Source organism: Luxibacter massiliensis (assembly GCF_900604355.1).
GTDB classification, from domain to species: Bacteria; Bacillota; Clostridia; order Lachnospirales; family Lachnospiraceae; genus Luxibacter; species Luxibacter massiliensis.
Genome location: NZ_UWOE01000001.1, coordinates 2245245 through 2302915, shown reverse-complemented (window position 1 = coordinate 2302915; position 57671 = coordinate 2245245). Strand labels below are relative to the sequence as shown.

55 protein-coding genes, 1 tRNA gene and 2 pseudogenes (1 of these 58 only partly in view) are annotated in these 57671 nt (G+C 44.6%); 40 read left to right on the top strand and 18 right to left on the bottom strand.

Annotated features, from left to right (window positions below; translation table 11 throughout):
• Positions 1-239 precede the first annotated feature (239 nt).
• The 11 genes from EFA47_RS10690 (at position 240) to EFA47_RS10635 (ending at position 11128) form a co-directional block, all read left to right on the top strand.
• Entirely contained in the window at positions 240-1310 is a 1071-nt protein-coding gene (locus tag EFA47_RS10690) for a bifunctional glycosyltransferase family 2/GtrA family protein (protein ID WP_122643263.1), read from the top strand.
• On the top strand, positions 1307-2398 hold the full coding sequence (locus EFA47_RS10685) for a phosphodiester glycosidase family protein (protein WP_122643262.1): 1092 nt from the start codon (positions 1307-1309) through the stop codon (positions 2396-2398). Before EFA47_RS10690 ends, EFA47_RS10685 begins: the two co-directional genes overlap by 4 nt.
• A gap of 232 nt (positions 2399-2630) precedes the next feature.
• Complete coding sequence (locus EFA47_RS10675) at positions 2631-3116, top strand: hypothetical protein (RefSeq protein ID WP_122643260.1); 486 nt, start codon at positions 2631-2633, stop codon at positions 3114-3116.
• Between the two features lie 156 nt (positions 3117-3272).
• On the top strand, positions 3273-3929 hold the full coding sequence (locus EFA47_RS10670; RefSeq protein WP_122643259.1) for a nitroreductase family protein: 657 nt from the start codon (positions 3273-3275) through the stop codon (positions 3927-3929).
• Positions 3929-4291: an ArsR/SmtB family transcription factor gene (locus EFA47_RS10665; RefSeq protein ID WP_122643258.1), complete on the top strand. Its 363-nt coding sequence runs from the start codon at positions 3929-3931 to the stop codon at positions 4289-4291. The genes EFA47_RS10670 and EFA47_RS10665 overlap by 1 nt, the downstream gene beginning before the upstream one ends.
• A gap of 174 nt (positions 4292-4465) precedes the next feature.
• A complete protein-coding gene (locus tag EFA47_RS10660; RefSeq protein WP_122643257.1) occupies positions 4466-6808 on the top strand; it encodes an HAD-IC family P-type ATPase in 2343 nt (780 codons plus the stop codon).
• The gene (locus tag EFA47_RS10655; protein ID WP_122643256.1) at positions 6796-7341 is read left to right on the top strand and encodes a phosphatase PAP2 family protein; all 546 of its coding nucleotides are present in this window, start codon (positions 6796-6798) and stop codon (positions 7339-7341) included. Before EFA47_RS10660 ends, EFA47_RS10655 begins: the two co-directional genes overlap by 13 nt.
• 47 nt (positions 7342-7388) lie before the next feature.
• Complete coding sequence (locus tag EFA47_RS10650; protein WP_122643255.1) at positions 7389-8807, top strand: HAMP domain-containing sensor histidine kinase; 1419 nt, start codon at positions 7389-7391, stop codon at positions 8805-8807.
• Between the two features lie 5 nt (positions 8808-8812).
• Positions 8813-9511 (top strand): response regulator transcription factor, encoded by a 699-nt coding sequence (locus EFA47_RS10645; protein ID WP_122643254.1) that lies wholly within the window; start codon positions 8813-8815, stop codon positions 9509-9511.
• Between the two features lie 18 nt (positions 9512-9529).
• Positions 9530-10393: an EamA family transporter gene (locus tag EFA47_RS10640; RefSeq protein WP_122643253.1), complete on the top strand. Its 864-nt coding sequence runs from the start codon at positions 9530-9532 to the stop codon at positions 10391-10393.
• A gap of 81 nt (positions 10394-10474) precedes the next feature.
• Complete coding sequence (locus tag EFA47_RS10635; protein WP_122643252.1) at positions 10475-11128, top strand: cupin domain-containing protein; 654 nt, start codon at positions 10475-10477, stop codon at positions 11126-11128.
• 172 nt (positions 11129-11300) lie between these two features.
• Here EFA47_RS10635 and EFA47_RS10630 read toward each other — a convergent pair whose 3' ends face one another.
• Complete coding sequence (locus EFA47_RS10630; protein ID WP_122643251.1) at positions 11301-12203, bottom strand: LysR family transcriptional regulator; 903 nt, start codon at positions 12201-12203, stop codon at positions 11301-11303.
• A 169-nt stretch (positions 12204-12372) separates the two neighbouring features.
• Here EFA47_RS10630 and EFA47_RS10625 point away from each other — a divergent pair, with 169 nt between their 5' ends.
• The 3 genes and pseudogenes from EFA47_RS10625 to EFA47_RS20585 all read left to right on the top strand — a co-directional run.
• Positions 12373-13545: an iron-containing alcohol dehydrogenase gene (locus EFA47_RS10625; protein WP_122643250.1), complete on the top strand. Its 1173-nt coding sequence runs from the start codon at positions 12373-12375 to the stop codon at positions 13543-13545.
• A 347-nt stretch (positions 13546-13892) separates the two neighbouring features.
• The gene (locus tag EFA47_RS10620; protein ID WP_122643249.1) at positions 13893-14471 is read left to right on the top strand and encodes a sugar O-acetyltransferase; all 579 of its coding nucleotides are present in this window, start codon (positions 13893-13895) and stop codon (positions 14469-14471) included.
• Positions 14472-14628: 157 nt separating this feature from the next.
• Positions 14629-14730, top strand: a pseudogene (locus tag EFA47_RS20585) (4Fe-4S binding protein); the annotation flags it as partial.
• 184 nt (positions 14731-14914) lie between these two features.
• On the opposite strand, the gene EFA47_RS10605 reads toward EFA47_RS20585, so the two are convergent.
• Positions 14915-14985 (bottom strand) — tRNA-Gly (locus EFA47_RS10605).
• A 272-nt stretch (positions 14986-15257) separates the two neighbouring features.
• Between EFA47_RS10605 and EFA47_RS10600 the strand changes: the two genes are divergently transcribed.
• Positions 15258-15956, top strand: a complete 699-nt coding sequence (locus EFA47_RS10600) for a TraX family protein (protein ID WP_235853248.1) — start codon at positions 15258-15260, stop codon at positions 15954-15956.
• A 161-nt stretch (positions 15957-16117) separates the two neighbouring features.
• On the opposite strand, the gene EFA47_RS10595 is transcribed toward EFA47_RS10600, so the two are convergent.
• The 8 genes from EFA47_RS10595 to acgA all read right to left on the bottom strand — a co-directional run bounded on the left by EFA47_RS10595 (position 16118) and on the right by acgA (position 22645).
• Positions 16118-17422: a YARHG domain-containing protein gene (locus EFA47_RS10595; RefSeq protein ID WP_122643247.1), complete on the bottom strand. Its 1305-nt coding sequence runs from the start codon at positions 17420-17422 to the stop codon at positions 16118-16120.
• Between the two features lie 109 nt (positions 17423-17531).
• Complete coding sequence (locus EFA47_RS10590; RefSeq protein ID WP_122643246.1) at positions 17532-17975, bottom strand: GNAT family N-acetyltransferase; 444 nt, start codon at positions 17973-17975, stop codon at positions 17532-17534.
• Positions 17976-18274: 299 nt separating this feature from the next.
• Complete coding sequence (locus EFA47_RS10585) at positions 18275-19051, bottom strand: protein-ADP-ribose hydrolase (RefSeq protein ID WP_122643245.1); 777 nt, start codon at positions 19049-19051, stop codon at positions 18275-18277.
• Positions 19052-19053: 2 nt separating this feature from the next.
• Entirely contained in the window at positions 19054-19926 is an 873-nt protein-coding gene (locus tag EFA47_RS10580) for an SIR2 family NAD-dependent protein deacylase (protein WP_122643244.1), read from the bottom strand.
• 155 nt (positions 19927-20081) lie between these two features.
• Positions 20082-20693 carry a 4Fe-4S binding protein gene (locus tag EFA47_RS10575; RefSeq protein WP_122643243.1) on the bottom strand — a complete coding sequence of 204 codons (612 nt, stop codon included), beginning with the start codon at positions 20691-20693 and terminating at the stop codon, positions 20082-20084.
• 9 nt (positions 20694-20702) lie between these two features.
• Positions 20703-21281: a nitroreductase family protein gene (locus EFA47_RS10570; RefSeq protein WP_122643242.1), complete on the bottom strand. Its 579-nt coding sequence runs from the start codon at positions 21279-21281 to the stop codon at positions 20703-20705.
• A 2-nt stretch (positions 21282-21283) separates the two neighbouring features.
• The gene (gene acgM / locus EFA47_RS10565) at positions 21284-22333 is read right to left on the bottom strand and encodes a radical SAM/SPASM domain protein, ACGX system (protein ID WP_122643241.1); all 1050 of its coding nucleotides are present in this window, start codon (positions 22331-22333) and stop codon (positions 21284-21286) included.
• A gap of 117 nt (positions 22334-22450) precedes the next feature.
• Positions 22451-22645, bottom strand: a complete 195-nt coding sequence (acgA, locus tag EFA47_RS10560; protein ID WP_122643240.1) for an ACGX-repeat peptide — start codon at positions 22643-22645, stop codon at positions 22451-22453.
• Between the two features lie 198 nt (positions 22646-22843).
• Here acgA and EFA47_RS10555 point away from each other — a divergent pair, with 198 nt between their 5' ends.
• The 11 genes and pseudogenes from EFA47_RS10555 to EFA47_RS10505 all read left to right on the top strand — a co-directional run bounded on the left by EFA47_RS10555 (position 22844) and on the right by EFA47_RS10505 (position 31244).
• The gene (locus EFA47_RS10555) at positions 22844-23176 is read left to right on the top strand and encodes a winged helix-turn-helix transcriptional regulator (protein WP_122643239.1); all 333 of its coding nucleotides are present in this window, start codon (positions 22844-22846) and stop codon (positions 23174-23176) included.
• A gap of 226 nt (positions 23177-23402) precedes the next feature.
• On the top strand, positions 23403-23675 hold the full coding sequence (locus EFA47_RS10550; RefSeq protein ID WP_122643238.1) for a hypothetical protein: 273 nt from the start codon (positions 23403-23405) through the stop codon (positions 23673-23675).
• A gap of 135 nt (positions 23676-23810) precedes the next feature.
• The gene (locus tag EFA47_RS10545) at positions 23811-24428 is read left to right on the top strand and encodes a TetR/AcrR family transcriptional regulator (protein ID WP_122643237.1); all 618 of its coding nucleotides are present in this window, start codon (positions 23811-23813) and stop codon (positions 24426-24428) included.
• A gap of 145 nt (positions 24429-24573) precedes the next feature.
• Positions 24574-24990 (top strand): annotated as a pseudogene (locus EFA47_RS10540) (ATP-binding cassette domain-containing protein); the annotation flags it as partial.
• Positions 24991-25121: 131 nt separating this feature from the next.
• Complete coding sequence (locus tag EFA47_RS10535) at positions 25122-25721, top strand: MptD family putative ECF transporter S component (protein WP_122643235.1); 600 nt, start codon at positions 25122-25124, stop codon at positions 25719-25721.
• Entirely contained in the window at positions 25721-26416 is a 696-nt protein-coding gene (locus tag EFA47_RS10530) for an energy-coupling factor transporter transmembrane component T (protein WP_122643234.1), read from the top strand. The genes EFA47_RS10535 and EFA47_RS10530 overlap by 1 nt, the downstream gene beginning before the upstream one ends.
• The gene (locus EFA47_RS10525; RefSeq protein WP_122643233.1) at positions 26413-27798 is read left to right on the top strand and encodes an ABC transporter ATP-binding protein; all 1386 of its coding nucleotides are present in this window, start codon (positions 26413-26415) and stop codon (positions 27796-27798) included. Before EFA47_RS10530 ends, EFA47_RS10525 begins: the two co-directional genes overlap by 4 nt.
• A 73-nt stretch (positions 27799-27871) precedes the next feature.
• Positions 27872-28129 carry a recombinase family protein gene (locus EFA47_RS20475; protein WP_334295128.1) on the top strand — a complete coding sequence of 86 codons (258 nt, stop codon included), beginning with the start codon at positions 27872-27874 and terminating at the stop codon, positions 28127-28129.
• A gap of 125 nt (positions 28130-28254) precedes the next feature.
• Complete coding sequence (locus tag EFA47_RS10515; RefSeq protein ID WP_122643231.1) at positions 28255-29181, top strand: ketopantoate reductase family protein; 927 nt, start codon at positions 28255-28257, stop codon at positions 29179-29181.
• A gap of 274 nt (positions 29182-29455) precedes the next feature.
• Complete coding sequence (locus tag EFA47_RS10510; RefSeq protein WP_122643230.1) at positions 29456-30622, top strand: iron-containing alcohol dehydrogenase; 1167 nt, start codon at positions 29456-29458, stop codon at positions 30620-30622.
• Between the two features lie 85 nt (positions 30623-30707).
• A complete protein-coding gene (locus EFA47_RS10505; RefSeq protein ID WP_330512188.1) occupies positions 30708-31244 on the top strand; it encodes a flavodoxin family protein in 537 nt (178 codons plus the stop codon).
• 58 nt (positions 31245-31302) lie between these two features.
• On the opposite strand, the gene EFA47_RS10500 is transcribed toward EFA47_RS10505, so the two are convergent.
• The 6 genes from EFA47_RS10500 to EFA47_RS10475 form a co-directional block, all read right to left on the bottom strand.
• On the bottom strand, positions 31303-32022 hold the full coding sequence (locus EFA47_RS10500) for a PHP domain-containing protein (RefSeq protein WP_122643228.1): 720 nt from the start codon (positions 32020-32022) through the stop codon (positions 31303-31305).
• Positions 32019-32351 carry a hypothetical protein gene (locus EFA47_RS10495; RefSeq protein ID WP_122643227.1) on the bottom strand — a complete coding sequence of 111 codons (333 nt, stop codon included), beginning with the start codon at positions 32349-32351 and terminating at the stop codon, positions 32019-32021. Before EFA47_RS10495 ends, EFA47_RS10500 begins: the two co-directional genes overlap by 4 nt.
• A 287-nt stretch (positions 32352-32638) precedes the next feature.
• Entirely contained in the window at positions 32639-33940 is a 1302-nt protein-coding gene (locus EFA47_RS10490; protein WP_122642273.1) for an IS110 family RNA-guided transposase, read from the bottom strand.
• Between the two features lie 200 nt (positions 33941-34140).
• Positions 34141-35538 carry a [Fe-Fe] hydrogenase large subunit C-terminal domain-containing protein gene (locus EFA47_RS10485; RefSeq protein ID WP_122643226.1) on the bottom strand — a complete coding sequence of 466 codons (1398 nt, stop codon included), beginning with the start codon at positions 35536-35538 and terminating at the stop codon, positions 34141-34143.
• Positions 35539-35581: 43 nt separating this feature from the next.
• On the bottom strand, positions 35582-36004 hold the full coding sequence (locus EFA47_RS10480) for an ATP-binding protein (protein WP_122643225.1): 423 nt from the start codon (positions 36002-36004) through the stop codon (positions 35582-35584).
• Positions 36005-36349, bottom strand: a complete 345-nt coding sequence (locus tag EFA47_RS10475; protein WP_122643224.1) for a DRTGG domain-containing protein — start codon at positions 36347-36349, stop codon at positions 36005-36007.
• A gap of 630 nt (positions 36350-36979) precedes the next feature.
• Here EFA47_RS10475 and EFA47_RS10470 point away from each other — a divergent pair.
• From EFA47_RS10470 to EFA47_RS10430, 9 genes are all read left to right on the top strand, one after another.
• Entirely contained in the window at positions 36980-38401 is a 1422-nt protein-coding gene (locus EFA47_RS10470) for a GntR family transcriptional regulator (protein WP_122643223.1), read from the top strand.
• Between the two features lie 228 nt (positions 38402-38629).
• Positions 38630-40252, top strand: coding sequence for a GGDEF domain-containing protein (locus EFA47_RS10465; protein ID WP_235853247.1), 1623 nt, complete (start codon positions 38630-38632; stop codon positions 40250-40252).
• Between the two features lie 498 nt (positions 40253-40750).
• Positions 40751-41245 carry an NADH-quinone oxidoreductase subunit NuoE family protein gene (locus EFA47_RS10460; RefSeq protein WP_122643222.1) on the top strand — a complete coding sequence of 165 codons (495 nt, stop codon included), beginning with the start codon at positions 40751-40753 and terminating at the stop codon, positions 41243-41245.
• Between the two features lie 4 nt (positions 41246-41249).
• Complete coding sequence (locus tag EFA47_RS10455) at positions 41250-41810, top strand: ATP-binding protein (RefSeq protein ID WP_122643221.1); 561 nt, start codon at positions 41250-41252, stop codon at positions 41808-41810.
• 32 nt (positions 41811-41842) lie between these two features.
• Positions 41843-42223 (top strand): (2Fe-2S) ferredoxin domain-containing protein, encoded by a 381-nt coding sequence (locus tag EFA47_RS10450; protein ID WP_122643220.1) that lies wholly within the window; start codon positions 41843-41845, stop codon positions 42221-42223.
• A gap of 20 nt (positions 42224-42243) precedes the next feature.
• Entirely contained in the window at positions 42244-44031 is a 1788-nt protein-coding gene (gene nuoF / locus EFA47_RS10445; RefSeq protein ID WP_122643219.1) for an NADH-quinone oxidoreductase subunit NuoF, read from the top strand.
• A gap of 15 nt (positions 44032-44046) precedes the next feature.
• Positions 44047-45789 (top strand): NADH-dependent [FeFe] hydrogenase, group A6, encoded by a 1743-nt coding sequence (locus EFA47_RS10440; protein ID WP_122643218.1) that lies wholly within the window; start codon positions 44047-44049, stop codon positions 45787-45789.
• A gap of 187 nt (positions 45790-45976) precedes the next feature.
• Positions 45977-47689, top strand: a complete 1713-nt coding sequence (locus EFA47_RS10435; protein WP_122643217.1) for a [Fe-Fe] hydrogenase large subunit C-terminal domain-containing protein — start codon at positions 45977-45979, stop codon at positions 47687-47689.
• A gap of 1 nt (position 47690) precedes the next feature.
• Positions 47691-48866 (top strand): SpoIIE family protein phosphatase, encoded by a 1176-nt coding sequence (locus EFA47_RS10430; RefSeq protein ID WP_122643216.1) that lies wholly within the window; start codon positions 47691-47693, stop codon positions 48864-48866.
• 116 nt (positions 48867-48982) lie between these two features.
• Here the strand turns inward: EFA47_RS10430 and EFA47_RS10425 are convergent, their stop codons facing one another.
• Complete coding sequence (locus EFA47_RS10425; RefSeq protein ID WP_122643215.1) at positions 48983-49906, bottom strand: class II fructose-bisphosphate aldolase; 924 nt, start codon at positions 49904-49906, stop codon at positions 48983-48985.
• A gap of 66 nt (positions 49907-49972) precedes the next feature.
• Entirely contained in the window at positions 49973-51370 is a 1398-nt protein-coding gene (locus EFA47_RS10420) for a family 43 glycosylhydrolase (protein WP_122643214.1), read from the bottom strand.
• Between the two features lie 302 nt (positions 51371-51672).
• Here EFA47_RS10420 and EFA47_RS10415 point away from each other — a divergent pair, with 302 nt between their 5' ends.
• The 5 genes from EFA47_RS10415 to EFA47_RS10395 form a co-directional block, all read left to right on the top strand.
• A complete protein-coding gene (locus EFA47_RS10415) occupies positions 51673-53007 on the top strand; it encodes an ABC transporter substrate-binding protein (RefSeq protein ID WP_122643213.1) in 1335 nt (444 codons plus the stop codon).
• Between the two features lie 108 nt (positions 53008-53115).
• Positions 53116-54006, top strand: a complete 891-nt coding sequence (locus EFA47_RS10410; RefSeq protein WP_122643212.1) for a carbohydrate ABC transporter permease — start codon at positions 53116-53118, stop codon at positions 54004-54006.
• Between the two features lie 5 nt (positions 54007-54011).
• Positions 54012-54872 (top strand): carbohydrate ABC transporter permease, encoded by an 861-nt coding sequence (locus EFA47_RS10405; protein ID WP_122643211.1) that lies wholly within the window; start codon positions 54012-54014, stop codon positions 54870-54872.
• A gap of 103 nt (positions 54873-54975) precedes the next feature.
• Positions 54976-55998, top strand: coding sequence for a zinc-dependent alcohol dehydrogenase (locus EFA47_RS10400; RefSeq protein WP_122643210.1), 1023 nt, complete (start codon positions 54976-54978; stop codon positions 55996-55998).
• Between the two features lie 14 nt (positions 55999-56012).
• Positions 56013-57671, top strand: partial view of a pyruvate formate lyase family protein gene (locus tag EFA47_RS10395; RefSeq protein WP_122643209.1) — the 5' portion only. 588 nt of this gene lie beyond the right edge of the window; the window shows 1659 of its 2247 coding nt (coding positions 1-1659); it begins with the start codon at positions 56013-56015; its stop codon lies beyond the right edge, outside the window.

Sequence of the window (57671 nt, the reverse complement as noted above, 5' to 3'; positions counted from 1 at the left end):
TGTTTAAGAAATTTACAAGAAAAGGTTAGATATGTGCAGTAAGGTACACTTATTGAACTGCTAATGTTCAACAAGGTATACCTATTGAACTGCTAATATTTAATAAGTATACCTAAAGGGCACCCCTTAAGACATGTCCTTTGGACGGGCGGGTTTCGTACAATTAGTATACCCAGAGGGCATGACATAGATGGCGGCCATTCGTTTATGGAGACTAAAAGTAGGAAGGAAGGAATCACATGGAGAGAATTGTTATTATACCGGCATTAAATCCCGACCGATGCCTGAGGGATATTGTAGATAGGAACTGGGAGTTGGAGAATCAGGTCATACTTGTAGATGATGGGAGTGATGAAAGCTATTATCAGTTTTTCTGGGAGTTAAGTGAGAAATGTATTGTTTTGCACCATGACAAAAACAGGGGCAAGGGAGAAGCTGTCAAAACAGCACTTCAGTACATAAAGGAAGAATTATGGGAGTGCAGTGTGATTGGCATTATGGATGCTGACGGCCAGCACCTGGCGGATGATATGGCAAAATTATTAATAAAAGCTTCTGGCAATCCAAAAGCGCTTGTATTAGGATGCAGGACAATGGATTATACTGTGCCATGGAAGTCTAAAGTGGGAAATCAACTTACAAAGAAAGTGTTTCAATTGACGACAGGTGTTCAGGTATCAGATACGCAGACTGGATTGCGGGCATTTTCTTCAGATCTGTTAGAGTTTATGCTGGACATCCCGGGTGCACGGTACGAATATGAAATGAATGTGCTTGTTATTTGTGCAAAACAGAGAATAGAAATGATCGAAGTTCCTATACAGACGATTTACCACGATCAGGACAACAGTTGCTCCCATTTTAGGAAGGTCCGGGATTCCTTGCGGATTTACAGGAATCTTTTAAAGTTTTCGCTGGTTTCTTTCTCAAGCTTCTTATTGGATTACATACTGTTTATGTTTTTGATATTTTTGTTTCCAGAGACAGTATGGGCAGCGGCGGCGGCTAATATAGGGGCAAGGGTGTTCAGCGCCGGATATAATTATATGATGAATTGCCATGTGGTGTTCCATCAGAAAGATACAATGAAAACAATTGTGGAATACCTGCTCCTGGCGGGGATAGTTTTAATATTCAACAACATAGTTTTACAGATGTTTATATATGGACTGCACATAGAAATACATTTGGCAAAGGTGATGACAGAAATATTCTTATTTTTAATCAGCTGGATTGTACAGAAGAAAATAATTTTCAGAAACACGGAGATACATTGGAACAGTGTTAAAAAGCGTGGTGAGTGCATATGAGAAAAATAGTTTTATTTGTTGCGGATTTGGCGGCTGCCGTTTTATTGGTGGCGGGAATATGGGGCATGAATTATCTGATTCCCCAAAAAGGGATTCATGCCGGGACGGTTTTAGCCTCTTCGGAGGGGAATAAAAATACAAGGCTTAAACAAACAGATACAAACTCTAAAAGTTTCCAGACTGTTTCAAGAGAACAGAAAATTCAGAACTTGCTTGAATCAGGAAGCGGCGGGATGCAGACAACAAAAGTAAGTTTGGATCGTCAAGACTGGCACCAGAAATTTGCTGATAAATTTACAGATCAGGTAGTGTCTACCGATACTTCCTATACTAGCCCGAATCTATCCATTCAACTGACATCAAATTCTATTAAGACGGACCAGTTAGACTCCTCGGGTGACGGAGGGCATAAAAGATATGGGAAAAATATTTCTTATGTGCTGGCAGATATTTATATAGGAGATATAACCTGCCTTCAGACAGCTTTCGCACAGGATACTTACGGGGTAGGGTATGAGGAGAAGCTCACAGACATGTCGGCTGGCATAAAGTCGGTTCTGGCTACAAATGGAGACTCTTACAGCAACAGCAGGCATGTGGATAATGGGACAATTATCCGTAATGGAGTGATCTACCGTTTAAGTCCTACAGACATGGAGACCTGCGTTTTAAACTGGGATGGCACTATAAAAGTCTATTCCCCCGAAGAATTGGACACCCAGAAGTTAATCAATGATGGTGCTTACCAGAGCTGGATTTTTGGGCCAAGTCTATTGGATACAAACGGAAAGGCAAAGAATTCTTTTTTAACTTGGGATTATATCCGTCAGTCTCATCCAAGAACTGCTATCGGATATTATGAACCGGGACATTATTGCCTGCTGGTGGTGGATGGCAGGCAGAACAGCACAAGGGGGATGTTTTTGGGGGAAATGGCTGCTTTATTTGAACAGCTTGGCTGTAAAGCCGCTTATAACCTAGACGGCGGCCATTGTTCCTTCATGACAAAAGATACACAGCTTGTAAATCATCCATATAAGCCGGAGCATAAAATTCAGGATGGAATTTTTTTGACGGAGGGAATATAAATGAGAATCAGAAAAAAAATAAAAAATTTAGCTTGCAATATATGTATTATTTGCAGTATGTCTCTTCTGCTTATTTTTGTGCTGGACTGGTACAATCCATATATGGACTTTTTAGGACATGCCAGGATTCTTTTATATCCTTTATGTATTTGCTCTATTTATATGGGCATATACAGTCAAGTGGAGAAGGAAGAACGTATAAGAATACATAAAAAGAATAGGAGATGGTAATATGCTGGAAATAGGAATCCGCACACTTTCTTTGAAAAAGGGCACCCGTATATCGAATGATTACAGAGAGCAAATGGAATTAATCAAAAAGTGGATGAAAGGTAAAATAAAGAGCAGCCTTAAAGAAACGGACAGTATCTCTATCTATCAGTATTATTCTATGGCACCATTTTATTGTGTTGAGGCAAGATTTTTAAGGAGGATGAAAGTGGGAAGCAGTGTGATGTGTGTGAAAGAAAGCTTGGAAGATTATGTGGCATCGGCACATCTCCCTAGATTTATAAAGCAGTTTTTATACTTGTATATAAAAATCTTTTTAAATTCATTAGACTATATTGTGACTGTAGATGAAAAGACAGAAATGACATTGCGGCAGGAGGGTGTCAATAATCCTAAATTTTACAGGATTCCCATCTGTAAGGAAAAAGAACCTTTAGTAGCTGGTTTGTGGATGGACTTTTATCAGACAATCGCAGTCTCCATTTGAACAGTAATAAAAGATATAAACCGGGTTCGATATAAGATTCTATTTTTCCCAATTATAATTGCAGTCCGTCTCGATTTTCTTTACCAATGCGTTTTCCTGCCAAAAATATGATATGATTTGTTTGATTACTTAAACGAAAGGAAAATAGAATCTAGTATGAATACATTGGAAATTATGAAATCACGTCACAGCGTAAGACAGTACAAAAAAAGAACAATAGAGGCGGAGAAAAGAGACCAGCTGCAAAAGCTGGTCAAAACATGCAACGAGGAATCCGGGCTTCATATCCAGATTTTGTTCGATGAGCCAAAATGCTTTAATGGCATCATGGCACATTATGGAAAGTTCTCCGGGGTGAGCAATTATATTGCACTAGTAGGGAAGAAAAGTCCAGGCCTTGAGGAGAAAGCAGGCTATTTTGGAGAAAAGATTGTTCTTGGGGCACAGGAGATGGGGTTAAATACATGTTGGGTTGCCATGACCCATGGGAAGAGTGCGGCACAAATTAAGACAGGAGAGAAACAGACATGTCTGATCGCACTTGGCTATGGAGAAAATGCAGGAACAGGGCATAAAGTAAAGCCTTTGCATGAAGTATGCAATTGTGCGGACAATATGCCGGACTGGTTTGCGGATGGGATGGAGGCAGTTCTGCTTGCACCTACGGCTGTAAATCAACAAAAATTTTATTTTACTTTAAAAGAGGGGGGACAGGTGGCGGCAAGGGTAAAAGGCACAGGATTTTATGCAAGGACCGACCTGGGGATTGTAAAATATCATTTTGAAGCAGTGACAGGCAGGAAGGTGATGTAATGTCCCAGAGGGAGGAAATAGAGCGGCTTGCTGAAAGCTTTAAACAGTGCCAGAAGATATTGACTGCATTGGGAGATGAGAACAGGCAGCACTTAATTTTGGAAATGATGAAGATGGATGAGTGCCATGGGGCACGGGTGGGAGATATCACGGTAAAGACGCATTTGTCACGTCCGGCAGTTTCCCATCATCTCCAGATTTTAAAGAGCGCAGGGATTTTGAATGTCCGTAAAGAGGGGACAAAAAACTTTTATTATTTTGATGCAGATATGAAAGGATTTAATATATTGATTCATATGTTGGAGGAGGCAAAGAGAATTGCCGGGGAACTTCCTGACAGGCCGGGGGAAACAGACGGATAGTCAGGGGTTCCTTTCATGATGTATCTATAGGTTTACTTAGGCCTTTCGTGTTCATCAATGTGCCAAGTTTTGTATTTTTTAATTTGTTTAAAAATTATTTAAATATTTATAGCGGAATCTTTAGGTGTGTTTGTTAGCCTCTTATTATACAAAAAGTAATAGGAGGCTTTTATAATGGATGGGAAATTAAAAGGACTTTCTGCCAGTGAAGTAATAGAACGGCAAAATAGAGGCGAAAGTGAAGGCCGGCGGGAAGGCATCACAAAAAGCCGGGCACAGATTGTCCGGGAAAATACGGTGACATTGTTTAATGCATTAAATTTCATAATTGCCGGATTACTGCTGGCTGTAGGTGCATACTCGAATCTTCTTTTTATTGGCATCATTATTCTGAATATATTTATCGGAATAGCACAAGAGCTGAAAGCGAAAAAGCTGGTGGATGAATTATCTGTCCTTAATCGGCCTATGGTCTGTGTGCGGCGGGACGGGAAGGAACAGCAGATAGAAAGGGAGGAGATTGTAAAAGGGGATCTTCTCGTATTAAAAAGTGGAAACCAGATCTGCAATGATGCAGAGGTTCTTTCAGGGAGCCTGGAAGTGAATGAATCTCTGCTGACAGGCGAAAGCGACGGGGTGATAAAAGAAACCGGAGATAAGCTTTATTCCGGCAGTTTTGTGATTTCCGGCAGGGCAGATGCAGAAGTGATCCATGTAGGAAGCGAAAATTATACCACAGGGCTTGTAAATGAAGTGAAAAAAGAAAAGCAGGTGCAGTCAGAACTTCTGGGATCTATGAGAAAGATTACAAATCTTACTAGTTTTCTGATTATTCCGCTTGGAGTGATACTCTTCATGGAGGCACTTTTTTTCAGGAACACGCCTATAGATGAGGCAGTTGTATCTTCTGCGGCGGCGCTGTTGGGAATGCTCCCCAAAGGTTTGGTTCTGCTGATTTCTGTATCTCTTGCAACTGGGGTGATCAGGCTGGCAAAAATGAAAATTTTAGTGCAGAATATTTATTCTCTGGAGACTCTGGCACATGTGGACACCTTATGCCTGGATAAAACCGGCACAATTACGGACGGAAAACTTAAAGTATGCAGAAAGGTTCCGATGACCGAGCTGCCTCAGGGAGAGATAGAAGGTATGATCCAGGCTTATATGGAAGCCTGTGAGGACCATAATGCGACTTTTGAAGCATTAAAGACAGCATTCCCCCCAAAACCTCTCTATCATCCCGTGCATAAAATTCCGTTTTCATCCAAACGGAAATGGGGATGTGTAAGTTTGGAAGATACAGGGACCATATTTGTAGGCGCCCCGGAAAGGCTGATAGGCGCCCTGCCTGAGAATCTGGAGAAAGAGCTGGAGCACGGGCGCCGCGTGATAGCAATTGGATACTCGCCGGAAATATGGGAAAATGACGGGGCTCTTCCAGACCGGATACAAGTCCTTTATTCCGTAGTACTGGAAGACCGGATACGCAGAAATGCAAAAAAGACCCTGGAATTTTTTAAGGAACAGAATGTGTCAGTAAAAGTTATCTCCGGGGATCATGTAAAAACAGTTTCTATGATTGCCAGACGGGCAGGATTAAAAAAGTGGAGAGATGCGGTGGATTTATCCCGATATGAGGATAAAGTGGATTATGATACCATATGTCAGAAATACTCTGTTTTTGCCAGGGTAACGCCAAAGCAGAAACAAGAACTGGTAAGAGCGCTGCAGAGACAGGGACATCATGTAGCAATGACCGGAGACGGCGTGAATGACCTGCTGGCCCTGCGGGAGGCGGATTGTTCCATTGCTGTGGCGGATGGGAGTGACGCCAGCAGACAGCTTGCACAGATTGTTCTGCTGGATTCAGATTTTACACATTTGCCGGAGGTGGTGATGGAAGGCAGGAAGGTAGTCAACAATGTGACAAGAACAGCAGGAGTTTTTTTCATAAAAACGATATATTCTCTGCTAGTATCTATATTCTGTGTTATTGGCAATATACCGTTTCCGTTTATTCCCATTCAGATCACACTGGTGGATGCATTTATTGAAGCGTATCCTTCCTTTATCACGATTGCAGAATCAGATACAAGAAGATTGTCAGGCAGCTTTTTGAAAACAGCGTTGTCAAAGGCTTTACCTTTTGGCCTGGCCGTGACAGCGGTAATCGCCCTGTTCAGCCTGTTGGAACCCTTTGGCATTTCCGAGAACCAGACGCTGATGTATCTGTCATTGATATTGATTTCTATTACGGCAGTAATCAAAAGCTGTATTCCTTTCAATCTGCTCAGGAGTTTTATCTGCGTGACTATGACGGGTGGGATTTTCAGCGCCCTTCTGATCCTGCCGGGACTTTTTAAAATGAGCCGGATAACGCCTGAAATGGGAATAGACCTGGCGGCTGCTATGGCGGCGGTATGGGGATTCCTTGGTATTATGCGTGGGATGAAGCTTCTATTCAGCAGGGAAAAGGAAAAAAGACACACAGCGGAGGTGGGAATATGGCAGGATTAGAGTTACAGATTTTAGATGCCATCCAGCAGATAAGGAGCGGCTGGATGGATCAAATCATGGTATCCATCACATCTTTAGGAAACGGAGGCATGATCTGGATTGCTGTAGGAATACTGCTTCTAATCAGTAAAAAACACAGAAAAACGGGAATACTGGTTTTGGCAGCTCTGGCAGCAGAAGTCGTATTCTGCAATGGGATATTGAAACCCGTAGCCTCCAGGGTACGGCCTTGTGATATAAACCCTGCTGTACAGCTTCTGATTTCCCGCCCAACAGATTATTCTTTTCCTTCAGGGCATACAGGGGCATCTTTTGCAGCTGCATGTATGCTGTGGTTAAGAAAAGAAAAGGGGCGTTATGCGGCTTTTATTCTGGCAGGGATGATTGCATTTTCCAGAATGTATCTGTATGTACACTTTCCTACCGACATTCTTGGAGGGATGGTGATAGGAAGCGCCAGCGCCTGGGGAGTTTACCTGGGATTTAAACAGTTTGCAAGTAAATGTGGAAAAAACAGTAAAATAACGGTATGATATATACAGGATCTATTTTGTAAAGGCGATAGAAACGGGGGAGTCTGATGTCCTTAAAAAAGCGGATGTTCCGCTCCAATATGACAATTATATTCTTATCACTGCTTTCACTTCTGGCGGTAGTCTTTCTGGTGCTGATTTTGTTTGAGGACTCTATAGAAAGACGGTTTTGGACCATGGAGCAGGCAAAACTGGACAGAGGTATTCTGCAGGTAGCTGCTCTTGTTGAGGAAGCCGGAATACAGGATATAGAGAGATTACAAGAGAATGTAGAAAGGGTAGGGTATGCAGCGGCTCTGATCCAGGAGGAACAAGTGAAAGCTGGAAGTACGGATGATAGGATTGGGGAGCTGGCAGGTGCGCTGGATACAGAATATCTTAAGCCAAATCAGGCAGAGATTTTCTATTACCGTAATTCCACTGTTGTAGTAAAGTATATTCAGGAACAGGATATGTGCATTCTGGCGGTTCATTTCGCAGAAGGAGACTGGCTGCAGAAATCTTTGCTCCATGCTTACCGCCCGCTTCTTCTTGTATTGTTTTCTATAAGTGTTGGTGTGATTCTTATTATTTTGGCTCTTTCTTCCTATTTTACAAGGCGGATGAACCAAGTAGTCATGGAACCATTAGGGGAGCTTGTGAAAGGCGCCGAACGGATCCGGGCAGGGAACCTGAGGCAGGAGATTCAGTACCAGGGGGAAGCAGAGTTTGAAAATCTGTGCCATACTTTCAATTCTATGCAGAAAACTATTTTAGAAGATCAAGAGCAGAGGATGAAAACAGAAAAAGCCAGAATTGATATGGTTACAGGAATTTCCCATGACCTGCGCACCCCCCTGACCTCCATACAAGGGTACATCAAAGGGATTTTAGACGGTGTGGCAAATTCCCAGGAAAAAAGGATCCTATATTTGAGGACAGCCTATGAATCAACGGAAGATATGAACCGGCTGCTGCAGAAGCTTTTTGATTTTTCGAGACTGGAGAGCGGGCAGATGCCCTTTCATATGGTGAATGTTGATTTGGCAGAGCTTACCGATGCATATGTTGCACAAAAGGAAACTCTGATGCAGGAGGAGAAAATACAGTTCTTTTTTCAGAGGGCAGATAGAGTTCCGGAAATTTCATTGGATGTGGAACAATTCCGAAGGATTTTTGATAATTTGCTGGAGAACAGTATGAAGTATAGTGGGACGCATCCGGTAAAAATCTGGATTCAAATATCTCAGATAGGGAAAGATATAGTGTTTCAATGGAAAGATAATGGGCCGGGAGTGCCGGACGGGAAAATAGATAAAATATTTGAGCGGTTTTACCGCTGTGATGAGTCCAGAAATCAAAAAGGCAGCGGTGTAGGACTCTATGTGGTAAAATATATCATGGAGCGCCATGGAGGCAGTATCCAGGCAGAGAATGACGGTGGATTAAAATTGACTCTTACATTTCCAACAGCAGAGGAGGATTAAGGCTTATGTCGAAAATCTTGATTGTGGAAGATGATGAAAAAATTGCACAGTTAGAGAGTGATTATTTAGAGAGTAATGGGTATGAAACAGCTCTGGTTTCCGATGGAAATGCAGTGATTCCCAAGCTAAGAGAGCAGAAGTATGATTTGGTCCTGCTGGATATTATGCTTCCCGGGTGCAGCGGCTATGATATTTGCCGTCAAATAAGGGATGAAATTGATATCCCTATACTGATGGTGACTGCAAGGGCGGAAGCGGTGGATGTGATACGGGGCCTGGGACTTGGAGCAGATGATTATATCACAAAACCCTTCGACCCCTCTCAGCTGGTGGCGAGGGTGCGTTCCCACTTAAAGCGTTATGCCAGGCTCACAAAAGACCGCGGCGCGGAAGCTGAGAATACAGAGAAAATTAGTATTCAGGATGTAACCATCGAGCCGAAAACCTGGAAGGCCTGGAAAGGAGAGACGGAACTGAAACTTCCCAACAGAGAGTTTGAACTTTTATGCTTTCTGGCGGAGAATCCGAATATTGTATTTTCTAAGGAGGCATTGTTCGAAAAAATATGGGGTTTTGATTATGTGTCAGACGCGGCCACTGTTTCTGTCCATATCAACAGGCTGAGAGAAAAGATAGAGGATGATGCCAGAAATCCGAAAATTATAGAAACTGTGTGGGGTGCAGGGTACCGTTTGAACGGGTAGGAAAAGAGGGAATGAAGAATGTGGATATTTTATGCGGCAGGGTCCGCCTTTTTTGCCGGAGTAACGTCTGTCCTGGCTAAATGTGGAATTAAAAAGGCAGATTCAAATGTAGCCACGGCTATCCGCACCGTGGTAATCTTAATTTTTGCATGGCTGATTGTGCTGCTGACAGGTTCATGGCATGGTATTCCTGGGATTGACGGGAAAACCATGCTGTTTTTATGTCTTTCAGGTGCTGCAACAGGAGCCTCCTGGCTTTGTTATTTTAGGGCGCTTCAGGTGGGGGATATTAACAAAGTAGTCCCGGTGGATAAATCAAGCACTGTGTTGACTATTTTGCTGGCATTGATTTTCCTCCATGAGGGTTTAAGTGCAGAAAAGGCTGCTGCAGTGTTTATGATTACAGCAGGCATTCTGCTTATGATAAAGAAAAAAGATAGTGTGCCTGCGGAAAATGAAAAGAAGAGCTGGTTTTTGTATGCGTCTGGCTCTGCTCTTTTTGCCAGCCTTACTGCTATTCTAGGCAAGGTTGGGATCTCCGGGGTGGATTCCAACCTGGGGACAGCCATCCGTACATCGGTTGTTCTGGCCATGGCGTGGCTCATGGTCTTTGTGAGTGGGAAGGCGAAAACTATCCATGAGATTCCCAGGAAGGAATTCGTGTTTATTTGTTGTTCTGGAATCGCAACAGGAGCCTCCTGGCTCTGTTATTACCGGGCCCTGAGGGAAGGGCCGGCCAGTGTGGTTGTGCCTATAGACAAACTGAGTGTTCTGGTTACAGTGGGGTTTTCCTACATGGTATTTGGGGAGAGACTTACAAAAAAAGAAGGGTGCGGACTTCTTCTGCTTACATTGGGTACGGTAGCATTGGCAGCAGTATAATATATGTATTTTGTTTGAAAAACAACAGAAATGCATAAGAAATAGTTTATAATATGATAATAGTAAAAGGAGGTGTTAAGAATGAATCGTGTATTTTCAGTTGCAGAGGCTCATAAACCTAAAGATGGCCTGACGATTTCTACGCCGTCTAAGATGCAGGGGGAGACAGATATTACCTACTTTTCTTTGGGGAAGGAGACAGACATTACACCTGAAACCTATGCAAGGCCAGTCATCTATATTGGCATGGGCGGACAAGGGATATTTACGGCGGGTACTGGGGAAAATCAAAAAAAGCTTGAAATGAAACAGGGGGAAATGCTCGTAATATTAAAAGATACACTATGTGGAGCGGCAACAACACAAGGATTTGTTTATACGGAGATTATGCCGGGAAAGGAAATTATTATGAATCATGTTGTAAAAGCAGGAGAAGTATTAAAATTAGGAGAATTACTTCCATATGAAGATGGCAGTATTGTAAACATGGATATAGTGTCCAATGACGGAATGAAATTTGTGCTCATGGCATTCGACGAGGGGACAGGACTCTCACCGCACAGAGCGCCTGGGGATGCTCTTGTATTTGCCCTAGAGGGTAAAGCAGTTATTGGCTATGAAGGAACGGATCATGAGATTCAAGCGGGGGAAAGCTTTCATTTTGCCAAGAATGGACTGCATAGTGTCAAGGCTGATGGAAAATTTAAAATGGCATTGCTCATTGCTTTAAAATAAGTGGGAATAGCTGGCGCTGGACATGTAGCAGACTGTCAATGTTCAATCAAGCATCTCTAAGGGGTACCCCATAATACACGGTCTTTCTGGGCGCGTGCTAAGGGGTACCCTTTGGGTATGTTTTGTGAAATATATCAGTGCTTACCTGTACAGCGGCGGATAATAACTTTGATTATATACATATTTGCTCCGCCAGGCTTTCCCGGAGTGTCTGGAGAAATTTCTCTGCAGGCTTTGAGAAAACCTGGTATTTTTTCCAGATAACATTCATAGGCACCTCGAGCCGGGGGGAAAGGGGACGGAAGCAAAGCCTGCTGTTACCGGAAGTATTGATGATTCTATCAAAACAGACAGCATATCCAAGTCCTTCTTCCACTAGAAGAGATGCATTGAACAAAAGATTATAGGAGGCAACGATGTTTAAAGAAGAACGTCCGCAGTGCATCCACTGCATTACCTCCCCGCCGTCAGACTGTTCCTGGGAAATAAGAAGGGGTTTATCAGAGAGATCTTCAGGTGTGATGTATTTTTTTTGAGCTAATGGCGCATCTTTGGTCATCAAAACACCCCATACGTCATTGATGGGGAGCTTCAATGCCTCGTATTTCTTTAAGTCCGGCGTTCCAAACACAATGCCAAAATCAATGAGGCCTTTATCCAGGCGCTCTGTGACAAAGGAGGCATTCCCGCTGGAAATCCGGTAATGAATACCTGGATAATCTTCACGGAGCCTGGCGGCAGTTCTGGCCAACAGGCGGACTCCATCAGTCTCTCCCGCGCCAATATAAACGTCACCGATAATAACGTTGTCTGATAAAGCAATTTCACTTTCTGCTTTTTTAACTAAATCTAAAATCTCTTCTGCCCGCTTCCTAAGAATCATACCCTCATCCGTAAGGGTGACTTTCCGGGTACCTTTGGATCCCCGGACTAAAAGCTGCTTTCCAAGCTCCTCTTCCATATGTTTAATTTGCGTAGATAGAGTTGGCTGAGACAAGTTCAGAGATTTTGCGGCCCTGACGATACTCTGCTCTCTTGCGACTGCAAGAAAATATTGTAATACACGTAGTTCCATAACTTCCTCCTAATATCTGCAAATGTTTTTGTATAAGAGTATTCTACCATGATTTTTTCATAAGTTTCAACTATCCATTTCAATTGAAAATAGGTATTTGCTATTTATATTGACTGATTTTATAATATAAAAAAGATGTAAAAACCACCAGAAAAGGAGAAGTCAGATTATGTTAGGGAATATTGTATTTTCAAATCCAACGAAACTATATTTTGGAGAAAATTCTTTAGAGTATTTAAACCAGGAGCTGCCAAAATATGGGAGGAATGTACAGCTTGTATATGGCGGCGGTTCTATCAAAAAAAATGGTATCTATGATAAGGTTGTAGAGATTTTAAAGGCAAACGGAAAAGAAATCATTGAAGACGGCGGGGTTATGCCAAACCCCACTGTGGAAAAATTGTATGAGGGCGCAAAGCTTGCAAGAGAAGGAAATGCAGATTTGATTCTGGCAGTAGGCGGCGGTTCCTGCTGTGATTATGCAAAGGCAGTATCAGTCTCAGCCCACTGCAAGGGGGATCCATGGGAGAAGTATTATTTAAAATTCGAAGATGTAGACTCTGATACAAAGATCATTCCAGTAGGCTGTGTGCTGACAATGGTGGGAACCGGATCTGAAATGAACGGGGGTTCAGTGATTACAAATCATGGGAGCAAACTGAAGATTGGACATATTTTTGGAGATAATGTATTCCCGAAATTCTCAATCCTGGATCCCACATTTACATTTACATTGCCAAAATACCAGATGGTATCTGGATTCTATGATATTATGAACCATATTACAGAGCAGTATTTCTCAGGGGAGGATGACAACACTTCAGATTATATTATGGAAGGCCTGATGCGTTCTCTGATCCACAGTTCCAGGATTGCCATTCAAGATCCGAAAAACTATGAGGCAAGAAGTAATATTATGTGGACAGCTACATGGGCATTAAATACATTGGTAGCCATGGGAAAGTCAGCAGACTGGATGGTTCATATGCTCGGCCAGGCAGTAGGCGCCCATACGGATGCAGCACATGGGATGACACTTGCAGCTGTGTCGCTGCCATATTACCGCCACATCATGCCATACGGACTTGCTAAGTTTAAAAGATTTGCGGAAAACGTATGGAATGTCAATCCAGACGGAAAGAGCAGTGAGGAAATAGCAGCAGAGGGATTAAATGCCATGGAAGCCTGGATGAAGGAAATTGGTGTTGTAATGAACATCAAAGAACTGGGAGTGACAGAAAATATGCTGGAAGGCCTTGTGAAATCCACATTAATTATGGAGGGCGGGTATAAAGTACTGACGGAAGATGAGATATTGGAAATTTTTAAGGAAAGTATGTAATTCATTCACCCGGTACCAGCTTTTTCATTTCCTTGACTGAATAAAAACATGGAATATATTTAGTATCGCAAATTTATAATAGCAGTATATAGCGCAGTGAGACTGCATACAGACAGTAGAAGCCGCAGCGGGTCATAAGCGGCTTCACTGTCTTTTTTTCGTACAGGTAGTAAATTTATAGTTGCTGTACTAGTAATAAAATATATAGAAAATAATTATAGAAATCAATAAAATATAAATATTTGCTATGCTTATAAACGAGTGTTACCATATAGTTATCCAATACAGTGCCAGCGGGCAGCGCCTGCAGGCTAAAAATAGAAATGGGTAAGGAGAGAGGTTGAAAGATGGATGAAAAAATTTTTCTGGATTATCTTAACAGCAAAAAAACAGTGATAGGAGGCAGTGAAGTACACCAATTTATGCATGAAGCTTCTCAGGATGCATTGAAGTTAACAGCAGAAATAAATGGCACATATCATAAACCCCATGAATTGAGAAAACTCTTTTCAAAACTGATTGGAAAAGAGGTGGATAGTAGTTTTTGTCTGTTTCCTCCCTTTTATACGGATTGTGGAAGGAATATTACGGTTGGTAAGAATGTATTTATAAATATGGGATGTAAGTTCCAGGACCAGGGAGGTATTACTATTGGTGATGGAACACTGATCGGACATAATGTAGTAATCGCGACTTTAAATCATGGCATGAATCCATCAAATCGAAGTAATCTTCATCCTTCTCCTGTTTATATTGGGGAAAATGTGTGGATTGGTTCAGGCGCAATTATTTTGCCAGGGGTAACTATCGGCCATGGGGCTATTGTTGGAGCCGGGGCAGTGGTAACAAAGGACGTACCTGAAAATGCGGTTGTGGCAGGTGTTCCTGCAAAAATCATAAAAAATAGAGACGTGAGGAAGTATTAGTTGACAAGCAGATAAATAGAAAGGGGCCATGCCCTGCTTGGAGGGGGCAAAGCTTACTGTAACCGCTACTGTGGGAGGGGACGGCTGCTGGGTGGGAGACTAACTTTCACGTAACACACCGCCTTCCTAATTCTTGCCCAGCCGTTGGTTCCGATATGGATTCCTGACTATGGTTCTTTTCCGGTCCAGGTCATGGTGTGTGTACTGCCCAATGGGAACAATGACCCAGGGATTCTGGATTCAAAAAAACAGGGGATGAATGTGGTCTATTGGATTGCAGATGAGAGGGTGCTCTCGTTGATTGATGCGATAAAAGAACAGTACTGCGGGGAAGAGGCTGAATAGGGGGCCGCCCGGATATGGCAAATATATTTTAGGGGCAGATTTTGTCTCATACTTTAAAGCAGTACTAAAAAAGGCTGACATAATTGTCAGCCTTTTGAAGCAGATAACGGGAATCGAACCCGCCTCTCCAGCTTGGGAAGCTGGCATTCTACCAATGAACTATATCTGCATGAATTATATTATAGTACTATTTGGATTTAAAATCAAGTATAAATATTATTTATTTAACGGGAAAATGACATATGCCTTGTCAATTTATATTGAGCTATATAGATATGGTTAAGTTAGGAAATATTTCTTGAAATCCTATGCCGTAAATGATACTATACCCAGGGATATATCAAACACATCCCAGAGCCAGCCTGTCCATATGGGATGTATAAAAAAATATACCCACAAGAGGTTGGAATTAGGTAAAAAGTTATGCAGGGGGATTTTATTATGCAGGAACAGCAGCTAAAGACAAATCTGGACACAAATTTTATCAAATTGATAGCCATTATATCTATGACCATAGACCATATTGGAAGTGTATTTTTTCCTGAATACCCGATTTTTAGGTGGGTAGGAAGAATCGCCTTTCCTCTTTTTTGCTATTGCTTGACAGTGGGGATGTTATATACCCATGATATTAAGAAATATATGGTTCGGCTTGCTGCCTTTGCGCTTATTTCACAGCCTTTCTGGATTTTAGCCTTTAATTCAGACGATATTATGGGGAATATTTTTAATCTAAATATCTTTTTCACCCTGGTCGTCAGCCTATTGGCCACATGGGGATTTAAAGAGAAGAAATGGTGGTTGTTTATAGGCTGCTTGATTTTATTGGGTGTTGTTAATTTTGACTATTCTATGACAGGGCTGATTCTGATGCTGATTTTCTACCTGTGCAGGAACAAACCCTGGCTGGGAGCAATTATTTACATAATTAGCTACCTGCCCGCGCTGAATGGATATATGGAAGATCCTCTTGCCCTTAAAATAGGAGGCCACGCAATTGGGTTTGAAATTTTTGCTTTGTTGGCATTGCCATTTATCTATATACACACAAAGTCCAACCTGAAGATTTCAAAATGGTTTTTCTATATCTATTATCCGGCACATTTATTGGCCATTTATTTATTGCAGTTATTTATATAGTATAAAACATTCCTGTCAGGCAAACTGCCCGCAGGATTTTATACTATTATCAGGACTTACGCATATGAACAGAGATATCCTGATTTGACGTGCAGGCAGCAGGGGACTTTCAATATGTCCAGGCAGATGGTGTTAAAGAGATAAAAAGAAAGCATATAGTTTTAATTACTGAAGTAATTTGGGATTTTTCCCACATATGTATGGTTTAATATTTCCTGGAACTGGGGATTATCTGGACTGCTGGCTGTTATAGTCCCGTCAGGGATCTGGGGCCAGGTAATTTGAATTGTTGTGTCACTGCCTGCCTTCCCCAGGATGGTTGTATCATTTATAATTTCAAAGATAATGCCGGTATATTCCAATTTGATTTCAGGGCCCACTACCTGTATATCGGCTACTACGTGGTCTGTGTATATTTCTTTGATTAGTATGCGGTGTATAGGAGCCGAACCAAACTGATAGGAGTCCGTGACCCCAACAAATCCGCTTCCATTTGATTCTCCCGCAGACAGTTCTGCCTCTGCCTGCAATATGAGATCTATGTTCTTCTTCTCATATTCATTTAGTTCAACTGACTGTTCAAATTCTTCGGGGGATAATATAGGCTGATACCAATTCCTTCCCCTGAATTTAAAGAAATCCTGGATTTCCTGGTCTGTAAATTGTCTGCCATGCCTGGCAAAAATTTCATTGCGCCCAAATACTAGGTATCTGGCTGAACAATGACGAAGATAATTTAAGTCAAGATACTGCTTGTCACTGTCCGGGAAAACATAATCTGAACTGTATTTAGCAACCAGACTGGAGGCTGTTTTCTTGTTTTCCTGAATGGACTGCGCAGGGACAAAAGTTGTATCCCATGGACTTCGGTCCCTGTCCCTTGTATCTGCGCAGCCATCCCTTACCATTATGCAGTTCATCTCCAAGGGCATATCAATAGTCCCGGGAGTCCTATCAGACTTCTGTGCTTTTTCTGGAATCTCTTCTAGTACTACAGAAAGACGGTCACTATTTGCTGTAATATCTCCTTCGATCCGGTTTCCATAAAAGTCATAGAATCCAATCTCGATCCGGTTATTTTGAATAGTCCCTTCTAGGTTATCTTCCACAGAGACACGTTTTCCTACAAAGCAAGAGGCGTCCAGGACGACTGTCTGGCTTTCTTCATCTACAGATTTCAAGTGAATCTGATATAATTCCCTTGGACTTTCAGTATTGTTTTCGTTCCCCTTATCACACCATGGGCCTATATACTCCTTCCAATCCACTGTTTCTTCAATGGCTGCAGTATCTATATCAGGTTTACTGCGGGGATGGTATGTCAGTTTTATCCCAGCAGCTATGCCCGCCACAAACACTGCAAAGGCTGCAATCCCGGCTGCTGCTTTCACCCATGCTGTACTTTTGGCAGGAGTGATGCCATTGTCTGTCTGGTGGATTTGGTCAGTATCATTTTTCATAATCATTTGTGCTTTGCCCTTTCTGGTATTCTGTTATTTTTAGATGCCTTATTGGACATTAGCAGTCCAATAAGTGTAATATAGTGATTTTAGGCTGGCCCGCAATGGCCTTTACTTATAGTTTCCTGCATAGATAAACCATGTCCACAAGCTGCATGTCATCCTCATAGATAGGATGGTCATAATAGTCTTTAAAAAAGTTTTTGAGGACATGTGATTTTTTAAACCCACATTTTTCATAGAAAGGCACTGTGGCTGGACTGTCCCCTGTCCCAACCTGCAGGGTGCTGTATTGCTTTTGGTATGTCTGTACAATAAATTCAATTAATTTCCGTCCATAGCCTTTACACTGGCTGCAGGTTTCGGTGGCGAGGTTTTTCAGCTCCAATACGCCGTTTCCCTCATCTGTCACCACACAGATGGCTTTTACATGGCCGTCTTTAAGTGCGTACATTCTCCCGCGGCCTAGATATCGGTCAATCATACTTTCCTGCTCATCTGCGAGAAGGAGCAGAGGGAGATATTTCTTTTTATTTTCTTTAACTTCAAATATAATCATATTTTCTTTTCCTTATTAAGTCCCCGTTTTAAATAGCATTATAGTAAATTTCTTTATTAGATTTCTTATAGTCTCTAAAATCATTTCGGCAATAAGAGAAGAGAAAATAATGCCTCCTGCCATAACTAAAGCGAAAATCTTTGTATACATTTGTACCCCAGCTTAAGTATTGTACAGGATTACAAATAGAAGCAGAGAGTGAACCACTTTCAAAAGTGGGCGGCTCTCTGTTTTTCATAGCTGTGCTTCTCCATTTCCCGGCTTAGCTGCTGTAAGCCAAGCTGGCTTTGCTATTTCGGTCAGGAAAGTAACTTGCGATAAATTTCATAATCTTTGTCCTGAAAGACAGTAAACACTATGGATATTTCGGTATGCGTTGATAAAAATTCCTTTACTGTTTTCACTGCGATTTCAGCCGCTTTCTGATTTGGAAAATGAAATTCTCCTGTTGAAATACAGCAGAAAGCCAGCGATTTTAAGTGATTTTGTTCTGCCAGCTCAAGGCAAGATTGATAACAGGACGCTAATAACGCACAGTCTTTTTCCGATAGCTTTCCCGTCACAGTCGGGCCAACCGTATGCAAAATAGAATGACAGGGCAAATTATATGCCTTTGTGATTTTTGCCGCTCCTGTTGGTTCTGGATGACCCTGTTCTTTCATCATAGCGGCACATTCCAGCCGAAGCTGCACACCGGCAAAAGTATGAATGGCATTGTCAATACAGCCATGACAGGGACAATAGCAGCCTGTCATGCCGCTGTTAGCAGCGTTTACAATCCCGTCAACCTGCAGCGTGGTAATATCGCCCTGCCATAAATAGATATTTTCCTGCAAAAGATTCAGAGAACTAATTTTTGCAATTCCTCTCTCTGCAATCATCTCTTTCAGCAAGTTGTCCTGTAATTCCAGAAACGCTCTGCCTACTGGTTTTGGCTCTCGTACATTCACGAGGGAACGAAACAAATGCCATTGTGCTTGCAGTTCCAGTGGAAAATCCGCCGCCTGTTCTCCATACTGCGGCTGTTCAGAAAGCAGCATTTGGTTTAGTTTCAGTAATTGCTTTAATTGGCTCATATCTAAGCCACCTCCTTAACAAACAGTTCTTCCAAAACTGTACCAACATCACGGTTGATACAAATAGACTGCTGTTCAATCTCTTTGGGGCAGGCGGCTTCTCCATTGTTTAAGCAGGCATAAATCGCATTTGGATTTTGGACTGTCATTTGCCAGAATGGATATTTGATAATGCCCGGTGTATTATAACCGACACCGATTTCTAAAAACAAGATATGCAGATTTTTGTGACGACGTAAAAAATCCTCATATCGGATGGCGGCCTTCTTCCAACCCTCGTCCTCCACAAAACGGCTATCCGAACGCAAATTCATGGTCATAGGCTTACCGCATTTGGGACACTGGGGAATGAGTGCAGAGGGAATCCGCATATCCTTTTGCTGGTTTACCATGCGCTCAATCAGTTCCCGGTTTTCGTAGGTCTGTTTATGGCAAGGCTCGGAACACTGAAATAAACCATAATCTCCCTGTGTATAAAACAACCGTTTTTTATCAAAACCCGCTTTCTGAAAACAATGGTCTACATTGGTCGTAATTACAAAGTAATCTTTTTCAGATACAAGGCGGTACAGCAACTCATACACAGGCTTTGGAGCGTTTTCGTAGCGATTCAGCCAAATATACCGGCTCCAGTACGCCCAGTGTTCCTCTAAGCTGGAAAAGGGATAAAAACCACCGGAGTACATATCGTGAATATCGTATTTCGCTTCAAAATCACTGAAATTTTGATGAAAACGCTCGCCGGTATAAACAAATCCAGCAGAAGTAGAAAGTCCTGCACCAGCACCGATTAAAACAGCGTCAGCAGTTTCCAGTTCTCTTTTTAAGAGTTCTAACAAATTTTCCTTAGAACATTTCCGTTTCTGAAATATCATAAAAGCACCTCCCTTAAAGTAATCTCCACACCTTAATTCCTACACTTCTTTTTGCAAACCTCTTTGATTGTTTCTGTAACATTTTCTCCTTTGTCAACACGCAAATAGATGTTATCTTTCATTTTTTTATATTCCATAAAGCCTTTTCCCCTTTTTTATAACTGCCTAATCGCCTTTACAGGGCAGTGTTCAAAACAGTTCCCACAGTGCAGACAATTTTCCCGCGTAATGTAATAGGGGTTTCCCGGTTTAATACATCCTTGGGGACAACCTTTTACACAGGTTCCACAGCCGATACAATGGCTGGTTATTTCATAGCCTTTTGGTTTACTCACTCCATTCCCTACAAGATATTGCTCCCGAAAAATTGGATTGACACCCAAATTGAAATATTCTATCTGCATATCTCGGATAGCAAAAACAATCCCGATTTCTCGTGTCTTGCCCGGATATACATTTTTAAGATAGGGCTGCTTTTGAAAGATAAGGTCAATATAATTTTTCTGTTCTGCTTCTGCTACGGGAAAAGCCTTTGCAGAAACACGAATCATTTCTTTATAACGGGTATAAGCTAAAATTTGTACCTGTCCGTCCTCTAAAAGTTCTCTGCAAAAATCCTTTCCTCTTGCAGTAAAAAAATAGAGTTTTTCCGGCTCATAGTGAATGGCACTAATACACCGTATTTGTGGCGTTTTGTCCAGTCCCACAGTAGCAAAATTCAATACACCTACATATTCCAGTTTTTTTAAACAAGTTTGTGCGTCCATATAATCACCTCATTCGACAATCAAACTGCGGTTTTCTTTTCGCGGTTTGCCATGGGGGTATTTTCCCTCACAGTAACCCAACAGAACGAAACAACGGGCAATATAGTTTTCGGGAATTTTCCATTCTTTCAAGAGTTCTGTCCCGAATTCATTTTCAAAGGTTTCCTCCCCTCGTGCCACAATACAGGACGCAAGTCCGCACTCCGCGGCAGCAAGCACCATATTTTCCGCACAGCAGAAAGCGTCGGGAATACTGTATAAAAAATTTTTTGGAGCAAAAACTGCACAGACAGTAGGTGCGCCATAGAAACCGCTTTTTATCGCAGGGTCGTCGATTAAACTGGGTTGTTCCTTTGATACATAAGAGCCTGCTAATTTGCTTCTATCAAATTTTGCAGCATTGCATTTTCCGATTGTTTCACACAGTTCTTTGTTGTGAATGGCAGCAATGATTGTCCGTTGACCGCCCCCGGCGTTTGGAGCATAAAGCCCCGCTTCTATAATTTTCTCTAAATCCTCCCGTTCAATCTGCCTGTTCTGGTATTTTCGAATAGAACGGCGAACCTTTACCAAATCAAAAAATTCCATATCTACACCTCTTTGTCTCTGCCCACTTCGTGCCAGCATTGGGGATCTGCCGCATAAAAGTTACCGTCTTTCCCACTGGCAACCGCAGGACACCCCCGGCAATAAGATAGCAATTCACATTTTGAACATTTTTCAAATTTACTGTAATCCCGGTACTGCTCCATCCCGCAAATCCACACATCAGCAATCCGGTCTGTAAACACGTTGCCGACCTTGCTGTTCTGGACGCGGCGACAAGCATAAATATCGCCGGTAGGCAAAATTGTCATGTGACAGTTTCCACAGTTGCAACCCCCATAAATCACGCCGTCCTGTGCGTCCTCTGGGATTTTGAAAATGCCCTTTTCATACTCATAGAGCGTCCAAAGATGGTCTTTCTTGTTGAAGTAGGTGGTACAGCCTGCTGATTCATATTGCTGAAATTTTTGATAACAGGTATCCAGTAATTCCCGATATTCCTGCGGCGTCATACCAGTATCTTTCTCGTCGCTGGTAGGACAATAACGTGCAAAAGCGAATACATCAACGCCTGCCTTTACAACAGTATCAATAATATCTGGAATCTCCTTGATATTTGTGCCGGATACCGTTGTCATAACCACAGAACGGATACCAGCATTTTTAATACAACTGATTTTTTCAAGGGTACAGTCGAAAGAACCGGGTTTCCGAAACCAGTCATGGGTTTCTCTCATTCCATCAAGAGAGAGTTGATATTTCTGGCAGCCGTACTCTTTCAGTTTCCGGCAAACCTCATCTGTTAAATGAAACGGATTTCCCAAAATAGTAAACGGAATATTATGTTCTTTTAACAGGGCAAGCAGCTTCCAAAAATCCGGGTGTAAAATGGGATCGCCGCCTGTAATGTAAAAATAGGGCAGACGGTCATACACTTTACAAAAATCAAGACAGTTATAAAAGGTTTCCTGCATTTGCCCCCAACTCATAGCGTCCAGTTTTTTACAGTTATCTTCCGAAAAAATGTAACAATGTTTGCAGCGTTGGTCGCACTCGTCTGTAATGTGCCACTGAAACGCAAAATATTCTTTCATATCGTTTTCCTCACTTTGAAATCATGAAAATATCTATATAGACCGGCAAAACCGGATAATTTTGAAATGGTTCCCGGTAAACAGCTTTGCTTACCGGGAACGAATGGTATATAGTGCTTATTTATCGCCAGCACCGCAGGCAGAACCGCAAGCGGCAGGCTTTTCTTCCGGCTTATCGCCAGCACCACAGGCAGAGCCGCAAGCGGCAGGCCTTTCTTCCGGCTTATCGCCAGCACCGCAGGCAGAACCACAGGCAGATGCCGCGACCTCCTCATTTTTCTTTGCCCAACCAAACAGATTAGAAAGTGCCATAATGATTACCTCCATTTTTTATTCTTGGAACATTTCCTGTTCCTTGACTATATTGTATCTCACGTCAATCCATGAAAAAAGTACGCACCTTTTTATTACATAGTTACTTTTTTGTAACCCATACTTGCAGGAAAGCTGCCTTTATACTATGATTTGAATGTAGCAGTCATCTTTGAACTATTGGAAAGGAGTACGCCTATGTTGACAAAAAAAGAAATGCCTGCTTGCCCTGTTGCAACCACTGTTCAGCTAATCGGAAGCAAATGGAAATTACTGATTATGCGAAACCTATTACAGCGGTCATGGCGTTTCAATGAATTACGCAAGGATTTAGAGGGAATCAGCCAAAAGGTGCTGACTGACAGCCTTCGTTCTATGGAAGAAGATGGAATCATTACCCGCACAGTCTATCCAGAAGTACCACCCCGCGTTGAATATGCATTAAGCGATTTGGGGGAATCTATGCGCCCTATCATAAAGGCTATGGAAGAATGGGGAACGGACTATAAAGAAAATCATATTGTCAACTAAGATTAACCGCAAAAAGCAGCAGTGACCTCAAAATCACTGCTGCTTTTGTTTAGCATTTTTAATCTCTGTCCGTAGTGGGCAACAAAAAAAGCCTTTGAAAAATCTTTCTCGAAACTTAGGCAAAATCGTTTTGTGCAGTGTTGTAGGCAGTGAGAGAAAAATCAAGAGGGTTTGGGACGCTTCCCAACAAGCAATTCTCGATAGAACTTTACAACGGAGGAGGAAGTTGCGCCCCGATAAGGAGTGGGATGCTGCTGCCCGGATTCAGAAAGCCTGCGGCCTAAAATATAATCCGCAGTTTATGGCAGAAAGCAAGCGGAAAGTTTCCTCTATGCTAAATGAGTACGGCGAGGAACGCTCCATTCGAGAATGTATCCGGCGGGCAGAAATAGAGAACCGGCGGGCAGAGGGAGCAGCATCCGAAGAAAAAGATGAATTGGGATTGGGCGCGATAAAACACCTTAAGGATCCCCGCATCAGTGTTTGCATATCCGGTTAATTGCTTGAAGGGTGAGCTATTGTCTCCGAAGTGTTAATTTTGTATTAATGTCTTGACAAAGCAGTTCGTCTGAGTTAGAATATATCAATGATATATATCATTGATATATTCCGGCGTGTGAAAGGATGGTGAATCATGGCTGAATATACCGAAACCCAGAAAAAAATGCTTGAAGTAGGAAAAAAAGAGTTTCTGGCAAAGGGTTTTAAGGATGCATCCCTCCGGGGGATTGTCAAGGAGGCGGGTTTTACTCAAGGAGCATTTTATGGATATTACCCGGATAAGGCGGCTCTTTTTGAAGCGTTAGTGTCCGATGCCGCAGATGGCCTTGTGGAGCAGTTCAAAACGGCGCAGAAGGCGCACTATGACCTAATTCCGGAGGATAGGACTGCACAGAGCCGGGATTTATCCACAGAGTATCTGAACCATTTTATCAACTATATTTATGACAATTTTGATGCGTTCAAGCTGGTGGTCTGTTGCTCGGAGGGAACCAGGTATGCCAATTATATCCATGAGCTGGTGGAAATTGAGGTCATGCAGACGGAACATTATTACCAGCATCTCCGGAAGCTTGGGAAATTGGAAGGCACAGTCAGCTATGATTTACATCATATGATAACAAGCGCCTATTTTACCGCTGTTTTTGAAACTGTTGCACACGATATGACGCGTGGGTGCGCCATTGAATATGTGAATGAGCTTGCGGTCTTTTTCAACAGCGGCTGGAGCGGTCTGTTAAGGTTCAAATGAACCTTAATTTTTTATCAGCGAGTTAGTGAAAGCTAACTGATGGGTGGAAGGCTTTTAAATGAGCAATGTATCAACAGAATGAAAATACATGGATGCCGCCATTGTCGAATACATAGGGGGTATCGAAGTCATTAAGACTTTTAATCAGGGTAATGCATCTTATGGGAAATATGCGGATGCCGCGGATGAAGAAATGATGGCTGCGGCAAAGCAGGCGGGATGCCATGATTTTATTTCTGCTCTTCCCAAAGGCTATGATTCTTTGGCTGGCGACGGTGGCGGGAATTTATCCGGAGGGGAACGGCAGCGTATCGCCATTGCCCGCGCCATCCTGAAGGATGCGCCCCTTGTGATTCTGGACGAGGCAACCGCCAGTGTTGATCCGGAAAATGAGCAGGAGCTGCAGATAGCCATTCCGGAACTGACGAAAGCTAAAACAAAAACAATTATTATGATTGCCCACAGGCTTTTTACTGTCCGAAACGCCGACCAGATCATCGTCTTGGACAAGGGGCGGATAGTCCAACGGCACACACACAGGGAATTAATGGAGACCCAGTGATGGTACCGCCGCTTCATCAAGATGCGTGAGACGGCAATTGGCTGGAGCCTCATAGAGAAAGCGGCTTAAAGAACGGACTCTAATAGGAAATGAACGGAGCGGTTTCAATTAAATGACAGGAGGAAAAATCAATGAAAACAACGCAAAAATGGAATGTCAGGGATGTGATTACTACGGTACTGCTTACCGTACTGCTTATCGTAATCCAACTTATTGTAAATATGGTCTGCATGGCAAATGATTTTGTCAGCATGGTCCTATCGGTGGGTTTTACTATGTTTTTGTGCGCACCAATCTTTTTTCTCATGGTAAGCCGGGTGCATAAACGCTTTGTGTCACTCATTTACATGACCATACTTGGCCTGGTTTTCCTTATTATGGGCAACTGGTATCTGCTTCCCTATTATATCATCGTTGGTATAATCTGTGAGGCAATCTTATGGAAGGATGGCTGGGAATCAAAAAAGAAAATGACGCTTGCCTGGACGGTGGCAAGTCTGCTGTACAACGGCGTGAACCTTCTGCCCATCTGGTTTTTTTGGGACACATATGAGGCATTTGCCCTGTCCAGCGGCATGGAACAGAGCTATATCGACTTTTTTGTGCATTATTACACGTCCCCCGGCTGGCTGGTGTTTATCATCCTGTTTACAACGCTCGGCGGATTCCTTGGCAGTCTCGTCGGCGGGAAACTGGTCCATAAGCACTTTAAAAAGGCGGGCGTGCTGTAATGCGGCGGCAACACTTTGCCGTTCCGGTTAAGCTATGGGCGCTTGTCTGCACGATTGTTGGTGTATCCCTGGCTGCCGATACCGTGCTGACCTGCGTCCTGGCTGGTTTCGGCTTCGTTTATTTGGGGGTTCAGCGCAATTGGAGGCTGCTGCGTTCTATGGGCGCATTTTATGCGCTGCTCGCACTGCTTTTATACTTAATCCGCTTTCATGGATTTCATATGGTGGTTTTTTCAGAATTTTATGCGCTGATGTTCTGGAATCTGATGCCTGTTTTCATCGTGTCGTGGGATCTCATTACTACGCCGCCCGGTAAACTTGCGGCATTTTTATCCCGCATCCACACGCCAACGCCCATGATTCTCGGCCTTTTGGTCGTGTTCCGCTTTTTTCCGACGATGAAAGCGGAACTTAGGAGCGTCTGGCAATCCATGCGCAACCGTGGCCTGACTGCGCCCGCACAGCTTGCCAGCCATCCTGCGGCATCCTGCGAATATGTGCTCGTGCCTTTGCTGCTGCGCTGCCTGCAGATTGCAGACCAGCTCTCGGTTTCCGCAGTAGCGCGTGGCGCCGAGCGCCCCGGAAAGCGGGGCAGCTATTTCGAAAAGAAAACCGGTGTTTTCGATTATGTCTGTATGATGCTCTGGACTGCCGTGACCGCTGTATTTCTTGGTATCGGAGGGATACGCATATGATTACCTTACATAATGTGACATTCCAATATGCGGAATGCAAAGAGGGCGTCCATGATATTGACCTTACTGTGCGTGATGGGGAATGCGTCGTGCTGACAGGTCCGTCCGGCGGCGGGAAAACAACGCTGACAAGGCTGATCAATGGCCTTGCCCCATCCTATTATCAGGGGGAACTGACAGGCAGGATAAATATAAACAAAACGGAGATTGCCACGCTTCCGGCATGGGAAATCGGACGGGAAATCGGAAGCGTGTTTCAAGATCCGAAAAGCCAGTTCTTTTCATCGGAACTTGAGGGGGAGGTTGCCTTTGCCTGTGAGAATTACGGAATGGCAAAAGAAGAGGTAAAGAGATGTACTGACAGTGCGATTGCCTCTTTCGGACTGGAAGGGCTGCGCCTTTCTCCTCTTGACGTTCTCTCCAGTGGCGAGAAGCAGCGCGTGGCAATTGCATCGGTCTACGCGCTTGCCCCCCATACTTATGTCTGTGATGAGCCTACGGCCAATTTAGACGATGGCGGGACTGTGAAGCTTGCGGATATTTTACGGAAACTGAAAGGCGAAGGAAATACCCTCATCATCGCGGAACATCGGCTTTCATGGCTGAATGGAATTGCCGACCGTTTTATATATGTTTCAGATGGGAGAATACAATGGAAAAAAACAGCGGCGCAGATGCGGGAAATGACCGAAGAAGAACGCAGCCAATATGGACTCCGGGAAATGGCCGAAGTGGATTCTTTTTTGCCGGCGCCGCCAAGGGGTGACAGGAAAACATCTCTTTCCGTGGGCAATCTGTCCTGCAAGCGTAAAAATATGACGATTTTTGAAGGTTTAAATTTCTCTTTGCCCGGTGGGCAGATTACTGCGCTGACTGGAGAAAACGGCGCAGGCAAAACCAGCCTTGCGCGGGTGCTGGCTGGACTGTGGAAACAGAGTGGTGGCGAAATAAGCATAGGCGGCAAAATCCTTTCGGCGGGAAAACGCAGGAACGAGGTGTGGTATGGCTCTAACGACACAGGAACGCAGTTTTTTACGGACAGTGTCACTGATGAACTGTTGCTTTGCTCCGGCCATTCTCCCAAACGGTTGGAAAAAACCAGGGGACTGTTAAAAAAGCTTGGGTTGTACGCATATAAGGACGTGCATCCGGCATCCCTTTCTGGCGGGCAGAAGCAGAGATTATCCATCGCCTGCGGTATCCTTTCAGACCGCCATATCCTGATTTTCGATGAACCTACCAGCGGTCTTGACGGCGGCAATATGGGTACCATTGCAGATGTACTCCGCTCTGAGGCGGATACCGGAAAAACAATCCTTGTTATCACTCATGATAAGGAATTGATGCGATGCTGCTGTAATTATGAGCTTTATCTGGAATGAGCGATGGATCAAAATTGATATTTACTCATTTAAGATACAGGTGTGCAGAGTGATGGTGGTTTCCTAATCCTGCATTTTCATTGACGGCGGTGTTTCCGGTGTGATGTTTGACAGGCCTGGCTGGAATGAGATGATACGTCTTGCGGAAGTTGGAACAGTTAAGACGGTTATCGTCAAGGATATGTCCCCCATGGGGCGCGATTATCTAAAAGTCCGCTACTACACCGATACTTCCTTATGGGTGTGCCTTTTAGGAAGGCTTTTTTCTTTTGCAGGTGAATGTTGCCCTCAGCCATGGAAAAATGTGTTATACTGCCTGTGTAGGATGTAAATACTTTAGGCATTTATTTGTATTTGCACATATCCCCGGAGGGTGAATCTGTATAGAGGAGTATTGTATATGCAGTATACCTTAATGAGAGAAAGGGAATTTTTAAAGAAAGGCGGATTATAGAGATGGAAATTAAAAATGTGGCATTGATTGGCCTGGGCGCCATGGGCGTGTTTTTTGCGCCAAGGCTGGAGGAGAAGCTTGGCAGGGAAAATTTCTGTGTGATTGCAGAAGGAGAACGTAAAGAAAGGCTTCAGAAGAATGGGGTGGTGATAAATGGCGTGAATTACCGCTTTGTGGTCCGGACGCCTGAGGAGGGAAAACAGACGGATCTTATTATTATGGCGGTAAAGGATACAGGCCTTAAGCAGGCAATACAAGATATCAGAAAATTCGTGGGGCCGGATACACAGATTTTATGTGTAATGAATGGCGTAGAGAGCGAAGAGCAAGTAGCCGGGGCATATGGCTGGGAACATGTCTTATATTCTTATATGAGAATGTCAATTGTGATGAAAAATGGCAGGGCAGACTATGATCCCTGGGGAGGAAAGGTATATTTTGGCGAGGCAAAAAATGAGACCTTGACAAGCCGTGTCCGGGATGTGAAGGAGCTGATGGAATTCTGCGATATTCCTTACCGGGTTGAGAAGGATATGATATGGGGACTCTGGTTTAAATATATGTGCAATGTGGGGGAAAACCTGACTTGCGCACTTCTGGGCATTCCTTTTGGGGCTTTTCAGAGAAGCGAACCTGCCAATCAAATCAGGATGGCCGCCATGAGAGAAGTACAGGCAGTGGCAAAAGCTAAGGGGATTATTATTACAGATGGCCAGATGGAAAGGCAGTACGATACCATCATGAAGATTCCTTTCGGGAATAAACCTTCTACATTGCAGGACTTGGAGGCTGGAAGAAAGACGGAAATAGATATGTTTGCAGGAAGCATGGTCAGGATGGGGCATGAGCTTGGGATTGAGACTCCAGTGTGCAGGATGTTTCTTCAGGCTATAAGAGTACTTGAGGAGAAAAACGAAGGGATGTTTTAAGTATTAGTTCATAAGATATCACTGGCAGTCCTGCTGGATTATTTAATAAATAACCAATAAATTCCAAAAAAATCTTGACCTGAAGCCAGGTTTATGTATTATCATATGAATAGTAACTTAAAAGTGTTGATTCATGTCCATTGTGCCAGACTGCGTTTGAATTTTCCTGCAATAATTCCTGTGTGGTGCATGTCAATAAAAATTTGGATGCACATCCAGCGGCAAGGGAGTTTTATGCGCAGGATGGTACTGAATGTAAGGAGGAGTTTTGACTATGAATAGCTTTATTTATGATATTCCTGTAAAAGTGTATTTTGGAGAAAACCAGCTGGGCCATCTCGGGGAGGAACTGTCCAAGTATGGGAGCCGTGTCCTTTTGACTTACGGCGGGGGTTCAATTAAAAAAACAGGCTTGTATGATGCAGTGACATCCGAAATTAAGAAAGCAGGACTGGCTTTATTTGAACTTTCAGGCATAGAACCTAATCCGAGGATAGATTCTGTGCGGGAAGGGGCACAGATCTGTAAAAAGGAAAAGATTGACGTATTACTGGCGGTAGGGGGCGGTTCCACACTGGACGCCACTAAATATATGGCGGCAGGCGCCTGTGTAGATTTCGACCCATGGGAATTCTTTTCTGAGTGGGCGCCTATAGAAAAGGCGCTGCCGGTTTTGACAGTCCTAACATTATCCGCAACAGGCTCGGAAATGGACTGCGGGGGCGTTATTTCAAATCCTGAGACGAAAGATAAGATAGGGCGCATGGAGCCTGTGCTGCTGCCAAAAGTGTCATTTTTGAATCCTGTGGATACATATACGGTCAGTCCTTATCAGACTGCCTGCGGCGCAGCAGATATGCTGAACCATATTATGGAAGTTTATTTTAATATGGAGCAGGATCTTTATATGCTGGACTGCTTTATGGAAGGCATGATGAAGACCATTATAAAATACGCACCTGTTGCGATGAAAGAGCCGAAAAACTATGAAGCGCGTGCAAACCTGATGTGGACATCCTCCTGGGCCATCAATGGGTTTATTAATGGAGGGAAACAGCAGGAGTGGAGCTGCCATCCAATGGAACATGAGCTTTCCGCAATTTATGATATTACCCATGGACTGGGACTTGCTATTTTGGCTCCCCGCTGGCTGGAGTACTGCTTGGACGAGACAACGGTGTCAAAATATTATCAGTTTGGAACAAATGTCTTTGGGATAGATGCTTCCTTGAATCCTATGGAGGTGGCGAAGAAGAGTATTGAAATGCTGTCTGATTTCTTGTTCGGGACATTGGGATTAAAAAGTACTTTCACTGAGGTGGGGATTTGCAGGGAAGATTTTCCGGTTATGGCGGCAAAGGCCTGCGGCCATGGCGTTCTGCAGGGTTTCAAGGCTTTAAATCAGGGCGATATTGAGAAGATATTTGAGATGTGCCTTTAAGATAGAGGATATATAACAAGGGAGCGTGCCAGAACATTTAGGTGTCTGGATAATCTGGCACGTTCTGACTATACTGGAGGAGACCATGATGAAAATCACAGTTATTACAGGAAGTCCCCACAGGAGAGGGACGTCCGCCCTTTTGGCCGATGAATTTATAAGGGGCGCCGGGGAGGCAGGACATGAAGTTTTTCGGTTCGACGCAGCATTTGAGAAGGTAGGCCCCTGCCTTGGCTGTGATAAATGCCGGGATGGAGGAGCGTGTATCCAGAAAGATTCCATGGAAAAATTAAATCCAGTTCTGTTGGAGTCAGATTTGGTAGTTTTTGTCACGCCGCTGTATTATTTTGGCATATCTGCACAGCTAAAAACAGTGATCGACCGCTTTTATGCAGAAAATGACAGGCTGCAGAAAAGCAAAAAGAAAGCTGTACTGATGGCCACAGCCTATGACGGCCCTGAAGCCATGAAGGCTTTAGAACATAGCTATGAGGCAATTGTTGAATATCTGGAGTGGGAAGATGCAGGCCGGATTCTGGCAGCAGGATGCGGCGTCCGCAGCGACATAGAAGAATCACAGTACCCCAGAATGGCGTACGAGATGGGAAGAGGGGAGTGGTAGGGGGTCTGTCCCTTCTGCAAAGGGGTCTGTCCCTTTTGCAAAAGGGTCTGTCCCCTTTTCAAACCGTTTTCTGAATTGCATATAATATATCTTCAATTTGTCTGGATTTAGAAAGAATCTGATAGCCAGGTTCCTGGATATCTTCCAGATAATGGGCATCCGAGCTGCTTATGATGTTACAGTCTGAGAAGTAAGGATGCTCTTTTTGTATGCGGTGGAGATTTTTTAAGTCGTGGAACTCTGCGCATGTGAAAGTACTGTCCGGAGGGACAAACCCCAGGTTGGACAAAAGGCTGGTGGAGGATTTATCTACATGGGCGGGATAAGCTATCCCGCGGTGGTCCGCGGCCAGGGAAAATACAGTGTCAAAAGAAATATCCGTGGCGCTTATAAGCAGGTTTTCCACTGTACCGGTTATCTCATCAGCTTCATTCATAATTAATTGCCTGCCAAAAATCTCTTCTTTGTTTTTGACAGGCAGCATATGCCCGTATACATAGGCATCGAAGGAAAGTGCATCAAAAAGACTTGGAAACAGGCAGATCACATGAACCTCCTCGGCAGTACACAGTTCCATGCCGGGGATGACGGTAACTCCATAATTCTGCCCGTGGTAAAGGGCGGCCGGGCAGTTTTTGCAGCTGTTGTGGTCTGTCAGGGCAATGACATCCAGTCCCTTTATTGCTGCCATTCCCACAATATTTGCGGGGGTCATATCCTCATCTCCGCAAGGGGAAAGGCAGGAATGAAGGTGGAGGTCATAATACAGGGGAGTCATGAAAGACCTGCCTGGTACACTGCCAGGGCTGTGTCAAAGACAGGCAGCTGGGTATACATGATGGCGATCTTTTCTTTTTCTGCCTGCGCGAGGGTGCCCCCGTCCAGGGTCACGCCCTCTGCCAGTATAATACACGCCACATCAGCGAGGGAGGCCACGGCCAGTGTGTTTTTATTCCCCATGACCGTCACCCATACACCGTCAGCCGGCGCCTTTCCCATGGCGATACTGAGCAGGTCACAGCAAAACACCCGGGAGAGAGTCCGCTCGGGATCTCCTTTTACCAGGACCTGGCAGTCGGGCAAATCTAAAATATTCTGAAGCTTCATCTGTACCATCCTCCTACCTCAATATTTGAAATTTGTCAATATATCTCCCGATATATTTTAAAGTTTTATATCATCATCCATAAATGGATGGAATGACTGATGTTCTTTCTTCTGCCGATCTATATCCATACACTTACCCTACCAGTTCTCGCTGGGTCTTTGCCCTGACATTCCTTCCTTCTGCTTTATGGATAAAGGCACGGGGCAGACTTGTGCTATCATGCTGCCTCTTTGGGCTGATGGAGGATCCCTCCTTGTCCCCGTGCCATTACCGGCTCTCTTTCTTCTCAGGCAGCTGCTTTAAGCTGTTCCCTGCGGACATATCCGAATACTTTTTTCGGGTCGTAGTTTTCCTTTTTCTTGGCAAGCGTGTGGATCAGCGTCAGTATCTTTTTGCTGACTACGATCAATGCCTGCATCTTTTTCAGCGGATCTTTCTCCCTCGTTTTCAGGTAATGGTATAACTGTTTCATCTCATCATTTGCAGCAACCATTGTCAGTGCCATCTGATACAGCACACTCCGCAGGTTTTTCCTCCCTCGTTTGGATATCTTTGTCCCGCTCTTGTTCTTTCCTGAGCTGTCCTCCACAAGGTTATACCCTGCCATACGGCTCATCTGACGCGGGTTTTCAAAACGAGTCGGGTCGCCAAGCTCCCCAAGACACGCCGCCAGTGTTACCACGCCGATTCCCTTTATACTTAATAAGAATCCTGCATACTCGGTCTTCTCTAACATTTCTGCCATTTTTCCTTCCAGTTCTTCTGTCTGTTTCTCCAAAAGCCCCAGTTCTTCCAGCGTCAGGCTCAGTTTCAGCATGGCAGCTTCTTCCCCATAATCTACGCCGATGGAATCTTTTGCGGCTTCTACAAGCTGTTCTGCTTTCCTGCGTCCAACGGTTTTCTTTACCGCTTTCTTTATCTCTGCTGTAACCCCGTCTACACTTAGCTCAAGAATGAATTTAGGAAATGGGCATACCTTTAATATCTGCCTCGATGCTTTCCCCGTAAGCGGGCATTTGAACACTTCTGTATACTCCGGGAAAAACTCATCCAGTACCGCCGTAACTGTATTCTTCAATGCACTTTTACGCTTATTTAATCCGGTTCTGGTCGTGGACAGCACTCTCAGTTCGGCATAAATATCATGGGGCAGGTACAGTTCAAAATATCTCCCGTCCTTCACCAGCTTCCCAATCGTCAGCGCATCCTTCTTATCCGACTTTGTCTGGCTGTTATCATCAAGCTCCTTTGCCTGTTTTGTCGCATACGGATTGACGAGGACGACCCTGATCCCCTCCTGCTTATTAAGCCAGTTCGCGAATGCTTTCCAGTAATGTCCGGTGGGTTCCATTCCAACGACAGCCTCTGCAAAATTTTCCTCCTTGCATATCTGGCGGATCCTTGTTAATATAGTCTCAAAGCCGCTTTTACTGTTTTTGAATTTCAAGGCATGGCTATACTCAATGCCTCTGAAATCAACAAACCTTGCCCACTGATAGTTTTTGGCGATATCCACGCCAACTATAAGGGTATTTGTTTTGATTGCGAGTAGTTTCTGTTTCAGGCGGTCTTCATACTTTACTTTCATTGTTATAAAATCTCCTTTGTATTCTGATGTATTAAGTCGCTAAACTCATATACATCATACGGGGAGATTTTATTTTGTCAAAGTTCAAATTTCATTCTCTATAGGAATGCTATTATGCCTTATTGAACATTAGCAGTCCAATAAGTATAGATATTTTTACACTCTAAAGGGCGAATACCATCTGGCCCTATAGCCGCATGTTACTTTTCTTTTTGCTGATTTGGGACTCCAAAGGCATCCAGCTCTGCCGTAAGTTTGTGGATGTACTCGTGGAGCAGTTTCGTGCTCTCGTCTGTATAGTCGCAGGAAAGATTAGACGCCTTGGAGAGAAAATCGATTTCTTTGGACAGGCTGGCTATATTCCCCCGAAGTACATAGATGCAGTCATTGCTTGTGGCGGCGCCTCTGACAATATCCTCCGCAAGTGTCTGGCAGGTGGGGGCCCCGCAGGAACCACAGTCAAGCCCGGGAAACTTCTTTGTCAGCTCCTCCACTGTGCTCATCATCTCCAGGCTTTCCTTGAAAGTATCCCCAAGCCTGAACACTGGCTCATATTCTACGTCGTCATCCCAATATATATCCTGGATTTCCGGGTTGGCTGACAGATGGCTCTTGGATACTGGCTGGTACCTTAAAAGCTTCTTTGTCTTTGCGGCTGCCACATAGGCGTTTTCCACAGTAAGAGTACCGCCCACGCACCCGCCGCTGCATGCGCTGAGTTCAATAAATTTAAGGCCATGTATCTTTTCATCCTCCATGGCCTCCAGGACACGTAAAATATTAACAATGCCGTCTGCCGCCAGATAGCTGTCCAATAAAAGTCCTCCAACCTCACCCCCTGCATTGCTCCATCCCAATCCGATGCGGCCGGAGCAGGACAGCGGCTTTAATTGGCTCTCGTCCCGGTTCATATGGGGGAGTAAAAGGGGATAGACATCCTTGATGGCCACCACATTGTCTATATTGCTTTTATCAATGCCCAGGGGGGACTTCGCATAGGAAACTTTGGAAGGGCATGGGGATATAAAAATAATGCCGATATCTTCAGACGGCAGGCCCGTCTTTTCCATTGCCCTGGCCCTGGCGATCTCAGCCGCAACCTCCACCGGTGGCTTCAGAGGCAGAAGCCGGGACAAAAGCGCTGGGAATTTTACACGGATCAGCCGCACCACAGAAGGGCAGGCGGAGCTAATAAATGGCCCGTCCTGGCTGTGGGCCTTTATATATGCCCTTGAGGCCTCGGAGACAAGCTCCGCAGCCGCACTTACCTCAAACACATCATCGAATCCCAGTTTTAGGAGTGCATTTAACACAATATCCACATTTGTCAGGTTGTTATACTGCGCATAAAGGGCAGGTGCAGGCAGTGCGACTGTGTACTTATAATTGTTCAGCACATTGAGGGAATCGTAGGCGGGCACTTTAGCGTGATGGGGGCAGTAGCGGATGCATCTGCCACAGTCTATACAGAATTTATCTATAATATGTGCTTTTCCGTTATGTACGCGGATTGCCTGGGTGGGGCAGTACTTAATGCAGTTGATGCAGCCCTGGCAGGCATCCTCATTTAGTCGGACAGAACGCATAAATTTATTCATGCTGGCTCCTTTCTGCCGGTTATTCATCTATCATTTGCAGATACTAAAGAAACACTTTCATTGTGACGGTAGTGCCGGTTCCAGGTACAGATTCAATGTGAAATTCGTCCGAATATTTCTTTATGTTCGGCAGGCCCATCCCCGCCCCAAAACCAAGAGAACGGACCTCCTCAGGGGCCGTAGAAAAACCTTCCTGCATGGCTTTGGAAATATCTGGAATGCCCGGCCCTGTATCAGCCAGCGTCATGGTGATATCTTGGTCAGAAATTGTGACAGTGATCTCCCCGCCGTTGGCATGTATGACCATATTTATTTCACCCTCGTACATGGCGATGGCTGCTTTTCGGATGGCGCCGCTGTCCACGCCCAGCATTTTCAGTTTGTTTTTAACAGCGCTGCTTGCCTCTCCTGCACAGGTGAAGTCCTCCCCTGAGATGGTATAATGGAATTCTAACTGATCAGACATCTAGGCACCTCCTCTGAGTCCATGCTCATACAAGATGCCACAGGCGGTGAACATGAAAAGTTTGGTTGCCAGGATCGCCATCTTCTTCCCCTTTGCCAGGGAGATGATATCCTGATCCGGCATTTTGCCCCGGACAAAAATAATACAGGCGATATCCAGCATTTCTGCAGTGCGTACTACCTGTGGATTGCACAGGCCGGTAATGAGGACAGAACATTCTTCCCCATATGCCAGGACATCGCTCATCATGTCGGCTGAAAAGACGGATTTTACATCCAGGTCTGTCAGCTCCTCGCCGAATAGAATATCGGCGTCCAGCAGCTTTTGCATTTCACTAATTGTCATAAGTCCTCCTATCATTTAAAAGCATAACCTTATTGGACTGCTAATATCCAATAAAGTTAAGTAAATTGGACTACTCATGTCCAATGGGATAAGTAAATTGGACATAAGTTCCAGGTTAAAGGATATATGGCCATACAGTTGCCTATGTCCCGTAGCTCCCCTTCTCAATATATGCCCTTGTGGATAGACAAAGTCCTGCAAGATATACAAGTATTTATTGCCTCCTACGTCAAGAATATCATATTATTAAATAAAAGGGTTGCTTAAAAAAACATTGTGAGCAAATAATGAATGATTTGTAGCAGCAGATTCCTTTCTTCTATTAAATATTTCGGCCTTTATGGAATAAATGATAACCAAGATTTGGGGTATTGGGTCCCTGTGTGCCATATGATAAAAGTATCCTTCCTTTGTATTGGCTTGTATAATAACAGGCAATGCCTTATGATATTATAAATAGATAAGGGAAAACATACTAGTTTTTGTACTGCCCATAGGACGGATGGAGAAGAGGGATACGGAGGAAATAAAGGTTCCTCACCATATTGATAATACAAAATTGGGCAGGATATTGTTTAAAGGGTTAGGGAACTAAGTGAAACGGGATTGATTATAAGGAACATATATATTATGGAGAAGGAAAAAACTTTATATTATAGTGTATCTTCTAGTATCATTACAGATATTTATTGTGGAAAATGGAAAAAAGGGGAGACCTTCCTAAGTCTTCAGGAACTCTGTGAAGTGTATGGGATCGGAAGAAATACGGCAAGATCGGTTGTGGATGTCCTGGAAGAAAAAGGGTATGTGTCCAGAAAGGGAAAACGGATGCCTGAAGTTTGTTTTGATTGGGATGATGCCAGGCTGAGAAGCATGTATCTTAAAGAAATTATGGGGAGGAAGGCGGCGATTGGGGAGGTACATGCCTTCCTTACTGCAACAATGCCACAATTGTTTACCCAAATTATAGTGATGTTATCTGACAGAGAAATTGACGGAATAATAGAGACTCTTGATAACTATGCAGATGCAATGCAGTCACGAAACGAGTTGGAGATGGCGCAGGAACTAATCGAAATTTATATTCGGGTATTATCTACGGTGGAAAATCAGCTGCTGGAGGACTTTTTCAAGGCGTTGTTTCAGTTTATACAGCTTCCTTTGGAGAAAAAGGACAGAGGGAGTATGAAATTTAAAGTGGCCAGGAAATACATTAAGTATAGCATTGAAAAAATGGAGGAAGCGGTAAAGCTGCGGGATGATAAAGGATTGAGGAAATTAATTAAATTGTACTGCCAAAGTACACAATCCCGCTCTGAAAAATATTTGAACAGAATCTGCAAAGGAATGAAAGAAGATAGAAACGAATATTCTGTCTGGTATCCACGGAACAAAATAAATACCGGATATCTGTTTCTTGCACTAGATATTCTGAGGAAGATTAACAGAGGGGATTACAGGGAGAATGAGATACTCCCCTCATATGCAAAATTAGCAGAAATACATGGTGTCTCTGAAAAGACAGTTCGGAGAACAGGGAAAGTTCTGCATGAATGGAATGTTATAACAATTATAAACGGGGTGGGAAGCAGAGTGAATGTTCTGGGGGAACGAAAAAGCATAATTCTTAAGGAGGATCCTTTGGTAAAGGAGATTATAAAGGAGTATATGGAGGTATTACAGATTTTTTCATTGATCTGCAGGCCGTTTATACTTTATGTAATTGAATGCAGAGAGGAACGTTGGAAGAAACTGGTGAAGGGGATTGAGGAAAAACAAAATGATCTGTTTTTAAAGAATACTATTGACAGCCTTTTTGAAACAGAAACCCTGCATGTTATAGATCATATTTATAGTCAATTCCGGGAGATATTGAAGGCAGAGGGACTTCTGGAGGCGTGCGGTATGGAAAGGCACCGGGGAGATGAGGGAGGGTTAAGGAAATTATTGTTGGGGGAACAAAATATACAGAAGAAAAAAGAAGTTTTTGTAGAGTGGTTTTTTGAAGAAACACAGGGTGCATACCAGCGCGCAAAAAAATTTTTAGTTTAGGGCCAGGAAAGACATATGAATTGTTGGAACAACAGTTTGTGTGTCTTTTTGTTTTGCCTTATTAAAGCGGATCTGCAGAGTACAATAATAGAAAAGTCAAAATTTCCGCATATATGAAAGTAGGGATTTTTTTAATTACTTAGTATTGACAGAAGCAGCCCAAAAAAGTAGTATTAAAATATACTATAGGGTACAAGGTTGAGTGGGAGATAGGAGGATACTGCTGCCGTGAAGATTTTGGGAATAAGCATATGTGAAAAGCTGTGGAGTCTGTCCAACCAGATGAGGATGAAGAAAGCCGGATTTTCAAAGTTTCTTACAGAAGTAGGTGAGGACGAGCTTATTGCGGGAATATACAAGGAAGTCTGCAAAAGGAATTATATCTTCCATATAATTATTCTTTGTTATGAAGTGCTGATGCTTTTGATGATTTCCATGAGACCAGGCGGACCATTCTTAAAGCCGCGCAGGACAGCGTATTTTAGCCTGTACATTTGTCTGATATTGGCCACGGTATTGGTGCTGTGGGTTCAGAAACATTTGAGGAGATCGGGCGGGGATTTTTATAGGATCTATTTTAAAATAGAGAACTGGTATCTTGTATTTTTAAATGTCTGGGGCATTGCCATTACATTAAATGACCAGCTTGGCGGAAACAGCCTGACAGTCTACACGTATACGACTGCTTTGACTTCAATTGTGGTTATGATGGAGCCATATAAAATGGCCTTGATGTTTCTGGGGGGATTCTCAATATTAAATATTATGCTTCCGTTTTTCCCAAATCCGGCAGGGTTAGATCATACCTTTAATAATCTGACTAACAGTCTTTTTATAACCATTGTTGGAATAGGCATAGCAGGCAGTTTTTATAATTCGCGAATCCGGGCGAAGGCAAATGAGATACTGGTTCAAAGGCAGAATCAGGAGATGCAGTCGAAAACTGTAAAGCTGGAAAAGGAGGTAAACTGCGATGCACTTACATATCTCCAGAATCGCAATGGCTACCAGAATGCTGTCAGGGAATTAAAGGGGATGAAGTGTGATTCCAATGCGTGTATCTATTTTGACGTGAATGGACTGCATGAGATTAACAATTCTTTGGGCCATGACGCAGGGGATTTGATGCTAAAAACTGTTGCACAGGCAATTGCAGCAAATTTCCGGTCCACTGAAACTTTCCGTATTGGTGGAGATGAGTTTGTAGTTCTATGTAAGAATATTGCACAGCAGGCGCTTATCCGGAGAGTGGACAGTATTGCGGAGCAGGTTAGAAGCTGCGGGTATTCGGTATCTATAGGGATTGAATGGCGGGATAAAAACCTGGATATTGATGAAATAATCCTCGAAGCAGAGAGGCGCATGCAGGAGGATAAGGCAGAGTACTATTCTAGCGGGGGCAGTGAACGCCAGACAAGGATGGTTAATGAACGGATGGAAAAGATGCTTGCAGAGAAAAGAGATGCAGAGCATTTTCTGAGTGTTTTAGCGCCAGCGTTTAAAGGTGTTTATTTCGTAAATATAAAAAACGATACATTAAGGCAAATTTTTATTCCCCCCTATTTTAAAGAAATATTAGAGCAGACCCATCAGAAATACAAGGCTGCAATAAAAATTTATATTCAGCGCTACGTAAAAGAAGAATATATTTCACACTTTGACGCTGTTTTGGATTATGAAAGGCTGGGAGTTTTATTAGAGGAAGAAGGAATCTATGAACTGGAATATGAGAAGAGGGATGAGGAACGGGTGAAGCTAAGTATTATGAAGTTTAAATATTATGCTTATGATGGTGAAGAAACTCTCTGGATATTTTCTGATGCTTCGAAAAGTAATATTTTTACAGGATAAAAGTCATAGGGTTAAGGATTCCTCAATTTATACGCCTGGTATAAGAGGAGTCCGCATCCCTCTTGTGATGAACGGTATAAATGTTTTATGATCTGCATGTCTGGCGCTGGTGTCTTATCAGTATCTGTATCTATAAAAGTAATCTATGTAATTTCCCTAAGTAGTTGCTATTACAAAACAACACATATTTTGCCTCTGCTGATTACATCCACAGTCCAAGTGATAAAAGGATATATTTACACAGTGGAATTGGCGGTAAAAGTAATAAAAAGTACATGCCCAGGAGGGACGGTTCACAGCTAAAGCCGTGTAATATTGTACGAAAACCGGCCGGAGAATATTATGAAAAATAAAGGATATAACATAATTTTTTTATAAAATGATAATGATTATCGTTGAAAATAAACAAAAATGGATGTAATTAACGCTGGAATTTTGTTATATGTCATGATATTATAAAATAGATATAGACTTAAACAAAGAAATGGAGGTTAAGCGATGCCTGTAAAGAAACAAATTGTTCCGTTTTCCGGGACAAAGGAACAAGAAGAATCATTGTTGAAAGTGATAGCTGAGCTGAAAGAAGAACAAGGTGCTTTGATGCCGATTCTGCAGAAGGCTCAGGATATCTACGGCTACCTTCCCATTGAGGTACAGAAGATTATTTCTAATGAAACAGGGATTCCTCTGGAAAAGATTTATGGAGTTGCTACATTCTACTCTCAGTTCACATTAAGTCCCAAAGGAAAATATCAGATTTCTGTCTGTCTCGGAACTGCCTGCTATGTAAAAGGCTCCGGGGATATTTATAATGCCCTCATGGAGAAGCTTGGAATTGTAGGCGGAGAGTGCACCCCGGACGGGAAATTCTCACTGGATGCCTGCCGCTGTGTAGGGGCCTGTGGGTTGGCCCCGGTTATGATGGTCAATGGCGAAGTATATGGCCGTCTGACTGTAGATGACATTGACGATATTTTAGCAAAATACCAATAAGCGTATGATGCCTGAAATATCTCTGAGTATACTGGATATAGCTGAGAACTCGGTGCGGGCGAAAGCGTCACTGATTGAGATAGAGGTTTCTGTCGATACAGGCAGCGACACGCTGACAGTGATGGTAAAGGATAATGGGTGCGGTATGTCAAAAGAACAGCTGGAAAAGGTTCAGGACCCATTTTATACCACCAGGACGACCAGAAGAGTAGGGTTGGGAATCCCGTTTTTTAAACAAGCGGCCGAGAGTACAGGCGGGAGCTTCAGTATTACGTCAGAAATAGGAAAAGGAACCGTGGCAGAAGCCGTTTTTCGATTATCACATATTGACAGAATGCCACTGGGGGATATTAGTTCCACGATACATATGCTTATCGTATTTCATGAAAAGATCCGCTTTATATATACTTACACATATGACGGGAATCAGTTCGTGCTTGATACCAGGGAGATCCATAAGATACTGGGGGAGGATATCTCTTTTTCTGTCCCGGAGGTATCTGATTTTATAAAGGGATTTTTGGCAGACAACAAAGAGGAAGCTGACCAGGGAGCGGATATATAGATGAACAGGAATTAAGGAAATGGAGGAAATATATGAAATCTCTTGAAGAATTACGTGCAATAAGGGAAAAGATGCAGGGCAAGGTGGGAGTGCGCACCGAAAATGAGAATCAGACCCGGGTCATTGTAGGCATGGCAACCTGTGGGATTGCAAGTGGAGCCAGGCCAGTGCTGACGGCGCTCTCCGATGCAGTGCAGGAGCAGGGCCTTGTAGATATCAATGTTACCCAGACGGGGTGTATTGGACTGTGCCAGTATGAGCCGATTGTAGAAGTTCTTAAACCAGGTAAGGAGAAGGTCACTTATGTAAACATGACCCCCGAGAAGGCCTTGGAAGTGCTGAGGCTGCATCTGCAGGGCGGCCAGGTGGTGACTAAGTATACATTGGGGGCTGTCCAAGACAGTGCCAAATAAGAAAAAGGAGGCTGATGACTATGTATCGTTCACATGTTTTGGTTTGTGGTGGAACAGGCTGTACCTCCTCCGGAAGCCAGAGAATTATAGATAAACTAGAAAAAGAAATCAAGGCCCAGGGTCTTGAAGAAGAAGTTGGCGTGGTCAAAACCGGCTGTTTTGGCTTGTGCGCCCTTGGGCCGATTATGATCGTATATCCAGAAGGCTCCTTCTATTCGATGGTACAGGAGGATGACATTCCTGAGATTGTTTCTGAACATTTGCTGAAAGGGCGGGTTGTAAAACGTCTTCTGTATGATGAGACCACGAAGACAGAGAAGATCCTGCCTCTGAATGAGACAAACTTCTATAAAAAGCAGAAGAGGGTGGCTCTGCGCAACTGTGGCGTGATTAACCCTGAGAATATTGAGGAGTACATAGGTACAGGCGGGTATGAGGCGCTGGGCGTCGTGCTGACAGAGAAAAAGCCGGAAGATGTCATCCAGATCCTTCTCGACAGCGGCCTGAGAGGGCGCGGAGGGGCGGGATTCCCCACGGGACTGAAATGGAAGTTTGCTGCCGCAAATGAGGCTGACCAGAAATATGTATGCTGTAATGCAGATGAGGGAGACCCGGGGGCATTTATGGACCGTTCCGTATTGGAAGGAGATCCCCATGTGGTACTGGAAGCCATGGCCATCGCAGGTTATGCCATCGGCGCGTCCCAGGGATATATCTATGTGCGCGCTGAGTATCCAATCGCGGTAAAACGTCTGGAGATCGCCATCCAACAGGCAAGAGAATACGGAATGCTGGGCAAGGATATTTTTGGCAGCGGCTTTGAGTTTGACATTGAGCTTAGGCTGGGAGCCGGTGCTTTTGTCTGTGGCGAGGAGACGGCTCTTATGACATCCATTGAGGGCAGCAGAGGCGAACCCCGGCCCCGTCCGCCGTTCCCTGCTTTGAAGGGCCTGTTCCAAAAACCCACTATCCTAAATAATGTAGAGACCTATGCCAATATTCCCCAGATTATTGTGAAAGGCCCAGAGTGGTTTGCTTCCATGGGGACAGAAAAGTCAAAGGGAACCAAGGTATTTGCCTTAGGCGGTAAAATTAATAATACAGGACTTGTAGAAATCCCCATGGGGACGACACTGCGAGAGATTGTGGAGGAGATCGGCGGCGGGGTGCCAAATGGCAAGAAGTTTAAAGCCGCACAGACAGGGGGGCCTTCAGGCGGCTGCATCCCGGCTGAGCACTTTGACGTGCCCATTGATTATGACAACCTGATTGCCATTGGCTCTATGATGGGGTCCGGCGGGCTGATTGTCATGGACGAAGACACCTGTATGGTGGATATTGCTAAGTTTTTCCTGGAGTTTACGGTAGATGAATCCTGCGGCAAATGTACGCCATGCCGTATTGGAACCAGGCGTATACTGGAGATTTTGGAGAAGATTACAAAAGGCCAGGCGTCTATGGAGGATCTGGATAAGTTGGAGGAACTTTGCTACCACTTGAAATCCAATTCTCTTTGCGCCCTTGGGCAGACGGCGCCTAATCCGGTACTTTCCACCCTGCGCTATTTCAGGGATGAATATATAGCCCACATCGTAGACAAAAGATGTCCCGCGGGCGTATGTAAGGATCTGCTGCAATATAAGATTGACGTAGATAAGTGTAAAGGCTGTACGCTGTGCGCCAGGGCCTGTCCGGCAGATGCGATTATTGGCAGCGTAAAGGAGCCACATATGATTAATCCTGAGAAATGTCTCAAGTGCGGTGCATGTATGGAAAAATGCCGTTTCGGTGCAATTTACAAAGAGTAATGGAGGATAGAGAATATGGAGAATGTGAATTTAAAAATCAATGGCTTGAATGTCAGCGCACCGGCAGGTTCTACTATCCTGGAGGCAGCCCACGGAGCAGGAATCAAGATTCCTACCCTCTGTTTCTTGAAGGATATCAATGAAATCGGCGCCTGCCGTATGTGTGTTGTGGAAGTAAAGGGGGCCAGGAACCTGGTGGCAGCCTGTGTCCATCCAGTCAGTGAGGGCATGGAGGTGCTCACAAATACGCCTCAGTTAATCGAGTCCAGAAAGAGGACTTTGGAACTGATTCTTTCCAATCATGACAAAAAATGTCTTTCCTGTGTGAGGAGTGGAAACTGTGAGCTTCAGGCACTCTGCCAGGAGCTGGGCGTGGCAGATGAGAATTATTTTGCCGGTGAGTCCCCAGAGTATGAATTAGATGACAGTTCCCCGCATATGGTTCGCGATAATAATAAGTGCATCCTCTGCCGCAGGTGTACTGCAGTCTGTGAGAAGGTACAGGCAGTGGGGGTGATCGGCCCGAATAACAGGGGATTTGCCACATTTATCGGCTCTCCTTTTGATATGGGGTTGGGCGATACAAGTTGTGTCTCCTGTGGCCAGTGTATTACGGCATGTCCCACGGGGGCCCTGTATGAAAAGGATTTTCTGGATGATGTTCTGGCAGCCATCGGGGATCCGGAGAAACATGTGATTGTGCAGCCTGCGCCATCTGTACGGGCAGCCCTGGGCGAAGAGTTTGGCTATCCCATGGGGACAGATGTGGAGGGCAAGATGGCAGCAGCTCTGCGCCGTATTGGCTTTGATAGAGTATTTGATACAGATTTCAGCGCAGACCTGACGATTATGGAGGAGGCCCATGAATTTTTAGGCCGTGTACAAAACGGCGGGGTTCTGCCGATGATGACCTCCTGCTCCCCAGGCTGGATAAAGTATTGTGAGCATTACTACCCAGACCAGCTCGCACATTTGTCAAGCTGCAAGTCTCCCCAGCAGATGTTCGGCGCTATTGCCAAGACATATTACGCTGAGAAGATGGGCATTGACCCGAAGAATATTGTCTGTGTCAGTGTAATGCCATGTACGGCAAAGAAGTTCGAGATTAACCGTGAGGACCAGAATGCAGCAGGCGTGCCGGATGTAGATATTTCCATTACAACAAGGGAGCTGGCACGCCTGATACGAAAGGTAGGCATTGATTTTAAGAGCCTGCCGGAGGAAGGGTTTGATGATCCGTTAGGAGAATCTACAGGGGCCGGTGTGATTTTCGGCGCTACAGGCGGTGTTATGGAGGCCGCATTGCGTACAGCGGTGGAGAAACTTACAGGTGAAGAGCTGGAAAGTGTAGATTTTACAGAGGTACGTGGTACAGAAGGGATCAAAGAGGCGGCCTACCATGTTGCAGGCATGGACGTAAAAGTGGCGGTGGCATCGGGACTTTCCAATGCAAAACAGATTATGGATAAGGTGCGGGCAGGGGAAGCAGATTACCATTTTATCGAAATTATGTGCTGCCCAGGTGGATGCGTCAATGGAGGCGGCCAGCCGCAAGTACATGCAGATGTGCGGAATTATGCAGATGTGAGGGCAATCCGGGCAAAAGCCTTGTATGACAATGATGCGGCCAAGACATTCAGGAAATCCCATGAAAATCCTTCTATTCAGAAGATATATGCAGAATATTTGGGCGAGCCTGGAAGCGAGAAGGCACATCATATTCTGCACACAAGCTATGTAGAGCGGAGCATTAACTAGTATAGCGCATAATACGTTTCTGCCATATGTATGCAGATAGAGATAGCACTGTGATTTGGCGGTGGGATGCACACTTCAGATACCAGAAGGGTATGCAGTGGGATTTCACAGTCAGTTACAGTGCTGTTTTAGCAGGAGGCCTTTGTGCGCTTTTTGTGTGGCAGAACATAGGAGGGATTGGATAAACATGAGAGTTATTGATTTTAAGGATGCTAAATGCCGGCATTGCTATAAATGTGTCCGTTACTGTATGGTAAAGGCTATTTCGGTACAGAATGAACAGGCCCATATTTTGAAAGACCATTGTATCAACTGTGGCCGCTGTATGGAAATCTGCCCTCAGAATGCCAAGACATTTGCCAGTGATATGGAGCGTGTGAAAGGATATTTAAGGCAGGGTTATAAAACCATTATTTCTATTGCGCCGTCATATCTGGGAGTGCTGGAATTTGAGCGTCCGGGACAGGTGGTGGATGCCCTGCTGAAACTGGGGTTTGCAGAGGTGCGGGAGACAGCCGAGGGTGCGGCCATGGTGACGGATGAATATAAGAAGATTATCCGTGAGAAAAAGATGGACAATATTATCACAACTTGCTGTCCCAGTGTGAATGACCTGGTGGAAAAGTATTACCCTGACTGCGTGGGGCTGCTTGCCCCGGTCGTGTCCCCCATGGTGGCCCACGGGCGTTATATTAAAAAGCTGTATGGCGGGGATGTGAAGGTTGTATTTCTGGGCCCCTGTATTGCCAAGAAGCAGGAGGCCATTGGAGATGCCAGGGTTGCCGGCGCTATCGACGCAATCCTGACCTTTGAGGAGCTGGCTATCTGGCTGGAAGAAGAAAAGATAGATATTTATGCATGCCAGGATAAGCCAGTGGGAAATCCTGACCCCAGGGTCAACCGTCTGTACCCCATCAGCGGCGGCGTGATCCAGTCAGTGGTGGCGGAGGAGGAGGCGGATACGTACCACAAGGTCTATGTAGACGGACTGTCGAATTGCATGGAGATGCTGGAATGCCTGCAGAGGGGGGAGCTTAAGCACTGTTTTATCGAGGCGAATGTCTGTGAGGGCGGATGTGCAAAAGGCCCGGCGTCTGCAAGGTGGAATACATCGTATGTAAAAGCCAAGATTAAAATTGAGAATCAGGTGTCCCACAAAGCTGCCAGAAACCTGCCGGATATGAGCACAGAGGAGCTGTATAAAAGGTTTGAAGAGAATAAACTGCAGGACGGGATGCCGTCAGAAGAAGAAATCCGTGATATTTTAAAATCCACAGGAAAATATGCACCTGAGGATGAGCTGAACTGTGGGGCATGCGGATACCCCACATGCCGCGACAAGGCCATTGCCGTCTACCAGGGAAAAGCAGAGCTGTCCATGTGTATGCCCTATGCCTTGACCCAGGCTGAGTCGATGTCGAATGTGGTCATGGATGTCACTCCCAATATGATTTTTATAATAGACAGCAGCATGAGAATACGGGAATGTAATAAAAGGGCCCAGGACCTACTGGGAGTGGGGAAGGATGAGGCCGTACAGAGATACATATTTGAGTTTATTGAGGCCGGGGACATTGAAGAGACTCTTCATACAAAGGAGCCGGTGATACATAAAAAGGTGCAGCTGGAAAATGGCCGTATGACCGCCGAGGAGACTATCGTATATATTGAGAACCTGGATTCCGTGCTGGTGACATATCAGGATGTGACAAGAGAAGAGAAAATCAAGGAACAGCACTATAACCTGAAGGTTGATACCATGGAGATGGCGCAGAAGGTAATTGAGAAGCAGATGATGGTGGCCCAGGAAATTGCGGGACTTTTGGGGGAAACAACGGCAGAGACAAAGGTGACGTTGACAAAACTGCGTGACTCCATCCTCAACGAAGAGGAGGGATAATATGAGCGTTAGTATTGATGTGGCATGGAAAAGCCTGAATAAACACCAGGAAGAGCTCTGTGGAGACAAAGTAGAGATTGTAAAGACAGAGGACTCAGATATTGTGATACTGGCGGATGGGATGGGGAGTGGGGTAAAAGCCAATATACTGGCCACCCTGACTTCCAAAATACTTGGTACAATGATGTTTCAGGGAGCCACCATTGAGTCCTGTGTGGAGACAATAGCAAAGACCCTGCCCATCTGCCAGGTACGGAAGGTGGCCTATGCCACTTTCAGCATCCTGCAGATTTTCCACAGCGGAGAGGCTTACCTGGCTGAGTTTGACAACCCGGGATGTGTGTTTATACGGGATAAAAAGATTGTAAAATATCCCTATGAGGAGCGGAGTATTGAGGGAAAGACAATCCATGAATATCGTTTCCAGGTAAAGCAGAATGACTGTTTTGTGCTGATGAGCGACGGGGTGATCTATGCCGGGGCAGGAGAAATCCTCAATCTCCAGGGGTGGACCTGGGAGAACATGGCAGAATATACGCTGCAGTGTACGAAAAAAACCTTGTCAGCTTCCAGGCTGGCGGTCCTGCTCAGCCAGGCATGCGATGATTTGTATGTGCAGAGGCCGGGGGACGATACGACAGTGGCCGTTGCCCGGGTGATTGAAAGGCGGGTGGTCAATATATTTACCGGCCCTCCCTTACATAAAGAGGACGATGAAAAATTGATGCATGAATTCATGCACATGGAAGGGAAAAAGATTGTGGCCGGAGGTACCAGTGCCAATATTGCGGCCCGGGTACTGAAAAAGGACATTATCACGAAAGTGGATCACAATGATCCAGATGTACCCCCCATGGCTGTCATAGAGGGCCTTGACCTGGTGACAGAGGGTGTACTGACTATGGGCAGGGCATTAAAGCTGCTAAAAAGATATGTCAGGGACGAATTTGACGCAGAATTTTTTGATGAGTTGGATGCCAATAATGGCGCCTCCAGGTTGGCTAAGATCCTGATTGAGGAGTGTACACAGCTGAATCTTTTTGTGGGAACAGCAGTAAACCAGGCCCATCAGGATTCAGAGCTGAGCTTTGACTTAAGTGTCCGTATGAATCTGGTTGAGCAGCTCCAGAATGTAGTGGAGAAGATGGGGAAGAGGGTCAGTGTAAAGTATTATTAAGGGGGGAAAGGGCAGCCAGAGGGCCGGGAGCAGAAATGAAACTCCCGGCTCTCTGGCTTTGTGCTTCTGGCCTGCTTTGGGGGCAGGAAAGGAATCTGAAATGCTGGTGTTTAGTATCAGGTAAGGCGGCGGAGCACCTCTTTTGCCACTAGGGCGGCAAGCGTTTCTACATCGTCCCCTGGCAGATTTTTTTGAGAGGAGCCAAACAAGGCGATTTTGGCTGCCACGGTTTGCCTTACAGCTTCCACCTCGGCAGGGATAAGGTCGATAATACCTTTCTCTACTTTCTGGAAGGAAGAAAGGGCAGCCTCTACGGCAGCGATATTAATATCAGTGAATATATTAATTTTACTGATGCCTGCAGCGATGGCCTTTTGGAAGTCGCTGTCTGTGAGGCCTGATCCTCCGTGCAGGACGAGAGGGACAGGGACAGTCCTGGAAATCGTATGTATTCTCTCAAAGTCCAATTTGGGGGGCAGTTTGTAGGCGCCATGTGCAGTCCCCACTGAAACGGCCAAAGCGTCAGCCTTTGTCTTATGAATAAAATCCTTTGCCTGGGCCGGGTCTGTATAATAAAGGGCGGGATCAGGCTGGCAGGATGCGCTTTCTAAAGAGCCTTCATTATCTCCCACGCGCCCTAATTCTGCCTCCACGGAGGCGCCGTAAGAGTGGGCAATGCGAACCATCTCCCGTACTTCCTTTACATTTTCTTCATAGGGCAGAGCAGAGCAGTCATACATGACTGAGGTGAAACCAAGCTCCAGGGCGCGGATGCAGGTTTCTTTTTTTAGGCCGTGGTCCAGGTGTACAACCACAGGCACGGAAGCTTTTTTGGCCATGGGAATCAGAAAATAGGAAATTTCCTCCAGAGGGCCATAGGGCAGCAGAACCTCGGCGGAGCCGAAAATAACAGGAGAGTGGGCCTGCTCAGCGGCGGCAATAATCCCCCGGGCCAGTTCTAAATTCACAGCATTAAATAGTCCCACGGCGTAGCGGCCTTTTTGGGCTGGGATCAGGACATCGTTCAAATTAGCAAGCATAAAAAACTCCTTTCTCATTATGTCAGTTAGGTGCGTGCGGTGAATGGCTGCGCGCATGTATCTATATTATTTCTTCAGGCAATTGGAAAATGTTGCATTCTCTATTTTCAATGCAGTCCCAGAGGCTGTAATTCCCAAGGACTTGCCAGGCTGTGCATACATTCTGGCATTTAATGCGGTTCCATTTACATAGAGCGTAGCTATTGTATCGTCCACAATTAACCGTATATGTAAAGGGGCGCCGGCTGTAAGTGAAATAGGGCGTTCCAGTCCTGTATTTTGGATTGCAGGCCAGGGCCAGTTTGGAACCTTCTCGAAACAGAACCTGTTTTCAGATATGAGGAAGGTGAACTGATAGTACTGGCCAGTCTCATAATGATCCCGCATGGTAATCCCAAATTGCTGCATACCTTCTGTAAATATGAAATCTCCTTCAAAAGAATATAGGTTTCCCGGATTCTCAGATATGATCTTGTGGATCTGGCAGGAGCGGGCATCCAGATATATTGGGGGGATCCTCTTTTTGTCTTTGAAGGCGGCCCAGACTGTTTCTGGGACCTTTACTTTCAATGTGCCGTCAGGAAGCTGGTAAAGTTCGTGTGCCATATAGGTGCCTCCCCAGACGAAGTCAGATGTATCAGATTCAGATGCCCTGGTGGGAACCCAGCCAAACAGGATCCGGTGTCCGTTTAATGCAAAGGTCCGGGCCGCATAGTAGGCACGGCCGTCAAAGGCATCGTCGGCAGGTTTTTGCCAGGGGCCGTCCAGGCTCCTACTCATCCGATAAATGGTCTTACATTTCTGGCTGTATTCAGTGGTGAGCAGATACCACCAGTCTCCCATCTTAAAAAGGTCTGGCATTTCATGCATGGTATAGAGGCCTGGCGCCCAAAAATCACCGCCAAATTTCCATTCAGCTAAATTTTGGGAAGTAAAATAAACAGTACATCCACTCAAGCAATGCTTGTCCCCTTCTTTGCGGGCGCCTAATATCAGCAGGTATTCCTGCCTCTCCTCATTCCATAGTACAAAAGGGTCCCGCCAGTCAGTCGGGTCATATCCCTTCTGGGGGCCAAAAGTAAGTGACTCTCCACTCTTGTCCCAGTGAATAAGGTCTGGACTTTTGGCGTGCATAAGAACCTGGGAGGGCAGGCCCCTGGCAGGATAATCCCGGTTATATCCCGTATAAAAGGCATGGTACTCTCCCTTTGCTTTGAAGATACTGCCTGCAAATATAAACTGATCCTGTTCATCTTTCTGCCCGCAGCCGATCACTGTGCCATAATCCTGATAGTGGACGAAATCATTTGTCGTTATCAGATCCCAGCCAAATGGCTCACAGTCTGGCAGAGGAGCGGGGTTACGTCTGTCGCGCTGGTGGAACAGATAGAACTCAGAACCCAGGCCATAAGGCATACAGTCGCCAAAACAGGCATTTTCTGGTTGGTAATATAAATGATGCATGGTATCCATCCTTTCGTATATACCTTTAAGCGCCCTGCCTTTAGGGGATGCCCTTTGGGTATACAAAATTAAATGTGTAAATGAATAAAAATGATTATAAACCAAAGAAATTTGAAAGACAACGAAAAATCGAATTATAAATTAAAATCGTGAGGATGAATAATTTTAGATATAAAATATTGTGCATAATGACCATAAAAATAGATATAAAACCGGTTGACACATATTAAAAATGATGATATATTTTGTGTAACAACCGGTTAATATAATCAGAATAAAAACAAAAGAGAGGATGGAAGCGTATGAAAAAGAAAATGTCAGCAATCATGTTAAGTCTTGCAATGGCAGCCTCCCTGCTTGGCGGATGCGGCAGTTCGGAAAAGGGCAATGCAGACAAGGCGGCACAGTCAGAGGATAGCTCCAGCAGCACAGGGAAAACAAGCTTCGAGCTCTCCATGCATGTGGCCAATGTGGAGGAGCAGGAGCCGGCAGTATATGCTGTGGTAAAAGCTTATATGGAAAAGAACCCAGATGTTGAGATTAATCTTACAGGGGAAGAGACAAACGAGCATTATAATAAAATGAAGATGGATGCCCAGGCCGGGACTCTGCCGGACGTATTTTTTAACCTGCTTGCCCCTTCAAAAGAGATGGCTGCAAATGGAGATTTGTACTGTCTGGATGATTTTATTACAGAGAACGATTTAACTTCGATTATGAATGACAATATGGTCCATTCCCTGGAAGTGGAGGGGTCTGTGTACGGACTCCCTTATCAGAAGCTGGTGACAGGGTTCTGGTATAACCAGGCGCTGTTTGACCAGTATCATGTAAAAGTTCCAGAAACTTATGATGAGCTTATGGAGGCAGCACAGGTGTTTCATGAGAATGGAATAACTACGATTGCAAAAGGCGCCCAGGATCCGTATTCAGTCTGGGGTACTATGGGACTTCTGTGCCGCTATGGGTATTTTGATAAAATAGATAAAATTCTGGAGGGGGAAGAAAGCTTCAATAATCCAGATTTCATCAAATTTTATGAAAAGCTGGAGGAGCTGAGCAAGGCAGGCGCTTTCCCCAGCAATGTAGCTACAAGCACTTATTATGATGCCAAGGAAATGTTTATGAGCGGACAGGCTGCTATGTTTGATTCTGGCACATGGGAGAGTTCCTATCTGGAAGGCAGTGAATATAAAGATGACTTTGCATTTAGCTGGGGAGTATCTTTTGATGACGGGATTGGCGATCAAAATGTGAGTATGCAGGTTCCCCACGCCCCTCTTTGTATCAGCGCAAAGGTATCTGAGGATCCCGAAAAGGAAGCGGCCATTCTGGATTTCTTCAAATTTTACTATAGTGACGAGGGCGCAAAAATTATGATCGACAATCTGTGTACTCCGCCGACCAACTATGGAGGGGAAATAGAAGAGTCATTCCTTACAGAGCACCCTGTGTTTGGAAAAGTGCTGGAGGCAATGGGCGAGGACACAGTGAGTCCTATTATGCAGCCGGATAATGTAAGTACAGAGGCATATGGAAATGCGCTATATGACAGCATTTATGGCGTGATAAACGGGGTTTATACACCTGGGGAAGCGTGTGACATGGTAGACAGCGAAATCCTGCTGGCACAGTAAATGTAATGGTAGTCCCGCTGCTGGCCAGGCTTTATATGGAAGGGTTTGCGCCTCCATGCTAAAGGCTTATACAGCAGCCGGGATTTGGCTGAAAGGAGATCTGCCTGTATGTACTGGTTTAGTAAAAAGAAAAACTTCATTATTATGCTGGGGCCTGCACTGCTGATATATCTGGCGTATATCATTATTCCCCTGTTTATTGCTGTGTATTATAGCTTTACTAACTTCCGGGGGGTCAGCGCGCCTGATTTGATTGGATTTCGAAATTATGCGACTCTGTTCCAGGATAAATTTTTCCTGGTTTCAGTAAAAAATACGGTGATTGTACTGGGGATCAGCCTGTGTATCCTGCTGCCTGCTTCCCTTGCCCTGGGACTTGCCTTAAATAAAATGATGAAAGGCATAAATGTGTTTAAAGCCTTGGCATTTCTCCCCAATATTATAGCGCCCTTGATCGTAGGGTTGATATGGGGGTTCATATTTGACCCGGAAATGGGACTGGCCAACGGCATACTGGTCAGGCTGGGACTTGAAAATTTTACGCAGCAGTGGATAGGCGGACTGGTGCTGACCCCCTGGTGCGTAGGAGTGATCTATCTGTGGCAGAATATAGGGTATTATGCCACCCTCTTTGTGGCCGGATTAAAAACAATCCCGGAAGATATTTATGAATCTGCTGGAATGGATGGCGCCAGTAAATGGCAGACATTAAGATATATAACGATTCCCATGCTAAAAGAGACCATTGCCATCAATACTGTCCTGATTGTCACAGGATGCTTTAAAGTGTTTGAGCTGGTCTATCAGCTCACCAATGGAAGTCCCAACCATATGTCAGAGGTGCTGACGACATATATGTACAATACAACATTTATTTCTAGTAAATATGGCTACGGCATGTCGATTGCTGTATTTACCTGTGCCGTAACAATGAGCATTACTTTGGTTTACCTGCGGATTCTGAGGAAAAAGAACCGGGCAGCGAGAACGGTGAGGTGAGGAAAATGACAGGAAGAATAAAAAGCTTATCTGGAAAAAAGCAAAAAGCAAAAATCTTATCTTATGCAGGACTGGGGATATTTACTTTGCTTATGATGGTTCCCTTCTTGTTTGTAATTATGCTCTCCTTTAAGAATAATACGGATATTCTGATGAATCCCCTGGCGCTGCCTGACAGCCTGGATTTCAGTAATTACGTAAACGCTATAAAGACCTTGAACCCCTTTCGGTTAATTGGGAATACTTTGTTTGTTGCTGTTGTTACAATGGCAATTGAGATGGCAGTTACATTTTTAAGCGCAGTGGCCCTGACCCGGATGGTATTTAAAAAAGAGCGCACTCAGAACTTTTTGTACTCATTTATGCTGCTGGGACTGGCTATTCCCGTTTATGTACTTCTATTTCCTATATACAGGATGACAGTGCTCTTTCATCTTAAAGGAAGTTATTTTTCCTTGATACTTCCTTATATCGCAACCTCTGTATCCTTTAATACGCTGATCTTTACAGGGTTTTTAAGGGAATTCCCTACAGAAATTGAAGAGGCGGCTATTATTGACGGATGCAGTCTGTGGCAGACAATCTACAGGATTATCGTCCCAATTGTAAAGCCTGTGCTGGTCACGGTCTTTATCTTTAACGTGCTGTACATATGGAATGAGTTTCCCCTGGCCGTTACATTGATAGACGATGCCTCCAAGGCTACAATTTCCCTGGGAATCTCCATGTTCAAAGGGAGGTACAGTATTGATTATGGAGGGATTATTGCCGCCAGCCTTATGATTATGACGCCTCAGGTGATTTTCTATGGATTTTTCCAGAAATATATTATAGAAGGCATGACTGCCGGGGCAGTCAAAGGATAGCTCCCAATTTGGCCTGTGATCAGTGGGAAAGTAAATGATGATTTATACTTTTTGGACATTAGTTGTTCAATAAGTATAGGGGTTCTGGAAAGGAGAAGGAATAATGAAAGGATTGATTGTAACAGGTGATGGGAAACTCAGGCTGGCTGCGGATGTCCCAATGCCGGAGCCGGATGACTATGAGGTGCTGACGAGAACACTGGCCTGTGGGATTTGTAATGGGACGGATCTGAAATTGATAGAAGGAGGCCTGCGGGGATTCACAGATTACCCAGCAGTGCTGGGGCATGAGTCTGTGGGGGAAGTGATAAAGGTGGGCAAAAAGGTCAGGAATTACCAGGCGGGCGACAGGGTGCTGCGGACAATACTCAAAAGCAGCGCCTCCTATAACAGCCTTTGGGGCAGCTTTGCCCAGTACGGATATGTAAATGACTATGATGCGAGAGTGGAGGACGGCCTTGAGGCCGACATAGGAACCTGTACGCAGCAGGTGATTCCAGGGGATATAGATCCGGCAGAGGGCACCATGATTATCACCCTTAAGGAGATCTGCAGCGCCCTTCACCGTCTGGGGTTAGAAAAAGGCATGGATGTGGCGGTGATTGGATGTGGGCCGGTGGGCCTTTCCATGGCAGCCCTGAGCAAACTGATGGGCGCCAGGAAAGTGGTGCTGGGAGGGCACCACTCAAAACGTATTGAGGCGGCCAGGCGGCTGGGGGCAGATTTGGCTGTAAATTCAAAGGAGACTGACCTGGTTAGTGCGATACAGTCTTATGTGCCTGAGGGTGTGGATCTGTTTGTAGACTGTGTGGGCCGGACCCAGATTATAGACCAGGGGATGCAGGTGGTAAAAGAAACTGGGAAGATAGGGGTGTATGGGATTGGTATGCACACAGGCGACAGGATTGACTGGGATAAGGCTCCCTATAATTTTCAGATACATGCAGTCCAGTGGCCAATCGCCAGGGAAGAAAGAAAAGTCCACCAGGAGGTGCTTGGGTATATCCAAAGCGGACAGCTGGACCTGAAGGACTTTGTGACCCACAAACTGCCCCTTGAGGAATACCAGCGGGGCATAGAACTGGTGAGGTCCAGAGAGGGACTGAAAGTAGTACTCGAATTTTAAGGGAGGCTAAGGACATGCATACATTAAGATTTGCGGATGAATATGACGCGTTTATGGAAGAGCTGGATGCACATTACCGCAGGTTCCCGGCAGATGTAAGCAGGCAGGAAAGAATGCTGGATGATAAGCTGAAGGCTTTCCCCCAGGCTTCGCCCCTGAAAAAGAAAACCTGGATCTACCAGGTGATTGCCAGCGAATGTGAAGTGAAAGTTTTCAGGCATTGCCCTTTTTACTTTGAAGTGGTGACGGGGCGTATCAGAAATTCTGTGGGAGCAGCCTATCCCCCCATCCCAGGGTTGGACAGCTGGCTAATGCGTACAGACAGGTCGGGGTTTTTAGAAAAATTCCAGGGGTGGGCCGGCCCTTATATGGAAGAGGATATCATAGATTCTACCATGTATATGGACTGCGCCCACCATGCCATGGGAGTTGAGGCTGTACTTAAGCATGGATTCGCAGGCATCAAAAGGGCGGCAGAGGAAAAGCTTTGCCATGTAACAGAAGCACAGGGGCGGGATTTTCTTGAGAGTGTGATTGCGGCACAGGATTCTTTGATAACACTGACAAAAAGATTTGCAAAAAAAGCTGAAGAAATACTGGAAAATGAAGCCTGCCCAGAGGTCAGAGAGAGACTGATGAGGATTAGCCGCGGGGCGCAGAAATGCCCCATATATCCTGCAGAAACTTTCTATGAAGCCTTGAATACTTTTTGGTATTTGCGGGAAATCGGCAATTCCTTTGAATCTCTTGGATTTGCCATACTGGGGCATATAGACAGGATCCTGGAAAAGTATTATACCAGGGATCTGGAGGCCGGCATTATAACCCGGGAAGAGGCAAAAGAACTCATCACTTGGTTTGTAGCGCTGACAGACGCCAGATGGGACCTTGGGGACACACCCTACGGCACAAACACAAGTTTAAATATTGGCGGATGTGATGCAGAGGGAAAGCCAGTATTTAATGATATTACCAGGTTTGTAATCGAGGCATATCTGGAATACAGATTTGTAAACCCAAAGCTGCAGGCCAGGTTTTCTAAGGGGGCGCCGGATGCATACTACAGTTTGGTAGGAAAATTGGCGGCATCGGGCACAAATGTACTTTCTGTATTCAACGATGAAGTTCTGATAAAGGGGTTTATGGATAAGGGGAAAGAACTTCAGGACGCCCGGCTTTATGTGTCAGGGGGCTGCCAGGAGCCAGTTCTGGCCAATACGGAATTTGGATCCCGGGCCTTCTGTTACCTGAATCCTTCCAAATATCTGTTGATGATGATATTCCCCAGCCAGTATGCGTTTTTTGAACAGGAAAGGATTGTCCCAATATCCTTGGAATGGTGCCGGGATTTTGAAGAATTTTATGCAAGAGTATTTTATAATTTAAAGTTGATCGTCAATGCAGTTACCTGGCATTATAACGAGTTCGAGAATTTCTGGAAGTATTATAATCCTTGTCCTTTATATTCCTCCACCATTGAGGGGTGTATTGAAAAGGCAAGGGATGTATCAGAAGGAGGGGCAAAATATAATGGGAATACCTTTGCTGTCAGTGGAATCGGTACGTTTATTGATTCCATGTATGCCATATATAAATCCGTGTTTGCGGACAAAAAAATAAGCTGGGAGGCCATGAAAGAACTTCTGGCCACAAACTTTGAGGGGGAAGAGCAG

Coding starts and splice junctions, on each gene's coding strand:
- EFA47_RS10555 (WP_122643239.1), top strand. CDS start 22,844: ATGTTGACAAAAAAAGAAATGCCTGCTTGCCCTGTTGCAACCACTGTT.
- EFA47_RS10525 (WP_122643233.1), top strand. CDS start 26,413: ATGATTACCTTACATAATGTGACATTCCAATATGCGGAATGCAAAGAG.
- EFA47_RS10630 (WP_122643251.1), bottom strand. CDS start 12,203: ATGGAACTACGTGTATTACAATATTTTCTTGCAGTCGCAAGAGAGCAG.
- EFA47_RS10645 (WP_122643254.1), top strand. CDS start 8,813: ATGTCGAAAATCTTGATTGTGGAAGATGATGAAAAAATTGCACAGTTA.
- EFA47_RS10495 (WP_122643227.1), bottom strand. CDS start 32,351: ATGAAGCTTCAGAATATTTTAGATTTGCCCGACTGCCAGGTCCTGGTA.
- EFA47_RS10460 (WP_122643222.1), top strand. CDS start 40,751: ATGCCTGTAAAGAAACAAATTGTTCCGTTTTCCGGGACAAAGGAACAA.
- EFA47_RS10400 (WP_122643210.1), top strand. CDS start 54,976: ATGAAAGGATTGATTGTAACAGGTGATGGGAAACTCAGGCTGGCTGCG.
- EFA47_RS10580 (WP_122643244.1), bottom strand. CDS start 19,926: ATGATATTTCAGAAACGGAAATGTTCTAAGGAAAATTTGTTAGAACTC.
- EFA47_RS10675 (WP_122643260.1), top strand. CDS start 2,631: ATGCTGGAAATAGGAATCCGCACACTTTCTTTGAAAAAGGGCACCCGT.
- EFA47_RS10515 (WP_122643231.1), top strand. CDS start 28,255: ATGGAAATTAAAAATGTGGCATTGATTGGCCTGGGCGCCATGGGCGTG.
- EFA47_RS10450 (WP_122643220.1), top strand. CDS start 41,843: ATGAAATCTCTTGAAGAATTACGTGCAATAAGGGAAAAGATGCAGGGC.
- EFA47_RS10500 (WP_122643228.1), bottom strand. CDS start 32,022: ATGACTCCCCTGTATTATGACCTCCACCTTCATTCCTGCCTTTCCCCT.
- EFA47_RS10685 (WP_122643262.1), top strand. CDS start 1,307: ATGAGAAAAATAGTTTTATTTGTTGCGGATTTGGCGGCTGCCGTTTTA.
- EFA47_RS10655 (WP_122643256.1), top strand. CDS start 6,796: ATGGCAGGATTAGAGTTACAGATTTTAGATGCCATCCAGCAGATAAGG.
- EFA47_RS10530 (WP_122643234.1), top strand. CDS start 25,721: ATGCGGCGGCAACACTTTGCCGTTCCGGTTAAGCTATGGGCGCTTGTC.
- nuoF (WP_122643219.1), top strand. CDS start 42,244: ATGTATCGTTCACATGTTTTGGTTTGTGGTGGAACAGGCTGTACCTCC.
- EFA47_RS10410 (WP_122643212.1), top strand. CDS start 53,116: ATGTACTGGTTTAGTAAAAAGAAAAACTTCATTATTATGCTGGGGCCT.
- EFA47_RS10475 (WP_122643224.1), bottom strand. CDS start 36,349: ATGACAATTAGTGAAATGCAAAAGCTGCTGGACGCCGATATTCTATTC.
- EFA47_RS10640 (WP_122643253.1), top strand. CDS start 9,530: ATGTGGATATTTTATGCGGCAGGGTCCGCCTTTTTTGCCGGAGTAACG.
- EFA47_RS10690 (WP_122643263.1), top strand. CDS start 240: ATGGAGAGAATTGTTATTATACCGGCATTAAATCCCGACCGATGCCTG.
- EFA47_RS10440 (WP_122643218.1), top strand. CDS start 44,047: ATGGAGAATGTGAATTTAAAAATCAATGGCTTGAATGTCAGCGCACCG.
- EFA47_RS10435 (WP_122643217.1), top strand. CDS start 45,977: ATGAGAGTTATTGATTTTAAGGATGCTAAATGCCGGCATTGCTATAAA.
- EFA47_RS10420 (WP_122643214.1), bottom strand. CDS start 51,370: ATGCATCATTTATATTACCAACCAGAAAATGCCTGTTTTGGCGACTGT.
- EFA47_RS10625 (WP_122643250.1), top strand. CDS start 12,373: ATGTTAGGGAATATTGTATTTTCAAATCCAACGAAACTATATTTTGGA.
- acgA (WP_122643240.1), bottom strand. CDS start 22,645: ATGGCACTTTCTAATCTGTTTGGTTGGGCAAAGAAAAATGAGGAGGTC.
- acgM (WP_122643241.1), bottom strand. CDS start 22,333: ATGAAAGAATATTTTGCGTTTCAGTGGCACATTACAGACGAGTGCGAC.
- EFA47_RS10455 (WP_122643221.1), top strand. CDS start 41,250: ATGATGCCTGAAATATCTCTGAGTATACTGGATATAGCTGAGAACTCG.
- EFA47_RS10535 (WP_122643235.1), top strand. CDS start 25,122: ATGAAAACAACGCAAAAATGGAATGTCAGGGATGTGATTACTACGGTA.
- EFA47_RS10485 (WP_122643226.1), bottom strand. CDS start 35,538: ATGAATAAATTTATGCGTTCTGTCCGACTAAATGAGGATGCCTGCCAG.
- EFA47_RS10545 (WP_122643237.1), top strand. CDS start 23,811: ATGGCTGAATATACCGAAACCCAGAAAAAAATGCTTGAAGTAGGAAAA.
- EFA47_RS10665 (WP_122643258.1), top strand. CDS start 3,929: ATGTCCCAGAGGGAGGAAATAGAGCGGCTTGCTGAAAGCTTTAAACAG.
- EFA47_RS10510 (WP_122643230.1), top strand. CDS start 29,456: ATGAATAGCTTTATTTATGATATTCCTGTAAAAGTGTATTTTGGAGAA.
- EFA47_RS10575 (WP_122643243.1), bottom strand. CDS start 20,693: ATGGACGCACAAACTTGTTTAAAAAAACTGGAATATGTAGGTGTATTG.
- EFA47_RS10650 (WP_122643255.1), top strand. CDS start 7,389: ATGTCCTTAAAAAAGCGGATGTTCCGCTCCAATATGACAATTATATTC.
- EFA47_RS10480 (WP_122643225.1), bottom strand. CDS start 36,004: ATGTCTGATCAGTTAGAATTCCATTATACCATCTCAGGGGAGGACTTC.
- EFA47_RS10425 (WP_122643215.1), bottom strand. CDS start 49,906: ATGCTTGCTAATTTGAACGATGTCCTGATCCCAGCCCAAAAAGGCCGC.
- EFA47_RS10490 (WP_122642273.1), bottom strand. CDS start 33,940: ATGAAAGTAAAGTATGAAGACCGCCTGAAACAGAAACTACTCGCAATC.
- EFA47_RS10595 (WP_122643247.1), bottom strand. CDS start 17,422: ATGATTATGAAAAATGATACTGACCAAATCCACCAGACAGACAATGGC.
- EFA47_RS10670 (WP_122643259.1), top strand. CDS start 3,273: ATGAATACATTGGAAATTATGAAATCACGTCACAGCGTAAGACAGTAC.
- EFA47_RS10635 (WP_122643252.1), top strand. CDS start 10,475: ATGAATCGTGTATTTTCAGTTGCAGAGGCTCATAAACCTAAAGATGGC.
- EFA47_RS10470 (WP_122643223.1), top strand. CDS start 36,980: ATGGAGAAGGAAAAAACTTTATATTATAGTGTATCTTCTAGTATCATT.
- EFA47_RS10505 (WP_330512188.1), top strand. CDS start 30,708: ATGATGAAAATCACAGTTATTACAGGAAGTCCCCACAGGAGAGGGACG.
- EFA47_RS10430 (WP_122643216.1), top strand. CDS start 47,691: ATGAGCGTTAGTATTGATGTGGCATGGAAAAGCCTGAATAAACACCAG.
- EFA47_RS10590 (WP_122643246.1), bottom strand. CDS start 17,975: ATGATTATATTTGAAGTTAAAGAAAATAAAAAGAAATATCTCCCTCTG.
- EFA47_RS10600 (WP_235853248.1), top strand. CDS start 15,258: ATGCAGGAACAGCAGCTAAAGACAAATCTGGACACAAATTTTATCAAA.
- EFA47_RS10585 (WP_122643245.1), bottom strand. CDS start 19,051: ATGAGCCAATTAAAGCAATTACTGAAACTAAACCAAATGCTGCTTTCT.
- EFA47_RS10570 (WP_122643242.1), bottom strand. CDS start 21,281: ATGGAATTTTTTGATTTGGTAAAGGTTCGCCGTTCTATTCGAAAATAC.
- EFA47_RS10405 (WP_122643211.1), top strand. CDS start 54,012: ATGACAGGAAGAATAAAAAGCTTATCTGGAAAAAAGCAAAAAGCAAAA.
- EFA47_RS10415 (WP_122643213.1), top strand. CDS start 51,673: ATGAAAAAGAAAATGTCAGCAATCATGTTAAGTCTTGCAATGGCAGCC.
- EFA47_RS10620 (WP_122643249.1), top strand. CDS start 13,893: ATGGATGAAAAAATTTTTCTGGATTATCTTAACAGCAAAAAAACAGTG.
- EFA47_RS10660 (WP_122643257.1), top strand. CDS start 4,466: ATGGATGGGAAATTAAAAGGACTTTCTGCCAGTGAAGTAATAGAACGG.